General features: G+C 59.5%; 50 protein-coding genes, 1 tRNA gene and 1 riboswitch (1 of these 52 only partly in view). Of the genes, 23 read left to right on the top strand and 28 right to left on the bottom strand.

The features are described 5' to 3' along the window. Both AB5Y67_RS00840 and AB5Y67_RS00835 read left to right on the top strand, forming a co-directional pair. Positions 1-930 carry the 3' portion of an ATP-binding protein gene (locus AB5Y67_RS00840; protein WP_069528615.1) on the top strand. Its footprint begins 516 nt before the window's first position, so only the last 930 of its 1,446 coding nucleotides appear in the window; its start codon lies beyond the left edge, outside the window; the stop codon is at positions 928-930. Positions 931-934: 4 nt separating this feature from the next. Continuing rightward, positions 935-2,173, top strand: a complete 1,239-nt coding sequence (locus AB5Y67_RS00835) for an ABC transporter substrate-binding protein (RefSeq protein ID WP_139440682.1) — start codon at positions 935-937, stop codon at positions 2,171-2,173. A 75-nt stretch (positions 2,174-2,248) separates the two neighbouring features. On the opposite strand, the gene AB5Y67_RS00830 is transcribed toward AB5Y67_RS00835, so the two are convergent. Further along, on the bottom strand, positions 2,249-2,440 hold the full coding sequence (locus AB5Y67_RS00830; RefSeq protein ID WP_005339471.1) for a hypothetical protein: 192 nt from the start codon (positions 2,438-2,440) through the stop codon (positions 2,249-2,251). A gap of 169 nt (positions 2,441-2,609) precedes the next feature. On the opposite strand from AB5Y67_RS00830, the gene tusA reads away from it, so the two are divergent. After that, entirely contained in the window at positions 2,610-2,855 is a 246-nt protein-coding gene (gene tusA, locus AB5Y67_RS00825) for a sulfurtransferase TusA (protein WP_005339470.1), read from the top strand. 21 nt (positions 2,856-2,876) lie between these two features. Next, complete coding sequence (locus tag AB5Y67_RS00820; protein ID WP_021229265.1) at positions 2,877-3,224, top strand: RidA family protein; 348 nt, start codon at positions 2,877-2,879, stop codon at positions 3,222-3,224. 144 nt (positions 3,225-3,368) lie between these two features. Here AB5Y67_RS00820 and AB5Y67_RS00815 read toward each other — a convergent pair whose 3' ends face one another. Both AB5Y67_RS00815 and AB5Y67_RS00810 read right to left on the bottom strand, forming a co-directional pair. Then, on the bottom strand, positions 3,369-4,025 hold the full coding sequence (locus AB5Y67_RS00815; RefSeq protein ID WP_005339468.1) for an OmpA family lipoprotein: 657 nt from the start codon (positions 4,023-4,025) through the stop codon (positions 3,369-3,371). Between the two features lie 129 nt (positions 4,026-4,154). Further along, positions 4,155-4,727 (bottom strand): DNA-3-methyladenine glycosylase I, encoded by a 573-nt coding sequence (locus AB5Y67_RS00810; RefSeq protein ID WP_139477533.1) that lies wholly within the window; start codon positions 4,725-4,727, stop codon positions 4,155-4,157. A 222-nt stretch (positions 4,728-4,949) separates the two neighbouring features. Between AB5Y67_RS00810 and glyQ the strand changes: the two genes are divergently transcribed. After that, a complete protein-coding gene (glyQ, locus tag AB5Y67_RS00805) occupies positions 4,950-5,873 on the top strand; it encodes a glycine--tRNA ligase subunit alpha (protein WP_005339464.1) in 924 nt (307 codons plus the stop codon). A gap of 9 nt (positions 5,874-5,882) precedes the next feature. Further along, on the top strand, positions 5,883-7,952 hold the full coding sequence (glyS, locus tag AB5Y67_RS00800) for a glycine--tRNA ligase subunit beta (protein ID WP_368207558.1): 2,070 nt from the start codon (positions 5,883-5,885) through the stop codon (positions 7,950-7,952). A gap of 135 nt (positions 7,953-8,087) precedes the next feature. Here the strand turns inward: glyS and AB5Y67_RS00795 are convergent, their stop codons facing one another. After that, the gene (locus AB5Y67_RS00795; protein WP_199428769.1) at positions 8,088-8,552 is read right to left on the bottom strand and encodes a hypothetical protein; all 465 of its coding nucleotides are present in this window, start codon (positions 8,550-8,552) and stop codon (positions 8,088-8,090) included. Positions 8,553-9,196: 644 nt separating this feature from the next. Between AB5Y67_RS00795 and AB5Y67_RS00790 the strand changes: the two genes are divergently transcribed. The 3 genes from AB5Y67_RS00790 to AB5Y67_RS00780 all read left to right on the top strand — a co-directional run bounded on the left by AB5Y67_RS00790 (position 9,197) and on the right by AB5Y67_RS00780 (position 11,174). Next, positions 9,197-9,448 (top strand): hypothetical protein, encoded by a 252-nt coding sequence (locus AB5Y67_RS00790; RefSeq protein WP_199428768.1) that lies wholly within the window; start codon positions 9,197-9,199, stop codon positions 9,446-9,448. Between the two features lie 353 nt (positions 9,449-9,801). Further along, the gene (locus AB5Y67_RS00785) at positions 9,802-10,566 is read left to right on the top strand and encodes an EAL domain-containing protein (RefSeq protein ID WP_199428767.1); all 765 of its coding nucleotides are present in this window, start codon (positions 9,802-9,804) and stop codon (positions 10,564-10,566) included. Positions 10,567-10,679: 113 nt separating this feature from the next. After that, on the top strand, positions 10,680-11,174 hold the full coding sequence (locus AB5Y67_RS00780) for a DM13 domain-containing protein (protein WP_040069868.1): 495 nt from the start codon (positions 10,680-10,682) through the stop codon (positions 11,172-11,174). Between the two features lie 74 nt (positions 11,175-11,248). Here AB5Y67_RS00780 and AB5Y67_RS00775 read toward each other — a convergent pair whose 3' ends face one another. Further along, positions 11,249-13,513: a methyl-accepting chemotaxis protein gene (locus tag AB5Y67_RS00775; protein WP_325794127.1), complete on the bottom strand. Its 2,265-nt coding sequence runs from the start codon at positions 13,511-13,513 to the stop codon at positions 11,249-11,251. 251 nt (positions 13,514-13,764) lie between these two features. Then, positions 13,765-14,769: a substrate-binding domain-containing protein gene (locus AB5Y67_RS00770; protein WP_005355925.1), complete on the bottom strand. Its 1,005-nt coding sequence runs from the start codon at positions 14,767-14,769 to the stop codon at positions 13,765-13,767. 434 nt (positions 14,770-15,203) lie between these two features. Between AB5Y67_RS00770 and AB5Y67_RS00765 the strand changes: the two genes are divergently transcribed. The 7 genes from AB5Y67_RS00765 to glpG all read left to right on the top strand — a co-directional run bounded on the left by AB5Y67_RS00765 (position 15,204) and on the right by glpG (position 21,347). Next, positions 15,204-16,325: a branched-chain amino acid ABC transporter substrate-binding protein gene (locus AB5Y67_RS00765; RefSeq protein ID WP_043825924.1), complete on the top strand. Its 1,122-nt coding sequence runs from the start codon at positions 15,204-15,206 to the stop codon at positions 16,323-16,325. A gap of 66 nt (positions 16,326-16,391) precedes the next feature. Then, positions 16,392-17,318: a high-affinity branched-chain amino acid ABC transporter permease LivH gene (gene livH / locus AB5Y67_RS00760; RefSeq protein WP_150997995.1), complete on the top strand. Its 927-nt coding sequence runs from the start codon at positions 16,392-16,394 to the stop codon at positions 17,316-17,318. After that, positions 17,318-18,586 (top strand): high-affinity branched-chain amino acid ABC transporter permease LivM, encoded by a 1,269-nt coding sequence (locus AB5Y67_RS00755; RefSeq protein ID WP_005355922.1) that lies wholly within the window; start codon positions 17,318-17,320, stop codon positions 18,584-18,586. Before livH ends, AB5Y67_RS00755 begins: the two co-directional genes overlap by 1 nt. Next, positions 18,583-19,356 (top strand): high-affinity branched-chain amino acid ABC transporter ATP-binding protein LivG, encoded by a 774-nt coding sequence (gene livG / locus AB5Y67_RS00750; RefSeq protein WP_005357323.1) that lies wholly within the window; start codon positions 18,583-18,585, stop codon positions 19,354-19,356. The genes AB5Y67_RS00755 and livG overlap by 4 nt, the downstream gene beginning before the upstream one ends. Positions 19,357-19,369: 13 nt before the next feature. Then, positions 19,370-20,071 (top strand): ABC transporter ATP-binding protein, encoded by a 702-nt coding sequence (locus AB5Y67_RS00745; RefSeq protein ID WP_005339433.1) that lies wholly within the window; start codon positions 19,370-19,372, stop codon positions 20,069-20,071. A gap of 122 nt (positions 20,072-20,193) precedes the next feature. Next, complete coding sequence (glpE, locus tag AB5Y67_RS00740) at positions 20,194-20,517, top strand: thiosulfate sulfurtransferase GlpE (protein WP_005355913.1); 324 nt, start codon at positions 20,194-20,196, stop codon at positions 20,515-20,517. Then, on the top strand, positions 20,514-21,347 hold the full coding sequence (gene glpG, locus AB5Y67_RS00735; protein WP_150390058.1) for a rhomboid family intramembrane serine protease GlpG: 834 nt from the start codon (positions 20,514-20,516) through the stop codon (positions 21,345-21,347). Before glpE ends, glpG begins: the two co-directional genes overlap by 4 nt. 66 nt (positions 21,348-21,413) lie before the next feature. Here the strand turns inward: glpG and AB5Y67_RS00730 are convergent, their stop codons facing one another. Then, on the bottom strand, positions 21,414-23,858 hold the full coding sequence (locus AB5Y67_RS00730; RefSeq protein ID WP_150390057.1) for a VolA/Pla-1 family phospholipase: 2,445 nt from the start codon (positions 23,856-23,858) through the stop codon (positions 21,414-21,416). Between the two features lie 300 nt (positions 23,859-24,158). On the opposite strand from AB5Y67_RS00730, the gene AB5Y67_RS00725 reads away from it, so the two are divergent. Continuing rightward, entirely contained in the window at positions 24,159-24,416 is a 258-nt protein-coding gene (locus AB5Y67_RS00725; RefSeq protein ID WP_005339429.1) for an accessory factor UbiK family protein, read from the top strand. A gap of 54 nt (positions 24,417-24,470) precedes the next feature. On the opposite strand, the gene AB5Y67_RS00720 is transcribed toward AB5Y67_RS00725, so the two are convergent. From AB5Y67_RS00720 to trxA, 6 genes are all read right to left on the bottom strand, one after another. Then, a complete protein-coding gene (locus AB5Y67_RS00720) occupies positions 24,471-25,484 on the bottom strand; it encodes a sensor domain-containing diguanylate cyclase (protein WP_193861386.1) in 1,014 nt (337 codons plus the stop codon). A gap of 219 nt (positions 25,485-25,703) precedes the next feature. After that, positions 25,704-26,402, bottom strand: coding sequence for an NAD(P)H-flavin reductase (fre, locus tag AB5Y67_RS00715; RefSeq protein ID WP_005339423.1), 699 nt, complete (start codon positions 26,400-26,402; stop codon positions 25,704-25,706). Between the two features lie 146 nt (positions 26,403-26,548). Next, positions 26,549-28,018, bottom strand: coding sequence for a 4-hydroxy-3-polyprenylbenzoate decarboxylase (gene ubiD / locus AB5Y67_RS00710; RefSeq protein WP_005339421.1), 1,470 nt, complete (start codon positions 28,016-28,018; stop codon positions 26,549-26,551). Between the two features lie 33 nt (positions 28,019-28,051). Beyond that, positions 28,052-29,044: a hypothetical protein gene (locus AB5Y67_RS00705; RefSeq protein ID WP_042081318.1), complete on the bottom strand. Its 993-nt coding sequence runs from the start codon at positions 29,042-29,044 to the stop codon at positions 28,052-28,054. Between the two features lie 108 nt (positions 29,045-29,152). Then, positions 29,153-30,418, bottom strand: coding sequence for a transcription termination factor Rho (gene rho / locus AB5Y67_RS00700; protein WP_005339417.1), 1,266 nt, complete (start codon positions 30,416-30,418; stop codon positions 29,153-29,155). A gap of 204 nt (positions 30,419-30,622) precedes the next feature. Beyond that, entirely contained in the window at positions 30,623-30,949 is a 327-nt protein-coding gene (gene trxA, locus AB5Y67_RS00695; protein WP_005339416.1) for a thioredoxin TrxA, read from the bottom strand. Positions 30,950-31,062: 113 nt separating this feature from the next. Here trxA and rhlB point away from each other — a divergent pair, with 113 nt between their 5' ends. Genes rhlB through AB5Y67_RS00680 form a run of 3 tightly spaced genes read left to right on the top strand, consistent with a single transcriptional unit; the run spans position 31,063 to position 34,139 of the window. Next, the gene (gene rhlB / locus AB5Y67_RS00690; protein WP_005339414.1) at positions 31,063-32,352 is read left to right on the top strand and encodes an ATP-dependent RNA helicase RhlB; all 1,290 of its coding nucleotides are present in this window, start codon (positions 31,063-31,065) and stop codon (positions 32,350-32,352) included. An 11-nt stretch (positions 32,353-32,363) separates the two neighbouring features. Further along, positions 32,364-33,854, top strand: coding sequence for a guanosine-5'-triphosphate,3'-diphosphate diphosphatase (gene gppA / locus AB5Y67_RS00685; RefSeq protein WP_150390056.1), 1,491 nt, complete (start codon positions 32,364-32,366; stop codon positions 33,852-33,854). Between the two features lie 30 nt (positions 33,855-33,884). After that, positions 33,885-34,139, top strand: coding sequence for a Rho-binding antiterminator (locus AB5Y67_RS00680; RefSeq protein WP_127008315.1), 255 nt, complete (start codon positions 33,885-33,887; stop codon positions 34,137-34,139). 70 nt (positions 34,140-34,209) lie between these two features. On the opposite strand, the gene AB5Y67_RS00675 is transcribed toward AB5Y67_RS00680, so the two are convergent. Beyond that, complete coding sequence (locus tag AB5Y67_RS00675) at positions 34,210-34,959, bottom strand: class I SAM-dependent methyltransferase (RefSeq protein ID WP_150390055.1); 750 nt, start codon at positions 34,957-34,959, stop codon at positions 34,210-34,212. 76 nt (positions 34,960-35,035) lie between these two features. Here AB5Y67_RS00675 and AB5Y67_RS00670 point away from each other — a divergent pair, with 76 nt between their 5' ends. Next, positions 35,036-35,776 carry an ABC transporter substrate-binding protein gene (locus AB5Y67_RS00670; protein ID WP_150390054.1) on the top strand — a complete coding sequence of 247 codons (741 nt, stop codon included), beginning with the start codon at positions 35,036-35,038 and terminating at the stop codon, positions 35,774-35,776. Between the two features lie 6 nt (positions 35,777-35,782). On the opposite strand, the gene AB5Y67_RS00665 is transcribed toward AB5Y67_RS00670, so the two are convergent. Together AB5Y67_RS00665 and prlC are read right to left on the bottom strand one after the other, a co-directional pair. Next, the gene (locus AB5Y67_RS00665; protein WP_199428544.1) at positions 35,783-38,329 is read right to left on the bottom strand and encodes a bifunctional diguanylate cyclase/phosphodiesterase; all 2,547 of its coding nucleotides are present in this window, start codon (positions 38,327-38,329) and stop codon (positions 35,783-35,785) included. A gap of 204 nt (positions 38,330-38,533) precedes the next feature. Then, the gene (gene prlC / locus AB5Y67_RS00660) at positions 38,534-40,576 is read right to left on the bottom strand and encodes an oligopeptidase A (protein WP_199428545.1); all 2,043 of its coding nucleotides are present in this window, start codon (positions 40,574-40,576) and stop codon (positions 38,534-38,536) included. 437 nt (positions 40,577-41,013) lie between these two features. Then, positions 41,014-41,099, top strand: a riboswitch (cyclic di-GMP riboswitch). 50 nt (positions 41,100-41,149) lie between these two features. On the opposite strand from prlC, the gene AB5Y67_RS00655 reads away from it, so the two are divergent. Together AB5Y67_RS00655 and AB5Y67_RS00650 are read left to right on the top strand one after the other, a co-directional pair. After that, on the top strand, positions 41,150-43,339 hold the full coding sequence (locus tag AB5Y67_RS00655; protein ID WP_199416337.1) for an immunoglobulin-like domain-containing protein: 2,190 nt from the start codon (positions 41,150-41,152) through the stop codon (positions 43,337-43,339). 168 nt (positions 43,340-43,507) lie between these two features. After that, complete coding sequence (locus tag AB5Y67_RS00650) at positions 43,508-47,014, top strand: hypothetical protein (protein ID WP_199428546.1); 3,507 nt, start codon at positions 43,508-43,510, stop codon at positions 47,012-47,014. 75 nt (positions 47,015-47,089) lie between these two features. On the opposite strand, the gene hemB is transcribed toward AB5Y67_RS00650, so the two are convergent. The 12 genes from hemB to AB5Y67_RS00590 form a co-directional block, all read right to left on the bottom strand. Further along, positions 47,090-48,106 (bottom strand): porphobilinogen synthase, encoded by a 1,017-nt coding sequence (gene hemB / locus AB5Y67_RS00645; RefSeq protein WP_005357271.1) that lies wholly within the window; start codon positions 48,104-48,106, stop codon positions 47,090-47,092. A 3-nt stretch (positions 48,107-48,109) separates the two neighbouring features. Further along, positions 48,110-48,895 carry a TatD family hydrolase gene (locus tag AB5Y67_RS00640; RefSeq protein ID WP_199428547.1) on the bottom strand — a complete coding sequence of 262 codons (786 nt, stop codon included), beginning with the start codon at positions 48,893-48,895 and terminating at the stop codon, positions 48,110-48,112. Positions 48,896-49,083: 188 nt separating this feature from the next. Further along, complete coding sequence (tatC, locus tag AB5Y67_RS00635) at positions 49,084-49,839, bottom strand: twin-arginine translocase subunit TatC (RefSeq protein ID WP_005342401.1); 756 nt, start codon at positions 49,837-49,839, stop codon at positions 49,084-49,086. After that, positions 49,836-50,300: a Sec-independent protein translocase protein TatB gene (tatB, locus tag AB5Y67_RS00630; protein ID WP_005342398.1), complete on the bottom strand. Its 465-nt coding sequence runs from the start codon at positions 50,298-50,300 to the stop codon at positions 49,836-49,838. Before tatB ends, tatC begins: the two co-directional genes overlap by 4 nt. A gap of 3 nt (positions 50,301-50,303) precedes the next feature. Next, entirely contained in the window at positions 50,304-50,555 is a 252-nt protein-coding gene (gene tatA, locus AB5Y67_RS00625; protein WP_005339385.1) for a Sec-independent protein translocase subunit TatA, read from the bottom strand. 42 nt (positions 50,556-50,597) lie between these two features. Next, entirely contained in the window at positions 50,598-52,238 is a 1,641-nt protein-coding gene (gene ubiB / locus AB5Y67_RS00620) for a ubiquinone biosynthesis regulatory protein kinase UbiB (protein WP_005339383.1), read from the bottom strand. Next, a complete protein-coding gene (locus AB5Y67_RS00615; protein WP_064339051.1) occupies positions 52,238-52,846 on the bottom strand; it encodes an SCP2 domain-containing protein in 609 nt (202 codons plus the stop codon). Before AB5Y67_RS00615 ends, ubiB begins: the two co-directional genes overlap by 1 nt. An 8-nt stretch (positions 52,847-52,854) precedes the next feature. Further along, positions 52,855-53,607 carry a bifunctional demethylmenaquinone methyltransferase/2-methoxy-6-polyprenyl-1,4-benzoquinol methylase UbiE gene (gene ubiE, locus AB5Y67_RS00610; protein ID WP_005342396.1) on the bottom strand — a complete coding sequence of 251 codons (753 nt, stop codon included), beginning with the start codon at positions 53,605-53,607 and terminating at the stop codon, positions 52,855-52,857. Between the two features lie 65 nt (positions 53,608-53,672). Continuing rightward, entirely contained in the window at positions 53,673-54,050 is a 378-nt protein-coding gene (crcB, locus tag AB5Y67_RS00605) for a fluoride efflux transporter CrcB (protein ID WP_005339378.1), read from the bottom strand. A gap of 95 nt (positions 54,051-54,145) precedes the next feature. Then, on the bottom strand, positions 54,146-55,411 hold the full coding sequence (locus AB5Y67_RS00600) for a cytosine deaminase (protein WP_064339052.1): 1,266 nt from the start codon (positions 55,409-55,411) through the stop codon (positions 54,146-54,148). Then, the gene (gene codB, locus AB5Y67_RS00595) at positions 55,405-56,649 is read right to left on the bottom strand and encodes a cytosine permease (RefSeq protein WP_064339053.1); all 1,245 of its coding nucleotides are present in this window, start codon (positions 56,647-56,649) and stop codon (positions 55,405-55,407) included. The genes AB5Y67_RS00600 and codB overlap by 7 nt, the downstream gene beginning before the upstream one ends. A 252-nt stretch (positions 56,650-56,901) precedes the next feature. Then, positions 56,902-56,977 (bottom strand) — tRNA-Thr (locus tag AB5Y67_RS00590). Positions 56,978-56,994: the final 17 nt, after the last annotated feature.

Genomic DNA, 56,994 nt, shown 5'->3' with positions numbered 1-56,994 from the left:
TTGGTGACACAGATTGAAATTGAAAAGGGGGAGTGGCTCTATCTGGCGGCCCTGCTGCCCGCCCCCTACATGACCCTCGACGATACCGTGATGCCGAGCAATCAGGTGCGTTTCATCGCCCTGATGACGGTGTTCCTCTGCTTCTTCACCTTTATGCTGGTGCGCTGGCAGACCCGCCCGCTACGCCGTCTCGCCAAGGCGGCGGTGAATCTGGGCAAGGATATCGACCAGCCTTCACTCAAGGAGGAAGGAGCATCGGAAATCGTGGCGGCGACCCGCGCCTTCAACATCATGCAGCACCGCATTCGTCGCTATATCGATGATCGGGAACGGCTGTTCAGCTCGATTTCCCACGACCTCAAGACCCCCATCACCCGGCTGCGGCTGCGGGTCGAACTGCTCGACGACGAGGTACAGATCGCCAAGTTCAACAAGGATCTCGACGAGCTGGAGCTGATGGTGAAAGGAGCTTTGCAGACGGTCAAAGAGACCGACATTCACGAGAATATCGAGGAGATCGACATCAACGCCCTGCTTGAGCAGATGGCGGAGTCGATGAACCTGCACGACGAGCGGCTGACCATCGAAGGCCACTGCAAGTGGCCCTACCGCGGCAAACTGCTGGCGCTCAAACGCTGCATCGGCAATCTGGTGGACAACGGCATCAAATATGGCCAGCAGGTGCGCATCATCATCATGGATGACGAGGAGATGCTGATCCTCTTTATCATGGATGAGGGCCCCGGCCTGCCGGACGATCAGTTCGAGCGCATCTTCGAACCCTATTACCGGCTCAGTACCGATCAGGCTGGCACCGGCCTCGGCCTTGGCATCGCCCGCAACATAGCCCACGCCCACGGCGGCGATCTAGTGCTGGAAAACCGTCCGCAAGGTGGCCTGCAGGCCACGCTCTCCCTACCAAGGCAGTAACCTTATGAAGTGGTTGTCTTTTTCTGTCATCGCCCTGCTCTCTGCTCCCGTTGCAGCCTCCCAGGTGGAAGTGCTGCACTGGTGGACATCCGGCGGCGAAGCAAAAGCGGTCGAAGTGCTCAAATCCGAGTGGACCAAACAGGGCAACCAGTGGAACGACTTTGCAGTGCAGGGCGGCGGCGGCAAGAGCGCCATGACGGTATTGAAGAGCCGGGCACTGGCCGCCAACCCGCCCGAAGCGGCCCACCTCAAGGGTTACGAGCTCAAGGAGTGGGCCGGGCTCGGCTTCCTGCGCGATCTCACCCCCATGGCCGAACACCTCGGCTGGTACAGTCAGATGCCGCCCATGGTGCGTGCCACCCTCAGCCAGAATGGTGCCCTGATGGCGGTGCCCACCGGCATCCACCGGGTCAACTGGCTGTGGCTCAACCGCAAGATCTTCGAGCGCAACAAGCTGACTCCGCCCACCAGCTGGGCCCAGTTTGTCACCGTCGCCGACCAGCTTAAAAAACGGGGCATCACCCCGCTCGCCATCGGCAACGAGCCCTGGCAGCTGGCGGTACTGTTTGAAACGGTGGCGCTCGGTGAGGGGGGCAAGGAGTTCTACCGCAAGGCGTTCCTCGAGCAGGACAGCGCCACCCTGACCGGCCCCGACATGGTGCGGGTGCTGACCCGTTTCCAGCAGCTGCGTACCTATGTGCCGCAAAAATACGCCGGTCTGAAGTGGCATCAGGCCACCAATCTGCTGGAGAGCGGTGGCGCCGCCATGCAGGTGATGGGGGACTGGGTGAAGGGTGAACTGAGTGCCGGTAACTACCGGCCGGGTGAGGATATCGCCTGTCTGCCGAGCCCGGGCAGCGCCGGACTGTTCAGCTACAACCTCGACTCCATCGCCATGTTCAAACAGCGGGATCCGGCCCAGCTGCAGGCGCAGGGCGATCTGGCCCAACTGCTGATGACGCCGCAATTCCAGGAGGAGTTCAATCGGGTGAAGGGGTCTATTCCGGCTCTGACCAATCCCGACATGAGCAAGTTCGACCGCTGCGCCGTCCGCTCCTATCAGGATTTCCTGCTGGCGGAAAAGCAGGACAACCTGCTGCCCAGCATGGCGGAAGGGATGGCAACGCCGACCAATATGCGGCAGGCGATCCTCGATGTGCTGAGCAACTTCTTCAACGACCCCAAGGCCAACCCAGAGCAGACGGCGCTGCATCTGGAGCGGGCGATGCGCTCGACCCGCTGATCCGGGTACATTGCCAAACGGCAGAAATGACAAAGGCGGAATTGCTCCGCCTTTGTTGTTGAATCGCCATCCGATTCAGGATTGATCGTTCTCGTCCTCATCCTCGTCATAGTAATCGCTGAGCTCGATCCAGAGCCCCAACCCGACCATCACCATGGAGCCGAACCAGGTACCGGTATTCCCGATCGGGCTGCCCATCACTATCATGGCGAAGGACAAGAACCCCATGCCTGCATAGGCTTGTAATCTGCCGTAGGAGACCTGCATATTCACCTCCTTGTTGAATATGGTTCAATTTTTATATTACTCGTCCGGCGCAAGCTGGATAGGGTTGAATAACATTTCGGTTACATATGCTGGTTAATGGGTCGTTTGTTTGATTATTTTTTAGCCCTGAGTATCATTGGCAGCCGAATAGGTTGAAGGTTGATAATAGATGAGTGATTTATTCTGCGGCGCAACTCATGAGTTGGACGCAATCGGGCTTCGTTGCCCGGAACCCGTTATGATGGTTCGCAAGAAAGTGCGGCTGATGGCGGATGGCGAGACCCTGCTGGTCAGCGCCGACGATCCTTCAACCACCCGCGACATCCCCAGTTTCTGCCGCTTTATGGATCACACCCTGGTCGCCAGCGAGACAGAGCAGGCCCCCTACCGCTATCTGATCCGCAAGGGTCAATAAGCCCCCGTACCGGAGCACTCCATGACAACCATTACCCGAATCGGCACCACCCAGCGTTGGTCAGACGTGGTCATCCACAATGGCACCCTCTACGTGGTGGAAGTACCCGTCAGCGAAGAGGCCGACATCCACCAGCAGACCCGCGAAGTGCTGGCAAGCCTGCAACGCCTGCTGGAAGCCAACGGCTCCGGCGTCGACAAGATCCTGATGGCCAATATCTATCTCAAAGACATTGGTGACATCGCGGCCTTCAACGAACAGTGGGATGCCTGGATTCCGGCAGGCACCGCCCCCGTGCGCGCCTGCGTACAAGCTCGCCTGGCCCACGAAGGCTACAAGGTGGAAGTGCAGCTGACTGCAGCTGTCTAAGAGGCGCTTATCCCCCTCATCCCCGCCCCTTCTCCCACGAGGGGAGAAGGGAGCAAACAACAAGGCGTCATTGCTCGCCACGGCGCCAATAGAAAGGCCCCGCCATTACTGGCGGGGCCTTTTCGTTACCGAAACCTGAGCGACTTAGGCGGTCGGGGTCAGGGTAATGGTCACGCGGCGGTTCTGGGCTTTGCCAGCGGCGGTGCTGTTGGTAGCAACCGGCTGATCCGGGCCCACGCCGGTGGTGGAGATGCGGCTACCTGCAACGCCCTGACCAATCAGCTGGGCGGCAACGGCATCGGCACGATCGCGGGAGAGCTTCATGTTCAGGTCGCGGGAACCGGTACTGTCGGTGTGACCGACCACGTTCAGGCGGGTCTTGTCGAACTCGGCAACCACCATGGCCACGCCGGAGAGGGTGTTGGCACCGGCCGCTTTCAGCTGGGAGCTGGAGCTGTCGAAGGTGACGTTATTCGGCATGTTGAGGATCAGCTCATTGCCATTACGGGTCACGCTGACGCCGGTGCCCTGCAGCTTCTCGCGCAGCTTGGCTTCCTGCACGTCCATGTAGTAGCCGATACCGCCACCCAGCGCCGCGCCGGCAGCAACGCCGGTCAGGATGCCCTTCTTGCGGTCACCCTTGCTGGAAGAGAGCGCACCTACGGCCGCACCGGCAGCGGCGCCAGCCAGCGCGCCCCAGGCACCTTTGGAGGTCTGGGATTCACCTGTGTAGGGGTTGGTGGTACAGCCGCTCAGGGCAACGGTCAGTGCCAGAGCAGGCACCAGGATCTTGGCTCGCATGAAAAAACCTCTGTGAAAACAATCCGGCACCATGCCGGGGGCCGGATTGTAACGCGCTGGCACGCCATTGTCTGACGCAAGCCTGAACAGATGGCGAGAGTGGTGTTTTTTTGGCCAATCGGCGGGCTATCAGCGCGGTAACTGACACTCGGCGTGGCAAGGACAGCTGACCAGATGATCGTTCACCATCCCCACCGCCTGCATAAAGGCGTAACAGATGGTGCTGCCGACGAAGTTGAAGCCGAGCTTCTTGAGCGCTTTCGACATGGCATCCGACTCCGGCGAGGTCGCCGGAATATCGCCGTTGCCCTGCCGCTGGTTGACGATGGGGGTGCCGCCAACAAAGCCCCACAGGTAGTCGGCGAAGTCGATCCCCTGCTCCTGCAACGCCAGATAAGCGCGGGCATTTCTGATGATCGACTGCACCTTGAGCCGGTTGCGGATAATGCCGTTGTCCTGCATCAACCGCTCTACATCCTGCTCGTCGAAACGGGCAATCTGCACCGGATCAAAGTCGGCATAGGCGCGGTAGTAGCTCTCGGTACGCTTGAGGATGGTGATCCACGACAGCCCAGCCTGCTGGCCGTCGAGGCAGAGCTTGGCAAACAGCTCGCGGGCGTCATAGACCGGCCTGCCCCACTGTTTGTCATGGTATTCAATGTATTCCGGGTCTTTGGTCACCCAGGCGCAGCGCAGTTCCATTTCCTCTCCCTCGTTATTTCAGCGGTTTGCCCGACCCTGCCCACTCTGCAGGCGGCACTGCTCACATCATATACCGGACATCCCGCCCGACCAGCCACAGCGCAGCACCATCCCGCGAATCCGCTGCAATTTCGCCTATTATCCGACCATGCCAGACGGTATACTCCCTCGGTTCACATTCAGCAAATCTTGCTCTGATTTTCACTTCGCGCGAAAAAAATTATGCAAAAATTCGATGTCAAAACCTTTCAGGGCCTGATCCTGCAGCTGCAGGACTATTGGTCCCGCCAGGGCTGTACCATCATTCAGCCGCTGGATATGGAAGTGGGTGCCGGTACTTCCCACCCCATGACCTGTCTGCGTGCCCTGGGCCCGGAGCCCATCGCCTGCGCTTACGTGCAACCGTCCCGCCGTCCGACCGACGGCCGCTACGGTGAAAACCCGAACCGCCTGCAGCACTACTACCAGTTCCAGGTGATCATCAAGCCTTCCCCCGACAACATTCAGGAACTCTATCTGGGCTCCCTGAAAGAGCTGGGCATGGATCCTGAAATCCACGACATCCGCTTCGTGGAAGACAACTGGGAAAACCCGACGCTGGGTGCCTGGGGTCTGGGTTGGGAAGTGTGGCTGAACGGCATGGAAGTGACCCAGTTCACCTACTTCCAGCAGGTTGGCGGCCTCGAGTGCAAGCCGGTCACCGGCGAGATCACCTACGGTCTCGAGCGTCTGGCCATGTACATTCAGGGCGTGGACAGCGTCTACGATCTGGTCTGGTCTGACGGCCCGCTGGGCAAGACCACCTACGGCGACGTGTTCCACCAGAACGAAGTGGAGCAATCCACCTACAACTTCGAACACGCCGATGTGGAGTTCCTGTTCCACTGCTTCGAGCAGTACGAGAAGGAAGCCCAGAACCTGCTGGCACTGGAAAAACCGCTGCCGCTGCCTGCCTACGAGCGCATCCTGAAAGCCGCTCACTCCTTCAACCTGCTGGATGCCCGCAAGGCCATCTCGGTCACCGAGCGTCAGCGCTACATCCTGCGCATTCGCACCCTGACCAAGGCCGTGGCAGAGGCATACTACGCCTCCCGCGAAGCGCTGGGCTTCCCGATGTGTCAGCGCAGTGAGAACAAGCAAGGTTAAGGAACGGACATGGCACAACATACATTTCTGGTAGAGATCGGTACTGCTGAGCTGCCGCCCAAAGCCCTGCGCTCCCTGGCCGAAGCCTTTGCCGACAACTTCAAAGCCGAACTGACCAAGGCCGATCTGGCCTTCGGCGACGTCGAGTGGTTTGCCTCACCGCGCCGTCTGGCGCTGAAGGTGAGCGAGCTGGCTGGCGAACAGCCGAGCAAGAGCGTCGAGAAGCGCGGCCCGGCCGTGGCGCAGGCGTTCGATGCCGAAGGCAAGCCGACCAAGGCCGCCGAAGGCTGGGCCCGTGGCAACGGCATCACCGTTGAGCAGGCCGAGCGTCTGGTCACCGACAAGGGCGAGTGGCTGGTTCACACCGCCAAGGTCGAAGGCCGTCCGGCCAAAGAGTTGCTGGGCGAACTGGTTAGCCAGGCGCTGGCCAAGCTGCCGATCCCGAAAATGATGCGCTGGGGCGACAAGACCATCCAGTTCGTGCGTCCGGTCTTTACCGTGACCCTGCTGCTGGATGGCGAGCTGGTTCCCGCTCACATTCTGGGTATCGACTCTGCCCGCATCCTTCGCGGCCACCGCTTTATGGGCGAGAGCGAATTCACCATCGACAACGCCAGCCAGTACCCGCAGATCCTGCAGGAGCGCGGCATGGTGATTGCCGACTTCATGGCGCGCAAGGCCAAGATCAAGGCTGACGTCGAAGCGGCCGCTGCCGCTTTCGGTGGCGTAGCCGATCTGGACGACGCCCTGCTGGAGGAGGTCACCGCACTGGTCGAGTGGCCTGTGGTGCTGACCGCCAACTTCGAAGAGAAGTTCCTGGCCGTTCCGGCTGAAGCGCTGGTGCACACCATGAAGGGTGACCAGAAGTACTTCCCGGTCTACGACAAGAACGGCAAGCTGCTGCCGAAGTTCATCTTCGTCACCAACATCGAGTCCAAAGACCCGAGCCAGATCATCAGCGGCAACGAGAAGGTGGTTCGCCCCCGTCTCTCTGACGCCGAGTTCTTCTTCAAGACCGACCTCAAGCAGACTCTGGCCTCCCGCCTGCCGCGCCTTGAAACCGTGCTGTTCCAGCAACAGCTCGGCACCGTCAAGGCCAAGGTCGAGCGCATCGAGACCGTCGCCGGCTTTATCGCCGAGCGTATCGGCGCCGACGTGGCTCAGGCCAAGCGTGCCGGCCTGCTCTCCAAGTGTGATCTGATGACCAACATGGTCGGCGAGTTCACCGACACCCAGGGTGTCATGGGGATGCACTACGCCCGTCACGATGGCGAAGACGAAGCAGTGGCCGTGGCCCTCAACGAGCAGTACATGCCGCGCTTTGCCGGTGATGCCCTGCCGTCCGGTCTGGTTGCCTGCGCCGTCGCGCTGGCTGACAAGTTCGACACCTTGGCTGGTATCTTCGGCATCGGCATGCTGCCCAAGGGTGACAAGGACCCGTTCGCCCTGCGTCGCGCCGCCATCGGTGCCCTGCGCATCATGACCGAGAAGCAGCTGGATCTGGATCTGGTTGAACTCGTTGAAGAAGCGGTACGCGTCTACGGCGACAAGCTGACCAACAAAACCGTCGTTACCGACGTAGTCGACTTTATGCTGGGCCGCTTCCGCGCTGCCTATAAGGACGAAGGCATCGGTGCCGACGTGGTGCTGGCCGTACTGGCCCGCCGCCCGACCCGTCCGCTCGACTTCGATCGTCGCGTCAAGGCCGTCAGCCACTTCCGCACGCTGGATGCCGCCCTGGCACTGGCTGCCGCCAACAAGCGCGTGAGCAACATTCTGGCCAAGGTCGAAGGCGAACTGCCGACTGCCGTCAAACCGGAACTGCTGGTCGATGCCGCCGAGAAGGCGCTGGCCACCCAGGTTGCCGAACTGCAAGCCGAACTGGCCCCGCTGTTCGCTGCCGGTGACTATCAGGCTGCCCTCACCCGTCTGGCCGCCCTGCGCGAGCCGGTCGACACCTTCTTCAACGAAGTGATGGTGATGGCCGACGACGAGGCCCTCAAGGCCAACCGTCTGGCGCTGCTGAACAACCTGCGCAACCTGTTCCTGCAAGTCGCGGATATCTCGCTGCTGCAGTGATTAGGGTTGAGTAAGTGATATTAAAAACGGCACCTCTTGGTGCCGTTTTTATAAAACAAACGGAGATGAACAAAAAAAAATTTTAACTCCATCTACCCCATATGAAGTTAATAATATCAATCAAACTTTATAATACTAGCTATCTATTGGTCGATAAGTACATTGACTGAGATCAGCAAGTTCTTTCTTCGTACTTTGTGGCGTTGGATTAAAACTGGCCATCATTTTGTCATTGACATATATATCGAAGTTACTTGCAGTGTTAATGACATGGATAAATTGCTCCCATGCAATGTCCCCACTTCTGAACCCAACGCCTTCTGGGATAAGGTATGAATTCCCATCAACAACAATCTCCACTTTATTGTTAGATGATGGAGATAAATCATTTCCATTTCCTAGTCTAAAGCTAGCCGATGTTTTTTCACCTGTTTCTGTATAACCAAGATCACACATAATGGTGAACTCATCCCCTGATTCATTGTTAATGTTAAGCGCTAAAAAGCCCTGTCCAAATTCGCCTTTCCATATATTAGGAACTGCATATGCAGGGGAAATAATCAAAATTGCGGTCATTAAAAGCACTGAGAACCGAACCATTACATAGCTCCTTCTAAAATGGTTAACTCTAATAGCTGCAGATGAGGTATCATCTATTGCTATTAAACACGGAGAGACAAAAAAATCAATTATATAATTAAAAAACATTGAACTGATCCACACTAACTCGTAGGTTAAATTAGTAGCCGAGCGTAATATGACGTTTACGTTGTCGTAATCATGAAAAAGTAAACTCTTGATCAAGAACACATTAAAACTATATTAGCCTTCCTTTTTACAAAGCCAGCAGTAAAATGTTTTTCTAGCGACTAAAAATACATGCTGCTTAAATGAAATTAACTAGCGAGGCTTATTTTTATGGCAAGATATTTTGACTTTTCAAATGATGAATATGAATTTTACAGCTTGGGGGATCTAAGAGAAATCTGGCAAAAACTTCCTAATCAGATGCAATAAATGCCGTTGCAGAAGCACATCAATACTATGATTTCCTAAATGATATGATCGTTGGAAGAGTTCAAAGTTGGTCACACCCATTAGCCCAAAGAGAAACTTGGCTCACCCCATCTAAACTAGTATTGTCTGCACGAGCAGGAGCCATTTCCAGTTGTATTTCTGTTGATTCATCAATTATTGAATGCGCAATGAGATCGCATGCTGAGAATAGAAAAATCAGATCTTTAATGAAAAAACACCCCAAACATAGAACCTTCGGCACAGTTGTTCACTCGTGGAAAAATCATGGTGTTTTCTCAAATGAAATTTCTGGTGTAGTGGCAGATTTAGACCGTCTCCTAGTAAAAAGAAATAACATTCACCTTTACGCAAGTTTTGGTGAGTCATGGGAAGATAAAGTTAATCAGGAGCCCCAAATTCTTGATTCAATTGAAAGGCTATTCAACTTCTTCCAAAATCTGGATCCTGTTAATCCGTAATTATTTATTAGCCGGTAGACGTAATTGGATGTTTGCATAAATTAATTATCCAGCCATAACGACCAGCCGAATCTCCCCTCCGGCTGGCCGATCCTGCTTCACGGCAACAACCGTAATCAAAGCCTATCGTTCGTCCGATTACGCTGCGCTAATCGAACCTACGGGGCGACGGAGGCCTGCGGAGTATGCTGCTTGGTATTGATCTGTCATTGTCGAATCCATCATGGCCCCGGCTTTCCCGTGCAATCAGCTCCCCACCCCCTGCCCAATCCAAGGAATTACCTCTGCAGGGGGAGATGAGCTGTTATCATTTGAGTCAGTCCCCAGCGCCGCCACGCCCCGAGAGGAGAGTCATGGATATACCTGCCGCCCCGTCCCCCGCCATCTGCCAGCTGTGTCAGGAGAAAGCAGATCTCGACTTCGACTTCACCATGGCCTTTCAGCCCATCATCGATTGCAGCCAGCGCACCATCTTCGGCTACGAGGCGCTGGTGCGGGGGCTCAACAACGAGCCGGCGCAGAGCGTGATTGCCCGGGTCAACGATGGCAATCGCTACCGCTTCGACCAGCTGTGCCGGATCAAGGCCATCGCACTGGCCGCCCGGCTCGATATGCGGGGCATGCTCAGCATCAACTTTCTGCCCAATGCGGTCTACCGCCCGGAGCGCTGCATCCGCACCACCCTGCAGGCAGCCCGCGAGCACCACTTCCCCATCGAGCAGATCATGTTCGAGCTGACCGAGGTGGAGCAGGTGCAGGATAGCCAGCATCTCCGCAGTATCGTCGATCACTATCAGGCGCTCGGCTTCAAAACGGCGATCGATGACTTTGGCGCCGGTTACTCGGGCCTCAACCTGCTGGCCGATTTTCGCCCCGACATCGTCAAGCTCGATATGCACCTGCTGCGGGGCATCGACCATGACCCGACCCGGCAAGCCATAGTGCGCCACTGTCTGGCACTGTTTGCGGAGCTGAAGATCACCCCGCTGGCGGAGGGGATCGAGACCCGCGAAGAGATGGCCTGCCTGCAGGAGATGGGCGTCAGTCTGATGCAGGGCTATCTGTTTGCCCGCCCCGGCTTCGAAACCCTGCCCGAGGTGGATTTCGCCAGCCTGTAAGCCATATCAACCGCGGCTGCGCAAACATCCGGCTCCATAGCGCTGGATGACAAGCGGTTTAGCCTGCGCCACTGCTATGATGCTGGCACCTCTTCATCAACGACCGAGATATCATGAAACGCAAAACCATGGCCCTGCTGCTGGGCACCCATCTGCTGGTCGCGGCGGCAGGCTTTGCCGCCGGTGTCTACACCCTGCCGATCCTGATCGCGCCACCCGCACCTGATACCGAGCAGGTAGCGGCCAGCCAGCAGCAAGCGAGATTCCACGGCACCTTTCGCCGGGATCTGAAAGACAGCGATCGGCTGCATTGGGGGGAAGGCAAGGTGAGCATAGGGCCGGATGCCGTCAGCCTGATGGGCAAGCTGGCCCCCGGGCCGGACTACCAGCTCTACCTCTCCCCCGAGTTTGTCGAGACCGAAGCCGATTTTGCCCGCCTCAAGGATCAGATGGTGCGAGTCGGGCCGGTGAAGACCTTCGACAACTTTATCGTGCCGCTGCCCGCCACGATCGATCCGGCCCGCTACAGCAGCGTGATCGTCTGGTGTGAAACCTTCGGCCAGTTCATCACCGCCGCCCGTTATCAGGATCTGCGTCCGGAACAGTAACCTCGCCCCAGACCCGCACCATGAAAAAGGGCTGACATCGCTGTCAGCCCTTTGGCTATCCGATCCGCTCGTCATTAACGCTCCGGCTTGGTCATCTCCTGCAGCAGCTGATCGATGCAGCCCACTACCTGCTCTGAGTTCTGCTCGATCTCGCGGTAGAGCGCCTCCGCCTCTTCATGCTTGTGCTGATTTTTCAGCTCGATAATCTGCTGGATCACCTGATGCAGCCTGGCATGCGGGGCGGCCATCGCCCTGAAGGCGGGTTGATCGCCGCAGCATGTCTGCCCTTCGCTGAAGTACCAGTGACCAAGGCGGCACTCCTTGTCACTGACCGCCTCGCTGCGCGACAGCCCCTCCTGCCCATCCAGATAGGCTCGGACACGGGTCTTCCAGCCCATGTGAGCGGCACGGGCGCGACTCAGCACCATCCGCACGTTGGAGCCATCCTGGAACTGCCCGGCCAGATCCCCCAGCTTGTCCACCAGGGTCGCCACATGGCTGGCGATATGGGCGGTATCCCGCGCCACCAGCGTGGTGGCCTGGGAGATCTCGTGGACGCTGACGATATTGCGGGTGATCTCGTCGCTCACCGAGGATTGCTCCTCTGAAGCGGCAGCGATCTGGGTGTTCATGTCGCGAATGCTGTTGACCGCCCCCTTGATCCGGCCGAGAGCTTCTCCCGCCTGATTGGCCCGCTCCACCGACGCCCCCGCTCGCGAGACGCTGTGTTCGATCATGGTCACCGTGGTGCCCACCGCCCGTTGCAACTGCTCGATGGTACCGCGGATCTCGGCGGTGGAGTGCTGGGTGCGCCCGGCCAGCGAGCGCACTTCGTCGGCCACCACCGCAAAACCACGACCCTGTTCACCGGCCCGGGCCGCCTCGATAGCGGCGTTGAGGGCCAGCAGGTTGGTCTGCTCGGCGATGGACTGGATCACCGCCAGCACAGAGCCAATCTGCTCGCTGGCCTTGGCGACCTCTTTCACCGTGTTGCCCGCGCTGGCGATCTCCTCCGCCAGCTGTTCGATCATGTTGACGCTCTGCTGCACCACTTCATCACCGGTGACCGCCTGATTGTCCGCTTCGTTGGCCGCTTCGGCCGCCTGTGCCGTGTTGTTGGCCACCTCGTGTACCGTGCTGGTCATCTCGGTCATGGCGGTGGCGAGCTGGGTGGTCTGCTCCTGCTGGCGCGTCATGCTGCCAAGGTTGCCCGCCGCACTGCGCGACAGCCGCTCGCTCTCGCCAGCCAGTTCGCCCAGAGTGGTGGTGAGCTGGCTGATGGTGTCGCGGATCTTGGCAACAAAGCCATTGAACGCCGACCCAAGGCGGCGGATCTCCTCCGGCCCCGCCACCGGCAGCTTGCTGCCGAGATCGCCGGAGCCATTGGCCAGCGCCTCCAGCGCCTTGACGCTGTCGAGCAGCGGACGGCTAAGACGCGCCAGCAGCAGCACCAGCGCCACCGCAATCAGAGCGGTGCCAAGTAGCGCGATCATTACCATCTGCCAGCTCTGGCGTACCAGCGCGGCTTCAACCTCACTGTGATCACGCGCCAACTCGATCACCCCGACCGCCTTGCCGGAGAAGTCGCGCAACGGTGCCGCCATCACCAGAAAATCGCTCCCCTGCTGCTTGATGGTGGTGAAGCGGCTCTCTCCCGCCAATACCTCCTGATACCAGTCCACCGACTCACCAAGCATGGAGGTACCAGTCAGCATAACGGGTTTGCCCTGTTCAAACAGATAGATGGCAAGGCGACTGTCCTTGCCCAGCAGATCGGCAAACAGCGAGGTGTCGAGGGCGCGGCCAAACTCCACCGAGCCGACCGACTGGCCATTGAAAGTGACCGGCACCACGCCGCGGATCCCGGTGCCACCCTGACCGGTCTCCAACCCGCCGACCGGTTGATGATTGCGGTTCACCTCGACCACAGCCAACCGTGTAGTAGAGAGGTCGTCGCCATGATTTGCGGGCTTGTGTACCCGATAAAGGGAAGTAGCCGGGGGAATGTGAAAGTGAAACTGCTGGATCCCCTGCGCCTTGAGGGCGGGCCAGAGCAGATCAAACAGATTGGCGAGGGTCTGCCAATCCTTGTCGGCCACAGCCCTGGCTGCATCCGGCCGCTGGGCGATCAGGGTTGCCGCCAGCACGGTTTCATGGCTGGTGTTTTTGATCACCGCTTCCACGTTCTGGAGCTGGCTCCGCAGTGCAGCCTGCTCGGCCGCGAGCGCCCGCTGGCGATTTTCAAACAGATTAAAGGTAAGCAGCACCACGGCGAGCAATACGATGCCGCCGATTGCCAGCAGCGTGATCTGGTGACCCAGCTTGCGAGGGGGGAACATAAGACACCATCCTTGACAGTCATACCCAACCTACAGGATGGAACGGTTAAGTCGGGAGTCCATCAGAACTTAACCCTTTGTTGATATTGATCAAACGATTAACAAGCAAAATGCGAGGCAGCTCAAACGGGGGGAATATTCACTCACAAGGCCGAGATCGGCACTGCGAGCCACAGGTTGAAAGTAACCCGCCCATAAACAAAAACCCCCTCGTGACAGAGGGGGTTTTTCGTTTTGGCAACGGGTGCGGATTAACGCAGCGGTTTGACCGAGCGACGGACAATCAGCTCGGGCTGTACCGTCATCGATTCCACTTCCAGCTCCTTGTTGCGGATCCGGCTGACCAGATGCTTCACCGCCAGCTGGCCCAGTTCGGCCTTCGGGTGACGGATGGTGGTCAGCGGCGGGCTGGAGAAGCGCGCCATCTCCACATCGTCGTAGCCGATGATGGAGATATCGTCCGGCACCTTGACTCCGGCTTCCCAGGCAGCGCAAATCGCGCCGATCGCCATGGGATCGTCAAAGGCAAAGACCGCGGTCGGACGAGGCTGCAGGGCCAGGATGCGCTGCATGGCATCGAAGCCGCTCTGGCTCTCGTAGTCTCCTTCAAAGACCTGTTCATCTTTAAGGGTCAGACCGTGCTCGCCCAGCGCATCACGTACCCCGTCCAGTCGCTGCTGGGTGGTCGGCTTGGAGAGCTGGCCAGTGATGCAGACGATGTCGCGGTGCCCCAGCTCCAGCAGATGGCGTACGGCCATGCGGGCGCCGATGCGGGCGTTGTCGTTGATGACGTTGGCGAAATCGCACTCCGTGCCCCAATCCAGTACCACCTGCGGCACGTTCTTGTGGATGCGCAGCATGTCACGCAACGGGGTGTCGATATCGGTACCCAATACCAGCAGTCCATCCACCCGTTTTTCCATCAGCATTCTCAGGTAATGCTGTTGGCGAGGCGGCTGGTTTTCGGTGTTGCAGAGGATCAGGCTGTAGCCCTGTTCGAAGCAGTACGCTTCAACCCCTTGCACCACTTCTGCGAAGAAGGGGTTTACGCTGGTGGTCACCAGCATACCAATGGTCTTGGTCGAATTTATTTTAAGACTGCGCGCTACCGAGTTGGGCGCGTAGTTGAGTTCTGCCACCGCCTCAATCACTTTCTGGGTCGCGTCTTCGCTGACCCGCCGAGTGTGGTTGAGCACATGTGAGACGGTGGAGATGGATACGCCTGCGCGCGAGGCGACATCCTTGATAGTGGCCATCTCTGTCTCCTGACTGTCAAAGGCGGAACATTAGCAGATTTCCCGAATAAAGGCTTGGTTTTAACGAGCTCTGCCATGGAATTGTCAATGCCGGCTAATTTAGGCGCTCATTTCTGTTTGCGCAAATGGATTGTGGTCAAAATGGGAGCGCTGTCAGAGTAAAATATCGCCAGATTAATCCTCTGGCGTTTGTCAGAATCGCCTCTCGTTACCAAGATGTTAAGTCAATAAATAAAAATTAAGCTCTGATTATCCGAAAATAACAGGTCATTTATTTCAAAATCTACCCATCCAACCCCCTCTGGTTAGTATCTTTAACAGCTTGTTATTGCCCCGTGAGGAATGATAGAACCATACCTATAGCCGGATGCACGGGATGTAGATCCGGAATGGCACACGGAAATGAAACAATCCACTGATTAAGGGACGAATCAATGCATAAGTTGAGCAAAATCACAGTTGGCGCAGCGGTTTCTTTGGCTCTGTTTGGATCGATCTCCATCGCCCACGCGGCAGACACCATCAAGATAGGTATCGCAGGCCCGGTCACTGGCCCGGTCGCCCAGTACGGGGACATGCAGTTCACCGGCGGCAAGATGGCGGTCGAGCAGATCAACAAGGCTGGCGGCATCAATGGCAAGCAGATCGAAGCGGTCGTCTATGACGATGCCTGCGATCCCAAACAGGCGGTGGCCGTCGCCAACAAGGTGGTGAATGACGGCGTCAAGTTCGTGGTCGGCCACCTCTGCTCCGACAACACCCTGCCCGCCTCCGACATCTATGAAGACGAGGGGATCCTGATGGTCACCCCCGCCTCCACCAACCCCAAGATCACCGAGCGCGGTTACCAGCTGACCCTGCGCACCATCGGTCTGGATAGCGATCAGGGCCCGACTGCCGCCAAGTACATCATCGAGCAGGTCAAACCCCAGCGCGTGGCCGTTATCCACGACAAGAAGCAGTACGGTGAAGGGATCGCTTCCAGCGTCAAAGCGGCGCTAGACAAGGCTGGCGTGAAAGTGGTGGCCTTTGAAGGGATCACCGCAGGTGACAAGGACTTCTCCGCCCTGATCGCCAAACTGCAGAAAGAGAACGTCGATTTCGTTTACTACGGCGGCTATCACCCTGAGCTGGGCCTGATCCTGCGTCAGGCTGGCGAGAAGGGGCTGAAAGCCAAGTTCATGGGCCCGGAAGGGGTGGGTAACAAGGATATCTCCGCCATCGGCGGCCCGGCTTCCGAAGGCCTGCTGGTGACCCTGCCGAACAAATACGATCTGGTTCCTGCCAACGCCCCGCTGGTGGCGGCGTTCAAGGCCAAGGGTCAGGACTCCTCCGGCCCGTTCGTCTGGACCACCTATGCCGCGGTGCAGAGCCTGGCTGCCGGTATCGCCAAGGCGGGTGAAGATGACCCGGCCGCCGTTGCCGCCGCCATCAAGGCCGCACCGATCGATACCGTGATGGGCCCCCTGACCTGGGCACCGAACGGTGACCTGAAAGGCTTCGAATTCGGTGTGTTCCAGTGGCACGCTGACGGTACTTCCAGCCAAGTCAAATAATCTGCCGATCGGGGGTGAGTACGCTCACCCCCTCCTCTCTTTGCGGGCAAGTACAGGGAACGCAGTATGTCCGAACACCTCCTCTATCTGGTTCAGCAACTGCTGAACGGATTAACCATAGGCAGCACCTATGCGTTGATCGCCATTGGCTACACCATGGTCTATGGCATCATCGGCATGATCAACTTCGCCCACGGCGAGGTGTACATGATCGGCTCCTATGTCGCTTTTATGGTGATGGCGGGGCTCATGATGATGGGCATCGACAGCACCTTTCTACTGCTGGGGGGCGCCTTCCTGGTCAGTATCATCATCACCGGCACCTATGGCTGGAGCATCGAGCGGGTCGCCTACCGGCCACTGCGCGGTGGCAACCGGCTGATCCCCCTCATCTCCGCCATCGGCATGTCGATCTTCCTGCAGAACATGATGCGGATGGCTCAGGGCTCACGGGATATCGCCATGCCCAGCCTGATCTCAGGTGGCTGGACCCTGGGGGGGGAGGATAGTTTTCAGGCCAGCCTCTCCTATATGCAGCTGATTATCTTCGTGGTGACTTTCATCACCATGCTGGCGCTGACCCAGTTCATCGGCCGCTCCCGCATGGGCCGCGCCTGCCGCGCCTGTTCGGAAGATATCAAGATGGCCAACCTGCTGGGGATCGACACCCACGTGGTCATCTCCATCACCTTCGTACTGGGGGCTGCGCTGGCCGCCGTCGCCGGGGTGCTGCTCGGCATGTATTACGGCGTCATCAATCCCTACCTCGGCTTTATGGCCGGGCTGAAGGCCTTCACTGCCGCTGTATTGGGCGGTATCGGCAGCATTCCGGGCGCCGTACTGGGCGGCCTGCTGCTCGGCGTGGTTGAAGCGCTCACCGCCGGTTATCTCAGCACCGAGTACAAGGATGTGATGGCGTTTGCCCTGCTCATTTTTGTGCTGCTCTTTATGCCGACCGGCATTCTGGGTCGTCCGGAAGTGGAGAAAGTGTGATGAAACATCAATTTATCCACGCCTGTATCGCCAGCCTGGTGCTGCTGGTGCTCTCTTTCTGGCTGCTCGGCTTCAAGCTGGAGACCGATGGCTCCAGCCTGCAGGTAGTGAGCCGCCTCGATGTGTCGCTGGCCTGGCTGCTGGGGGGCGCCACCCTCGTTTTCTGGTTCCAGATGCTGCGCGGCCAGATTGCCAAGCTGTTTCAGGCCTCCATCAGCGGCTTCTCGGTCGGCTTTACCAAGCTGGTGCTGCCGAGCCCGGAAGAGGCGCCCAAGCTCTATAACCTCACCGCCGTGCTGGTGCTGCTGTTCGCGGTGAGCTGGCCCTTTATGGCCTCTCGCGGTGCCATCGATCTCGCCACCCTCACCCTGATTTACATCATGCTGGGGCTGGGGCTGAACGTGGTGGTCGGCCTCGCCGGTCTGCTCGATCTCGGCTATGTCGGCTTCTACGCGGTCGGTGCCTACAGCTATGCCCTGCTCAACACCTACTTCGGACTGAGCTTCTGGGAGTGCCTGCCCATCGCCGGGCTGATGGCCGCGACCTTCGGCTTCCTGCTCGGTTTCCCGGTGCTGCGGCTGCGGGGGGACTATCTGGCCATCGTCACCCTGGGTTTTGGCGAGATCATCCGCATCCTGCTCAACAACATGACCACCCTGACCGGCGGCCCGAACGGCATCTCCGGCATTCCCAAGCCGACGCTGGGGGGGCTGGAGTTCAACCGCACTGTCAAGGATGGCGGCTTTGATACCTTCCACAACTTCTTCGGCATTACCTACAACGCCAACCACAAGGTGATCTTCCTCTACCTGATGGCGCTGGTGCTGGTGGTGGTGACCCTGTTCGTCATCAACCGCCTGCTGCGCATGCCCCTTGGCCGCGCCTGGGAAGCGCTGCGGGAGGACGAGATCGCCTGCAAATCGCTGGGGCTCAACCCCACCATCATCAAGCTGACCGCCTTCACCATAGGCGCCACCTTTGCCGGTTTCGCAGGCAGCTTCTTTGCCTCGCGGCAGGGCTTTATCAGCCCGGAATCCTTCGTCTTTATCGAGTCGGCCATCGTGCTGGCGATTGTAGTGCTGGGTGGCATGGGCTCGCAGATCGGGGTGGTGCTGGCGGCCATCGTGATGACGGTGCTGCCGGAGCTGGCCCGCGAATTCAACGAGTACCGCATGCTGATGTTCGGCCTCTTGATGGTGTTCATGATGATCTGGCGGCCACAGGGATTGCTGCCGATGACCCGTCCGCATCTGGAGTTGAAGAAATGAGTACACATCAGAAGTTAATGGAAGTCTCTGATTTGTCGATGCGCTTCGGGGGCCTGCTGGCCGTCAACGGGGTCAAACTGGATATCGACAAGGGCGAGGTGATCTCCATCATCGGCCCCAACGGCGCGGGCAAGACCACCATCTTCAACTGCCTGACCGGCTTCTACAGCCCGAGCGGCGGCACCATCCGCTACAAGGGTGAGGAGATCCAGGGGCTGCCCGGCCACCTCATCGCCCGCAAGGGGATTGTGCGTACCTTCCAGCACGTGCGGCTGTTCAAGGAGATGACGGCGGTGGAGAACCTGCTGGTTGCCCAGCACCAGCACCTCAACACCAGCTTTATCGCTGGCCTGTTCAAGACCCCGGCCTTCCGCCGTGCCGAGCAGGAGGGGCTGGAGCGGGCCGCCTTCTGGCTGGATAAAGTGGGGCTCAAAGATCTCGCCAACCGCGCCGCCGGCAACCTGGCCTACGGTCAGCAGCGCCGCCTCGAGATCGCCCGCTGCATGGCGACCCGTCCCGAGCTGCTGATGCTGGATGAACCGGCCGCCGGCCTCAACCCGAAGGAGACCGACGAGCTGGACGAGCTCATCATGAGCCTGCGGGACGAATTCGGGGTCTCGGTGCTGCTGATCGAACACGATATGAAGCTGGTGATGGGTATCTCCAACCGCATCTTCGTAGTCAGCCAGGGCACCCCGCTGGCCCATGGCAAGCCGGATGAGATCCGCAACAACCCGGCAGTGATCAAGGCCTATCTGGGCGAGTCGTAAGGACAAAAAAAAGATGTTAGAACTTCGCAACGTATCGACCCACTACGGCAAAATTCAGGCACTGCACGATGTCAGCGTCGAGGTGAAAGAGGGGGAAATCGTCACCCTGATCGGTGCCAACGGCGCAGGCAAGACCACCCTGCTGATGACCCTCTGCGGCGAACCCAAGCCCAGCAGCGGCTCCATCTGGTTTGAGGGGGAACAGATCAGCTCCCTCACCACCGCCCGCATCATGCGCAAGGATATCGCCGTGGTGCCGGAGGGGCGCCGTATCTTCGCCCGCCTGACGGTGGAGGAGAACCTGCTGATGGGCGCCTTCTTCGTTGACAAGGCCGAGCAGCATGGCCTGCTGGATCAGGTTTTTACCCTGTTCCCGCGCCTGCATGAGCGACTGGAACAGCGGGCAGGCACCATGTCCGGCGGCGAGCAACAGATGCTGGCCATCGGCCGCGCCCTGATGAGCAAGCCGCGCTTGCTGCTGCTGGATGAACCCTCGCTGGGGCTGGCCCCCATCGTCATCCAGCAGATCTTCGACACCATAGAGCAGTTGCGCCAGAAGGGGATGACCATCTTTCTGGTGGAGCAGAACGCCAACCAGGCGCTCAAGCTGGCCGACCGCGGTTATGTGCTGGAGAACGGCCACGTGGTGCTGCAAGACACGGGCGCCGCCCTGCTGGCCAACCCGGCAGTGCGGCAGGCCTATCTGGGCGGTTAACCCACTGCCCCGCATGCCATATCAACAAGGGAGCCGCTGGCTCCCTTATCTTTTGTGGGGTTAGTTTGCGCCCAAGCTTGCGGTACACTGGCCCGTAATCAACCTATTCGCAGGACATCCCGATGGACCAGTTTGCCCATATCAATGCCCATGATGCCCACCAGAAACTGAGCGCGGGTGAAGCCCGACTGGTGGATATTCGCGACCCGCAATCCTTTGAAGCGGCCCACGCGGTCGGCGCCTTCCACCTCACCAATGGCACGCTGGTGCGCTTTATGAATGAAGTGGATTTCGATACCCCGGTCATCGTGATGTGCTATCACGGCAACAGCAGTCAGGGGGCGGCCCAATACCTGCTGCAACAGGGTTATGACGAGGTCTACAGTCTGGATGGCGGCTTCGAGGCGTGGCGCCGGGAGTTTCCCATCGAGGCAGGCGAGGCATGATCCAGCTGCTGGTGCTCGACAACGCCCGCATGGCGCAGGCGCTGGTGGACTATCTGGCGACCCTGGGGATCTCCTGCGAGCTGACCCAGTCCGAGCTGGGGGTCACCATCTGGCTGGCGGACGAGCAACGCCTCGCTCAGGCCCAGCTGGAGGTGAAGCGCTTTCTGACCGAGCCGGGCCACCCGCGCTACATGGAGGCCTCCTGGCAATCTGGTAGCGCAGATGCCCGCATCGACTACAGCAAGGGGATGACGGATCCCATCACCGACTTCCTCCATCAGGCAGGGCCACTGACGCTGGTGGTCATCATCGCCTGTCTCGCCATCTACGGGATCGAGGCCATCGGCCTGCCCATCTACGACGTACTGGCATTCCACCCGACACTGGCCCAGTTCACCGACTGGCAGGCGTGGCGCTATTTCACCCCCACCCTGATCCACTTCTCGGTGCTCCATCTGGTGTTCAACTTGCTCTGGTGGTGGTATCTGGGAGGCCAGGTCGAGCAGCGCCTTGGCAGCGGCAAGCTGCTGATCCTGCTGCTGGTGGGCGCCGCCCTGCCCAATATCGCCGAGTTCTTTGCCAGCGGCCCGCTGTTTGGCGGCCTCTCCGGCGTGGTCTATGCCCTGCTCGGCTACTGCTGGCTGCGCAGCAAGCTGCAACCGGCCTGCGGCCTCACTCTGCCACCGGCACTGATGGGCTTTATGCTGTTCTGGATGGTGCTCGGCTTCTTCGACATGCTCGGCACCAGCACCGCCAACATCGCCCACCTGACCGGTCTGCTGGTCGGCCTGCTGCAAGGCTGGCTGGATCGCAACCACCAACCGGGCTGATTTTTCAGCAGTTGCAGAAACGAGAACGCCGCCCCGAAGGGCGGCGTTTTTTTACGCGATAGGCAGTTACTGCTTGATCAGGGTGTCATCGGTTACCTTGACCGCCGCACCGCCACTCATAAAGAAGCTGGCGAACTGGGTCTGGATCTCGGTGGTGACCGCGCCAGCCTGATCGAAGTTCTCGTCAGGAGCCAGCAGCGAGCTATGGCCACCTTTCAGGAAGCGCACAGCATGGTGACCCGCCGGGAGCACGCCGGAACCCTTCAGCTCTTGCAAACCCAGCACCCGGAACAGCGGCTCGGTGCCACCCAGCGGCGCAGAGGCGATGCTGTTGGGGATCACCTGATCCGGCAGATTGAGCGCACCATCGCCAACAATTTCGGTGGCGAACAGCGGGAAGCTCTTGGCGACGCCACTGCCCAGATTGATCGGGTCAGCAGAGTCCAGCACTGACTGGGCGGCAAAGGTATAGCTCTGCAAGGTGCTCGCCGCACCCGCCTGCGTGGCCGCATCCAGACTGGGCAGGAACTCGTTGACGAAGCAAGTGGCGGCAGCCGTTTTGCAATTCGGTGCATAGGCGGTAAAGCCCGCTTTCAGCGCCGGACTGCCCGAGGTAAGCACGCTCATCTTGATGGTCGGCCCGAAGCTCGGCGAGTTGAGCAACAGCGGCGCGATGCCGCCACCCGGCATCGCCAGACCACCGGTATCGAACTTGAACAAGGCATCAGCCTGAGCACTGCCGGTGGTCTGGTTGGCGACAGCCAGCAGATTGGCCCCGGTAATGGCACCAAGTGAGTGACCGAGGAAGTGAACTTTCAGACCGGCACCACCCAATTGGCCACCCAATCCCTGGGTGTTGGCCAGACCGACAGCCAGTCGCAGTCCCAGCAGATCGGCCACGCTCTGTTTCAGATTGTCCCGCGCCACCGTCAGATAGTTGAGGTTCAGATAGGGGAGCGGGTTCTCCGATGTGGTCACCGTCGCCATGCTGTTGCTCAGGGCGTAGCCACGTTCGCCGTGCAGCGGGTGATCGATCACCACCACAGCAACCACCTTGTTCACTGATGGGTCTAACCCGGCACCTATCTGGCCCAGCGCCAGCGCATAGGCGTTCTCCTTGATGGAGGTGACGCCGTGCTGATAGATGATCACATCAGTGACAGTGCTCAAGTTGGTCGTCGGTGCGAAGATCCGCAGCGGTACCGATTGTACTTCGCTCAGGGTCGGCAACGGGTTGAAACGGCCGATATTGCGCTCGGCATCCAGCGGCTTGCCACCGGAGGTGAGAGTCACCCCGATCAGCTTGCTTGCCTCGGTCAGCAGTTCACTCTGACGGCTCGGGTCGGCGATCAGCTCACCCAGCAATGCCGGGTCCACGCCCGCCCCGACCAGTCCACCGATCACCTCGCTATCGCCCGCTTTCAGCGCGTTGGCGATGGCATAGAGGCTTGGAATGGCGCCGTGCCAGGATTGGGTCTTGGCCTTGTCCCAGGAGCCGGCTATCGCCGGGGTAGAGAGGAAGTAAGGGAGTTTGACGGTACCGGTATACACCTTGGTTAGCTGGGCAACCCCGTTAAGCGGCGTACCAACACCAAAGGCGGCTGTCAGTGCATCTTTCTGATCCTGCGGCAAGAATGGCTCATTCGCCAGCTGGGTCAGAAAATCCACCCCGCCATTAAGACCGTTGATGGTATAGGTTGCTGGCAGGCTGGTGTTGCCCTTGGCATCCTGTTTCCACAGCACCGCGGCGTCCAGGCTCGGGCTCTTCAGCACCGAAGCAGCGGCACTTTTCACTGCCAGCAGCACATCGGCACCAGATTGGGTGGCAAACCAGTCGGAGAAGATCACCCGATCGCTGGTGATCCCGGTGGCCGCTTTGAACAGACCTTCCTGCAGCGAGATCAGGCCGTTGATGGTCTGCTCCTGAGTAGTTGCGCCAGCTGTCGATTTGAAGCTGCTGTAATCGCCTCCCGCCCTGAGCGGTGTGCCGCGACTGTCCTTGAGGGCATCGGTCGCCACGATCATGTAGTAAGAAGAGGGATTGAGCGGCTTGAGCGGAACCAGATTGAGCTTGCCGTCCCCGCCAGTGACCACAAAGTCGGTCCCATAAACCAGTGGCTTGCCGCCCTTGACTCCGTTGGGTTGCAGAGTGACCGGATCCAGCGTGAGCTCGAGCAGGTAGAGGGGCGCAACGGCAGAAGTATACTCGCTGGCCGCCGGTGCCGGCACTGAGACACCGGTCACGGTCGCCGGTACCAGCTGGACGGGTTGGGTGGTTGACCAGCCATCAAGGGTGGATAGGGCAGATACCGGGTTCGACAGATCAGCAGTTTCTGTCGAAAACTTCAGGGTACCGTCGCTGGCTCGGGGGGCCAGCACGCTCGGGCGCACCCCGTTGGCGCCACTCAGGACGTAGTCGAGGGAGCTGGTGGTGTCTCCCTTGTTGTCATCTCCACCACATCCGGCCAGCAGGGCGCTGACAACAGCTGCATAAATTAGCTTCTTCTTCATTTTTTATTCTCTTTTTATAAGGTTGTTATCCATCACAAGCCAACGGGGTCATCACGACCTCGACTGCAAAACGTTAACATAAAACCAACACCAAATAAGACTCATGCCGGACAGTTCTGGCTCAGCTTTGTGGTGCATGTCATGGTTTCAGGTTAACAAAGGGGCGCAAGGGTAGCAGTTGTAGCCCCATCACCAGACCCGACCAGCCAGCGGGCACCATCACGACTAAAAAGCCGCCGCGATCTCGGCAAAGTGAGGGAATTGTCGGTAGAATGTCCGCCAACGCTTAAGGAGGACATCATGATCGACCCGAAGAAACTGGAAGAGATCGCCAAGCAGGTGCACAACTCCCTGCCGCCCGGCATTCGCAGCATGGGTGAAGAGGCCGAGAAGAAGATGCGTCAGGTATTGCAGGCCCAGCTGGGCAAGCTTGACCTAGTCAGCCGCGAAGAGTTCGACGTGCAGACCAAGGTGCTGCTGCGTACCCGTGAAAAACTGGCCGCCCTCGAAAGCAAGCTGGCTCAGCTCGAGCAGCAGCTCGGCGCCAAAGGCGAATAACGAAAACCCCAGCTCGGCTGGGGTTTTTGCTTTGTATTGAACCTGTAAAAAACATCACACCTGAAGCAGATACCAGGCCCGCTTGCCGCGCGCCTTGGCCTCATACATGGCCCTGTCAGCAACCTCCAGCGCCTGCCGGAAGCTCAATGGCTCCTCCTCCCACAGGGCGATGCCGATGCTCAGCCCAACCCGTTGCGGGCAACCGGGTTTGGGCACATAGCCGTGCATCCGGCTGATCAGGGCGTCAGCCAGCTGCGCCAGGCCATGGCTCGACACATCCCGGTGCAGATGCACCACAAACTCGTCGCCGCCGTAACGGCCGCATAGTGCCGAGCCCGGCATGATAAGGCGCAACCAGTCCGCCATCTGCTGCAACACCAGATCGCCGCAGGCGTGGCCCAGCTGGTCGTTGATCCCCTTGAAATCATCCAGATCGATAAAGAGCAGCGCCCCCGCTCCTTGCGGCTGCAGCTGGGCAAACGCCTTGCCAAACCCCTGCCGGTTGAGCAAGCCGGTCAGCGCGTCGCTGTTGGCGCGCTCCGCCAGTCGCTGCTCATAAGCCTTGCGCTGGGTGATATCGATATGGGAGCCCATGATCCGCAGCGGCTTGCCATCGCCATCCCGATCGACGACCCGTCCCCTATCCCACAGCCAAGTGATCTCTCCGGCCGGGCTGATGGTGCGGTATTCGGCTTCATAGAAGGGAGTTTTGCCCTCAAGGTGGGCAAAGTAGCTACCCATGGCATGGGCGCGATCGTCGGGATGGAGCTTGGCGCTCCACTGATCGAAATGAGGAGCCATGTCACCGGCCTGAAAGTTCTGCAGATTGAAGACCCGCAGCTCGCCGGTGGGAATGGTGCCCTGCCAGAGACAGATGCCGGTGCCATCGAGGGCGGCGTTGAGCTTCTCCTGCAACAGGCCGTTTTCATGCTGCAAAGCGGCGATCTCTGCCTGCAAACGAGCCATTTCACCGCCATGAGGGGACGGGATCAGCGTTGCGACCCGCTCGACAGAGCCGGTCTCTCCCCTGTCATCCTCCGCAGATGCCCTGCCCTCTTCACTCAACACTGCGCCTCCTTGTGCTTGCTCTATGGATGCTCTTGTCAATCCCTCACAAAGATGCCATCAGCTACGTTTGATTAGTAGCCATTCATAGTCAAAATATTGAAAAATAATGGGATAACGCCGCGATAATCCAACCATTCAGGGCGATCCGGTACTGCGGCAGCCACAAAAACAAAAGCCCCCGGCAAAACCGGGGGCTGCATTATCAAGACGGGGATCCCGTCAGATAAATTCGTAGGCGTCACCAAAGATGCGCTCCGGCTCGGCGCCGAGGATCTTGAACTCCTCCCGCGCGGCACCCGCCATCTCGAAACGGCCGGCGACATAGATGTCGTAGTCGTGGAGGCTGACGAAATCATCCATGATCGCCTTGTGCACCAGCCCGCTCTTGCCGGTCCAGTCAGCCTCCGGCTCCTGCACCACCGGAATAAAGGTGAGCGGCGCATAGTCACGCTCCCACTGCTGCATCTGCTCCAGCTCATAGAGCCAGTGAGCCTGACGCACCCCCCAGTAGAAGAACACCGGGCGCTTGCTGCCAGTGTCGATCAGGTACTCCAGAATGGAGCGGGCGTAAGAGAAGCCGGTGCCGCCCGCCATCAGGATCAGCGGACGGGGAGACTCATCGCGCAGGAACGCCTTGCCAGCCGGCAATTCAACCTCGATCTCCCCCTGCTCGCGCATGCGGGCCAGCACCTGACCGGCGTAGGCGTTTTCGGGAGTGGCACCAATTTGCAGCTCCAGCACGCCCGGGCGGGTCGGCGAGTTGGCGATGGAGAAGGGGCGCTTGTCCGAATCGCTCATCACCACCAGCAGATACTGGCCCGGCTTGAAGCTGATCGCTTGCTGCGGCGTCAGGGCCACATGCCAGATGGTGTCGACATATTCGCGCAGTTCCTCTACGCGGCATTTGATACGTTGCATTCTTGTCCTTGTGGCGGGCTCGCTCGGCCCGCTTCGCTCATTGTTTCACTATGGAGTGACGACCAGCAGCCCTGGCCCCGTCAGTCGAGAATACTCAAATCAGTGCGGATCGCATCACTTTTTGCAGCAAAGCTGTCATGTTTGCCTCATCCGAGGATATTGAGCTCATCCCAGATGGCATCGACCTTCTGCTTCACCGCCTCATCCTGCACTATGGGCTGACCCCACTCCCGATTGGTCTCGCCCGGCCACTTGTTGGTGGCATCCAGCCCCATCTTGGAGCCGAGGCCGGAGACCGGCGAGGCGAAGTCCAGATAGTCGATCGGGGTGTGCTCGATCAAGGTGGTGTCCCGTGCCGGATCCATCCGGGTGGTGATGGCCCAGATCACATCCTTCCAATCGCGGGCGTTGACGTCGTCGTCACACACCACCACGAACTTGGTGTACATGAACTGGCGCAGGAAGGACCAGACCCCCAGCATCACCCGCTTGGCGTGGCCCGGGTAACGCTTCTTGATGGTCACCACCGCCATCCGGTAGGAGCACCCCTCAGGCGGCAGATAGAAGTCCACAATCTCGGGGAACTGCTTCTGCAGCAGCGGCACGAACACCTCGTTCAGCGCCAGACCCAGCACCGCCGGTTCATCGGGCGGACGGCCGGTGTAGGTGCTGTGATAGATGGCATCGCGCCGCTTGGTGATGTGGGTGATGGTGAAGACCGGGAACTCGTCCACCTCGTTGTAGTAGCCGGTGTGGTCGCCATAAGGGCCTTCCGGCGCCATCTCACCCGGCTCAAGATAGCCTTCCAGCACGATCTCGGCGCTGGCGGGCACCTCCAGATCGCAGCTGATGGCCTTGATCACCTCGGTACGGCTGCCGCGCAGCAGACCGGCAAAGGCATATTCGGAGAGAGTATCCGGCACCGGCGTCACCGCGCCGAGAATGGTCGCGGGATCGGCACCGAGTGCCACCACCACCGGGAATCGCTCACCGGGATGGGCCTCCTGCCACTCGCGAAAATCGATGGCACCGCCACGGTGATCAAGCCAGCGCATGATCAGCTTGTTTTTGGCGATCTTCTGCTGGCGATAGATGCCGAGGTTCTGCCGCTTCTTGTAGGGGCCACGGGTGATGGTGAGGCCCCAGGTGACCAGCGGCGCCACATCGCCGGGCCAGCAGTGCTGGATCGGGATCTGGTCGAGATCGACCGCATCTCCCTCCTGCACCACCTGCTGGCAGGGGGCGGAAGAGAGGCGCTTGGTCGGCATGTTGAGCACCTGCTTGAAGATCGGCAGCTTCTCCATCAGCTCCTTGAATCCCTTGGGCGGCTCGGGCTCCTTGAGATAGGAGAGCCAGACCCCGACCTGACGCAGTGCGCCCACATCGGGCTGCCCCATGCCCATGGCAACCCGATCCGGGGTGCCGAACAGGTTGGTCAGCACCGGCATGGTGTAGCCTTTGGGATTTTCGAACAGCAGAGCCGGGCCGCCCGCACGCAGGGTGCGATCGCTGATCTCGGTCATCTCCAGATAGGGATCTATCTCGCGGGTGATGCGCTTGAGTTGTCCGTTTTGTTCCAGCTGCGCGATGAAATCACGCAAATCCTTGTATTTCATGCAAGTTCCCAACCGGGTTCAGGAGGTCACGCATTATAACCCTGGCTGCCCATCGGGTGTACCCGAATCGGGCAGCAGACTCGGTGCAATGGGTGGCATGTCACGCTGGCCGAGGCGTCTGGCCAGTGCAGAGAGAAGTTGGGGCTCGTCCACCTCCATCAACAGACCGGCCACCAGCGCCCCGTATTGACGGTTGGAGAGTTCCGCCAGCAGGTATTTCTGGGCCTGCGGCGGCAAGGGAGAGAGCGCGCTCAGCTGACGCAGGGCGGCCCCCTTCAACCCCTCGTTGCCACTGGCGGCAATCAGCAGATCGCTGGCAGCACTGCCGTGATGGAAGCGGTTGATGGTAGAGAGTGCACGCAGCGCATCCTGATCTGCCGGCCGCCGCCACAGCATGCTATAGAGCGCCGGTTCCCCGGTGCGCAGCAACAGATGAAACAACAGATGATTGTCGGGCAGATAGATATTCTGGCTGGCCAGCGCTTGCGCCTCCCGCATCCAGATCGGTTGCGGCAAGGTGTCGAGGGCCAGCAACAGGGCTTGCTGCTGCATGGCGAGATCGGGGTTACTGCTGTAGTAGATGGACTTTAGCTGGAAGCTGCCCTGGGCAAGCTGCTGCCGATAGCGCTGCACCAGTGATTGCAGTTGCCACGCCCCCAGCAGCTGACGGGCCTGCGCGGCAAAATCATAGACAGGTTGCTGCACCAGAAAACCGTCGACCTGCTGCTCCATGAGCCACTCGGGGGCCTTGTCGGCCTGAGCCTCGACCCACTGTTGCAACGCAGGGGATCCAGGGGTGGTAGCGGGAATATCCCGCAGCAGCTGCAACAGCAGGAACTCCCGCCGCTCGCGACTCAGGGTCGCCAGCAGAGAGTCGATGGCTGCAAATTGCCCCTCCTGCAGACGACCCGCCAGATAGCGCTGGTGAGTCTGCAACGTCTCGGCTGTCACCGCGACCGGTGCACTTTGCGCGCAGGCTGGCATTGCACTCAGCAACCCCAGCAATAACCAGAAAACAGGCTTCATGACGTCTCCATCCATGTGACATCGGGATCTCATACTACTAGGGCGACCGGAAAACAGATAAACAAAAACCGCGACCAGGGCCGCGGTTTCGTCATTTTCTGACCGGACTTACTTCTGCTGGCGCCGCATGGCGTCGAAGAACTCGTCGTTGGTCTTGGTCATCGCCAGCTTGTCGATGAGGAATTCGATACCGTCGATCTCGCCCATCGGGTGGACAATCTTGCGCAGGATCCACATCTTCTGCAGCTCGTCACCTGAGGTGAGCAGCTCTTCCTTACGGGTGCCTGAGCGGGTGATGTCGATGGCCGGGTAAACGCGCTTCTCGGCAATCTTGCGCGAGAGGTGCAGTTCCATGTTGCCGGTACCTTTGAACTCTTCGTAGATAACTTCGTCCATCTTGGAACCGGTATCGATCAGCGCGGTGGCGATGATGGTCAGGCTGCCGCCCTCCTCAACATTACGCGCGGCGCCGAAGAAGCGCTTCGGACGGTGCAGGGCGTTGGCATCCACACCACCGGTCAGTACCTTGCCGGATGACGGGATGACGGTGTTGTAGGCGCGGGCCAGACGGGTGATGGAGTCTAGCAGGATCACCACATCTTTCTTGTGCTCGACAAGACGCTTGGCCTTCTCGATCACCATCTCGGCAACCTGAACGTGACGGGAAGCAGGTTCGTCAAAGGTGGAAGCGATCACTTCACCTTTCACCATGCGCTGCATCTCGGTCACTTCTTCCGGACGCTCATCGATCAGCAGAACGATCAGTTCACAGTCCGGGTGGTTGTAGGCGATGCTCTGGGCGATGTTCTGCAGCAGCATGGTCTTACCGGCCTTGGGCGGCGCCACGATCAGGCCACGCTGGCCTTTACCGATGGGGGAAGCCAGGTCCAGTACACGGGCGGTGATATCTTCGGTAGAGCCGTTACCCCGTTCCATACGCAGACGTTCGTTGGCATGCAGGGGGGTAAGGTTTTCAAACAGGATCTTGTTGCGGGAGTTTTCCGGACGGTCGTAGTTGACCTCATTGACCTTGAGCAGTGCGAAGTAGCGTTCGCCCTCTTTCGGTGGCCGGATCTTGCCGGAGATGGTATCGCCGGTACGCAGGTTGAAGCGGCGGATCTGGCTCGGGGAGACGTAGATATCGTCAGGGCCTGCCAGATAGGAGCCGTCTGCACTGCGCAGGAAGCCGAAACCATCGGTCAGGATTTCCAGCACACCGTCGCCAAAGATATCTTCACCACCCTTGGCGTGCGCCTTGAGGATTGCAAAAATAATATCTTTCTTGTGCGCCCGAGCCAGATTTTCCAACCCCATGGATTCGCCAAGCTTGACCAGCTCGGACACAGGAGTGTTCTTTAATTCAGTCAGATTCATAGTGGTGAAAGTCTGTAAGCAAGGATTGAAATGAGGAGACAGTCTGCTGGATTGATGCTGATCGGATTTGATTGCCAGGCTGTGGTTAGCAAAGAGTCAGGCAAAAAGGTTAGCAAACGAGCGATAAACTAGCACCAATCGGGATGAGCGTCTAGGTGATAAAACACAAGGAGCGCATTATTGCAATGCGCTCCTCTTTAATTATTACAGGTTGCCGTCCAGGAACTCTTTCAGCTGAGTCTTGGACAGTGCACCGACCTTGGTCGCTGCCACTTCGCCATTCTTGAACAGCAAGAGGGTCGGGATACCACGAATGCCGTACTTGGGCGGAGTATCAGAGTTATGGTCGATGTTCAGTTTGGCTACGGTCACGCGACCTTCGTACTCTTGGGCAACTTCTTCCAGGATCGGGGCAATCATCTTGCACGGACCACACCACTCGGCCCAGAAGTCGACCAGAACGGCGCCATCGGCTTTGATTACATCTGCCTCGAAGCTGGCATCGCTCAGCTGAACAATCTTGTCACTCATCTCCAACTCCAGTCAGTAATTAAGGCTTTATTGACATATCAACAAAGGCAATAGTTGCCCTATTTGAAATGATCCTGTTTATTATTGCAAGCCTAACCTGATAACCTACCGCCATGAGCAAAACACACTTAACGACCGACAAATTCGCCCAAATGGGCCTCGAACCCGAAGTTCTGGCTGGTCTGGAATCAAAGGGATTTCACTATTGCACGCCCATCCAGGCACTGTCTCTGCCACTGCTGGTAGAAGGTCATGACCTCGCCGGTCAGGCCCAGACAGGAACCGGCAAGACCATTGCCTTCCTGGCCGCGACATTCAACTATTTGCTGACTCACCCGCTGACCAAGCCCCGTCTGGTTAACCAACCCAGAGCCATCATCATGGCACCCACCCGGGAACTGGCAGTACAGATCTATAACGATGCCGACAGCATCGCCGCTTCTACCGGCCTGAAACTCGGCCTCGCCTACGGTGGCGAAGGTTACGACAAGCAGCTGGCCGTGCTGGAGCAGGGCGTCGACATCCTGATCGGCACCACCGGCCGCATCATCGACTACTTCAAGTCCAAGGTGATCGATCTGAGCAACATTCAGGTCGTGGTACTGGACGAAGCGGATCGCATGTTCGATCTGGGCTTCATCAAGGACATCCGCTTCCTGTTCCGCCGCATGCCGCCCGCAACCGAGCGTCTGAGCATGCTGTTTTCCGCCACCCTCTCCCTGCGTGTGCAGGAGCTGGCCTACGAACACATGAACCACCCGGAACATGTGCAGGTTGAGCCGGAGCAGATGACCGGCGTGCGGATCAAGGAGGAGCTGTTCTACCCCTCCAATGAAGACAAGATGTTGCTGCTGCTCTCCCTGATGGAAGAGGAGTGGCCGGAAAAAGCGATCGTCTTCGCCAACACCAAGCATGTCTGTGAAGACGTTCATGCCTGGCTGGAGAACGACGGCCACCGCGTCGGTCTGCTGACCGGTGACGTGCCGCAGAAGAAGCGGATGAAGATCCTCGAGGATTTCACCAAGGGTGCGCTCGATATTCTGGTCGCCACCGACGTGGCCGCCCGTGGTCTGCACATCCCTGACGTGACCCACGTCTTCAACTATGACCTGCCCGACGACGCCGAAGACTATGTACACCGTATCGGTCGTACCGGTCGTGCCGGCAAGAGCGGTCACTCCATCAGCCTGGCCTGTGAAGACTATGCCTTCAACCTGCCGGCCATCGAGGAGTACATCCACCACGCCATTCCGGTCAGCAAGTACGACCGTGAAGCGCTGCTGGATGACGTGACCCCGCCGAAACGGGTGTTCCGCAACCGTCAGCCGGTGAACCGCAACATGCGGGATCGTCAGGGCGGTGGCAACAGCAACAACCGTCGTCGTCCGCCGCGCAAGAGCTAAGGACAGGCCCGTTGCACAACTCGCCTCTCTATGCCGCTATCGACCTCGGCTCCAACAGCTTTCATATGCTGGTGGTGCGCGAGGTCGCCGGTGCCCTGCGCACCGTTGCCAAGGTCAAGCGCAAGGTTCGCCTCGCAGCCGGGCTCGATCCGGAATTTCGTCTCAGCCGTGCCGCCATGGAGCGGGGCTGGGACTGTTTGCGTCTCTTCTCCGAACAGTTGCAGGACATTCCGGCCGACAATATCCGGGTGGTGGGCACCGCAACCTTGCGACTTGCTACCAACGTCGACGAATTCCTCAGCGAAGCGGAACGGGTACTCAACCACAGCATCGAGATCATCTCGGGCGAGGAAGAGGCCAAGACCATCTATGAAGGGGTCTCCTGGACCTCTGCCGGGGAAGGCAACCGGCTGGTGATAGACATCGGCGGCGCCAGTACTGAACTGGTGATCGGCGAACATAGCGAAGCAAAACTGCTCAACAGCCTGCACATGGGCTGCGTCACCTGGCTCAACAATCACTTCGGTGATGGCGAGCTCTCTGAAGCCCGTTTCAAGCAGGCGATTGCTGCCGCCAAGGCGGTGCTGGAGAAGGTGGCGGAAGATTACCGTGCCCTCGGCTGGCGCACCTGCGTCGGCGCCTCCGGCACGGTACAGGCGCTGCAAGAGATCATGCTGGCGCAAGGGAAGAGCGAGCGGGTCACCCTGCCGAAACTGCAGGAGCTGATGGGTCAGGCCATCGCCTGTGGCAAGCTGGACAGACTACAGCTGGAAGGGCTGGCAGCCGAACGGCTGACCGTGTTCCCCTCCGGCCTCGCCATCCTGATCGCCATCTTCGAAACCCTCGATATCGAGAGCATGACCCTCGCGGGGGGCGCCCTGCGTGAAGGACTGATCTACGGTCTGCTCGGCAACAATCACGACTGTGATGCCCGGGATCGCACCGCCGACAGCCTGATCAGCCGCTATCAGCTGGATAAAGAGCACGCCGAACGGGTGCGCGATACCGCCGTCGAGGCGTTCAACCAGCTGCAACCGGCCTGGCGACTCTCGAAACGCTACGGTCGCCCAATCTTGCGTTATGCCGCCCTGCTGCACGAGATCGGCCTCTGTATCGAGTACAAGAAAGCGCCGCAACACGCCGCCTACATCATCGACAACATCGACATGCCGGGCTTTACCCCTGCGCAAAAGAAGCTGTTGTCGGCCCTGCTGTTCAACCAGCGGGACGAATTCAAGCTGGAACCACTGGAGAAACAGGGTGCCGTCACCGGTCGTCAGGCGATCCGACTGGCCCGTATCCTGCGCATCGCCCTGATCCTCTGCATGCGCCGTACCCAGGGCACAGTGCCCAGCTTCACCCTGCAGGCAGAAGAGGAGTCACTGACCCTGACCCTGCCCAAGGGCTGGATGGATGAACACTACCTGCGCGCCAGCGAGCTGCGTTTTGAAGTGGAGCGCCAGCAGAAGATGGGCTGGCCGACCCGTGTACAGGAAGCCTGACTCAGCAACCTGCCTGTTTTGGAGCCGACCATGCCGGATTATCAACCCATCAGCTGCGATCTCTACGACTGGCTCGAAATTGCTGCCAGCTGGCAACTGCCGGTAACCCTCACCAGCCACGATGGTCGCCAGCGGGATGACAAGATCCGCACCATCGAAGCCAGCGAAGGGGTCGAGTATCTGCTGCTGCACAGTGGCGAGCGGCTCAGTCTGGCAGAACTGGCGACCCTGCGCCTGAACTGGCAAGGGGAAGAGAAGCTGATCCGCTTCGCGCCAACCAACTGAATCCATTACGAAAAAGGAGGGCCAACATGACGTTGGCCCTCCTTTTTGCATCTGCGGCTCGCACCGGCCGTTAACCCGCCGCCAATGCCGCCATCACATAGACATCGAAGCGGTTGCTCTTGGTCTCGATGGCCATGCTGGGCTTCTGTTCATTGAGCCAGCCGGCGTAGTCGGGGCGTTTCACCACCACCCGCTTCTCAGCCATCTTGAGCGCGGCAGGCAACAAGGCATCCGCATCGAGATCCGGACCCACCAGCGACTGGAACACCCGCATCTCCTTTTTCACCAGCGCCGACTTCTGCTTGTGGGGGAACATGGGGTCGAGGTAGATCACCTCGGGCCGCTCCGGCAGCGCCAGCAGATTGTCCACCGCCGGGCCTTGCAGCAGGTGCATCCGCTCACTGACCCAGGGGCCAATCTCGGGATCCTGTGCCGCCCGCGCCAGCCCATCCTGCAACAGAGCGGCCACCACGGGGCTGCGTTCGATCAGGGTCACCTTGCAACCGAGGGAGGCGAGCACGAAGGCATCGCGCCCCAGCCCGGCAGTGGCATCCACCACGGTCGGAGTGGCTCCGGCCTTGAGCCCCACCGCCTTGGCGATGGACTGACCGCGACCACCGCCAAACTTGCGACGATGTGCCACCGCCCCTTCCACGAAGTCCACATAGACGGCTCCCAGCTTGGGCTCATCCAGCTTGCGCAGTTCCAACCGTTCCGGGGTAAACACCAGGGCAAACTGGGGAAGGTCGAGCTGGGCAAGCTGGCTGGCCAGCGCGTCTGCCTGCGCGGCCTTGGCGGGGTCTTCGAGGAGGATTTGCATGGTCTTTGGATGCGTTCTAAGTTCAGTGAACCGAGTGTACCACAGCCCCTTCAAGTCGCTGTAGGGAGGAAATCCCATGAACCTGTTCATTGCCCTGCTCCTCGCCGCCCAGAGCGGCACAAACCTGAAGGTCTGCGGCGTAGACTGGCCTCCCTTTTCCTATGCCGAACAGGGCAACCTGAAAGAGGGCATTTCGGTGGAGATCCATCAAGAGGTGGCGCGCCGCCTTGGCATGAACCTCACCCTGCTTGAACTGCCTTGGGGGCGCTGCGAGCAGTATGTCAGCACCCAGCTGGCGGATGGCATTCTCGACAATGCCCCTCTCCCCGGTTGCTATCACTCTGACCTTGCCACCGCCTTCTATCCTCTGGCCGCCTATGTGCGTACCGACAGTCCGTTACAGAACTTCTCGTGGGAGATGGCCAAGGGGCTGAAAGTAGGAATTGTCAGGGGGTATGACTACACGGCCAAGATCAGGAACTTCACCGGCTGGGAGCCCATCAAGGTTCACTCCGACAAACAGCTGCTACTGATGCTGGAAAAGAGCCGGGTCGATATGATCATCCTGGACTACTTCTCTGCCCCCATTCTGTCGAGGGAGCAGGACGTCAGGATCCGCGCCCTCACCCCCTTTATCGATTCGACGCCGCTCTACCTCTGTTTTGGCAAACAGAAGGCTGACCTGCTGCCTGCCTACAACAAGGCGCTGCAACAGATGCAGGATGAGGGAGTACTGGATCGCATCTATCTGCGCTATCTCGGCGAGGATTACCGGACATTGAAAACCAAACAGGAACAGATGACATCGAAGGAGTAAGCGCCACTAGCTGATCTGCAGAAACATCCCTTTGTCATTGAGCTGCAGATATTCGGTGAGATCGTCATAGGCCAGCGGGCGGCTGAGCAGATAACCCTGAGTGAAGGCGCACCCTTTCTGGCAGAGGAAGTTGAGCTGCTCGCGGGTCTCTACCCCCTCGATCACCACCTGCATGCCCAGGTTGTGCACTATGTTGATGATGCCGTCGAGCAGCATCCGATCCTGCTCGTTGAAGGGGATATGGCGCACGAAGGAGCGGTCGATCTTGACCAGATCTACCGGGAAGGTGCGCAGATAGTTGAGGGCCGAGTAGCCGGTACCGAAATCGTCGATGGCCAGCTTGCAACCCGCCTCGCGCAGGGCATCGATCCGCACCCTGTGCTGATCGCTGCTCTCCATCAGCAGAGATTCGGTGATTTCGATGACGATGTCGGCAGGATCGAGCCCGAAGTGCTGGATCACCTTGAGCCACTCACTCGCCTCGGGGTCGATGGTCTGGAACTCCATGGTGGAACGGTTGATCGACATCTGCAGATCAGGGAAGCCGGATTGCTGCAACCGCGCCAGATCCCGGCACGATTGCCACAATACCAGCGCACCCAGCCCCTGAATCAATCCCGCCTCTTCCGCCAGCGGAATAAACTCGGCAGGGGATACCTGCCCCCAGTGGGGGTGATACCAGCGCACCAGCGCCTCCAGCTTGGCGACCCGTCCGCTGCGATTGTCCCAGATCGGCTGGTAGGCCATGGTCAGCTGCTCCAGCTTGATCGCTTCGGCCAAATCCTGCTGCATCTGGTGGCGCTGGCGCACCTCTTCCCGCATGGATGAGCAGTAGGCACCGAGCAACCGTCCCTGCCGCTTGGCCGCAAACAGCGCCTGTTCGGCGTTGCGCAGCAGCTCGTCGCTCTCGCTGCCATCGACCGGGCAGAGGGTCATGCCGATGGTCGCGGTCACATAGAGATGCTGGTTGGCCAGCATAAAGGGCCGGGCGAAACTGCCGATCACCTGCTTGGCAAACACCTCGGCCTGACGGCGGGTGACGATTCCGGGCACCAGGAACGCGAACTCATCGCCACCGATGCGGGCCACCAGATCTTCGGTGCGCACCCGGCTAACCAGTCGATCCGACACCTCCCGCAGCAGGGCATCGCCAGCATGGTGGTCCATGCTGTTGTTGACCGCCTTGAAGTTGTTGAGGTCGAGCACCATGAGCGCGAAGCGCTCGCCCCGCTCGCAGAAGCGGGTGAGGCAGCGGCCAAACAGCCAGCGGTTGGGCAGGCTGGTAAGGTTGTCGTAGTTGGCCTGGGTCGCGATCTTCTGCTCGGCCACCTTGGTCTGGGAAAGATCGCTGAAAATGGCGATATATTGCTGAATTTTGCCGGCTTCGCGCAGGGTGCTGATCATCAGCTGCTGCGGATAGAGCTTGCCGTTCTTGCGCTTGTTCCACACTTCGCCACGCCACACCCCCACCCGCTCCAGCGCGTGGTACATGTCGGCATAGAAGGTCTGATCGTGCAGCCCGGACTTGAGCATGCTGGGACGCTGGCCCCGCACCTCGTCGCTGCTGTAGCCAGTGATCTGCTCGAAGGCCGGGTTGACCGAGATGATGCGGCTATCGGCATCGCACACCAGAATCGCTTCGGAGAGGTTGTCGTAGACCCGGTGAGAGAGCTTGAGCTGCTCCGCATGACGCTTGAGGGGATCGATATTCTCCAGCAGCACCATCAGGTAGTCAGGCTGCTGCTGCTCGTCGCGGATCAGGGTGACAGTTACCCGCCCCCACAGGATCTCGCCCCCCTTGCAGAAGTAGCGCTTCTCCTGGGTGAAACTGCTGCGCTCGCCGCGCCGGATCTCTTCGTAGCACTCAAGGCTGCGCTGCCAATCCTCCGGGTGATTGATGTCGGAGATGGAGCGATGAAGCAGCTCGTCGAGGGGATAGCCCAGCATCTTCTCGATAGCCGGATTGGCCCAGAGAATGTGGCCGGTGAGATCGAGCTTGCCGATCCCCACCGGGGCCTGAAACAGCATGCTCTGCAGCACATGGGGGGTATCAGGCAAGAGTTGCGGCAGCTGGCGTTGCAGCATCAGCGCCAGTTCGCGACCGGCCAGCGGCCCCAGCAACCGGAGCAGCCCCATCACCTTGGTCATATTGGCCTGCGGCTGACGATAGAGCAGGCAGCAGATACCTATGGTCTCGCCATCCGCATCCTTGAGGGCGATCCCGGCGTAGGCCTGGGCTTGCCACGCATCGGCAAGTGGCATCGCGGGGAACAGCTGCAACAGACGATCGCTGAACCAGGCTTCCCCCTCCTGCCAGGTAATGGCATCGGGAGAGTCAGTGATTGGCAGTGTCAGGGTATCGGGGTCAAGAGAGGAGGGGTAGGCAGCCTGAACCGTCAGGTAGGTAGCATTTGATTCCCTGCTGGCGATCAGGACGACATCAGCCATCACAGCAGCGGCGATTTCACTCACAAAGGTATCGAAATATCCCTGACCGCTCGAGTGAGCCAGACTGGAGATGATTTGACAGACGGAATCGAGTGCTCGCCTCATGGCAAGTGGCTTTCTCTCCTTGAAGGTTAGAACACGACTCTACTGAAGAGCAGTGGACTGTGCAAATATGCAATCAGCAAGATATTAAAAAGCCTTGAAAAAAGGGACCAAAAGGTCCCTTTTTATCGCAGAAATCACGTCTTGATCTCACTATGGCTCAAAAATGTATCTGCTTGAGGCTCTGTGCAGTCGTGGCCATCAGCCTCATGCGGCAATCCCGCTGTGTCGCAGCAGTGCATCCACCTTGGGCTCACGACCACGGAAGGCTCGGAACAGCTCCATCGGCTCCTTCGAGCCCCCCTTCTCCAGAATATTCTTCAGGAAGGATTGGCCGGTGGCCGGGTTGAAGATCCCCTCCTCCTCGAAGCGGGAGAAGGCATCGGCAGAGAGCACCTCGGCCCACTTGTAGCTGTAGTAGCCCGCCGCATAGCCGCCCGCGAAGATGTGGGAGAAGCTGTGCTGGAAGCGGTTGAACGCTGGCGGCGTCATCACTGCTACCTGACTGCGCACCTCATCCAGCAGCGCCGGGAGCTGTGCCGGATTGGCCGGATCAAACTCCTGATGGAGACGGAAGTCGAACAGGGCGAACTCCAGCTGGCGCAGCATCTGCATTGCCGCTTGGAAGTTGCGGGCAGTCAGCATCTTCTCCAGCAGATCGGCAGGCAGCGGCTCGCCGGTCTCGTAGTGGCCGGAGATAAAGGCCAGCGCCTCGGACTCCCAGCACCAGTTCTCGAGGAATTGGCTCGGCAGCTCCACCGCATCCCAGGCCACGCCGTTGATACCGGCGACACCGGCCACATCGATGCGGGTCAGCATGTGGTGAATGCCGTGGCCAAACTCATGGAACAGGGTGACCACTTCGTTGTGGGTGAACAGCGCCGGTTTGCCATCGACCGGGCCGTTGAAGTTGCAGGTCAGGTAGGCGACCGGCTTTTGCAGTGAGCCATCCTGACGATAGCGACGACCCAGGCAGACATCCATCCAGGCGCCGCCCTGCTTGTGCTCGCGGGCGTAGAGGTCGAGGTAGAAGCTGCCGCGCAGCTCATCCTCGGCATCGAAGATATCGTAGAAGCGCACGTCAGGGTGCCAGGTGTCGATGCCGAGGCGCTCGCGCACCTTCATGCCGAACACCCGCTTCACCACCTCGAACAACCCCTTCACCACCTTGCTGGCGGGGAAGTAGGGGCGCAACTGCTCATCGGAGATGGAGAACTTGTGCTGCTTGAGCTTCTCGGCGTAGTAGGCGAGATCCCAGGCGGCCAGCTCGCTCTGACCGTGCTGTTCGGCAGCGAAGGCGCGGATCTCCTCCAGCTCGGCCTTGCCTTGCGGCAGGGATTTGGCCGCCAGATCGGTGAGGAAGCTCACCACCTGTTCGGTCTTGTCCGCCATCTTGGTGGCCAGGGAGAGCTCGGCATAGTTGGCAAAGCCCAGCAACTGAGCCAGTTCGCGGCGCAGGGTGAGCAGCTCGCTCATGATGGCGGAGTTGTCCCACTTGCCGCCATTCGGTCCCTGATCAGAGGCGCGCGTGGTGAAGGCCTCATACATCTCGGCGCGCAGTTCGCGGTTGTCGGCATACATCATCACCGGCAGATAAGAGGGGATATCCAGCGTGAACAGCCACCCCTCTTTGCCCTTTAGCTCGGCCATCTGACGGGCAGCGGCACGCACGCTGTCGGGCAGACCGGCCAATTCGGCTTCATCGGCCACCAGCTTGTGCCAGCCCTGGGTCGCATCCAGCACGTTGTTGCTGAAACGGGAGGCCAGCTCGGAGAGGCGGGCCTGAATCTCGCCGTAACGCTGCTGCGCCTCGGCAGGCAGACCGATGCCGGAGAGGCGGAAGTCACGCAGGGTATTCTGGATCTCCTTGCGCTGGGCGCCGCTCAGCAGCGGGAAATCATCGCTCTGGGAGAGGGCCAGATAGGCCTGATAGAGCCCTTCATGCTGACCGACATAGGTCTGGAATTCGGAGAGCAACGGCAGGCAGGCGTCATGGGCCTCGCGCAGCGCTTCGCTGTTGAGTACGGAGTTGAGGTGGCTGACCGGTGACCAGATCCGTGACAGGCGGTCATTTACCTCTTCCAGCGGGGCAATCAGGCTATCCCAGGTATGGGGATCACGCTGGGCCAGCACATCGCTGATCTTCTGCTTGCAGTCAGCAATCGCCTGAATCACGGCAGGCTGAACCTGCTCCGGCTTGATCTGGCTGAAAGGGGGCAGCGAATCCATTGTCAGCAAAGGGTTATTCATCCCGGTTACCTCTTGTTTGGTCTTGAACAGACCGCTTTAGCAGCTCTGTATGGCTTTCTAACATGTGGCCAAGCCACGCAATAATCAAGCGGGAATCCGCCGCAACCCTGTACTTTTCCAGCCATTGCGACCCGGATCTCTGCCGTTGCTGCAGTTTTGCTATCAACAGCCAGTAACAGAATGAATCTGTGGGCCTTTTTTTGCTCTTACCGCTACTTTCAAGGGGCAAAAAGTCGCCATTTACCGGCGCCACAGCTGCCAGCCAAGTACCGTCATGCTCAATCATGGAAACGGACAAAGTGTGGTAGCTGTAACAAATTATCAATATTTTTCAGTCAATTAGAATCAAAACCAACTATTGATTAATTTATTTTCAAGCATCTATCATAGGCAACCTGCCATGCAGGTCACTTGATTCTCTGTGCTGCACAGAAATCGGGTGAAAAAGGCAAAGTGACCCGAAAGGGCGCGACGCAAAGCCACCGGTCTAAGGGAAAACACCTATGACAGCGGGGCTGCCCCCGGGGACGTCCGGTCACAACCGACGCCCCATCTGCACCGTACGGAGAGACGATGAACAAACTCAAATTATCCCTGCTTGGCTGCCTGCTCGGCATGGGCGCCCCCATGGCATATGCCGCCAGTGCCGGTCAGGCGATGGTCAACCCCCAGTCCGGCGTGGTGGTCGGCTACTGGCACAACTGGTGTGACGGTTCGGGCTACAAGGGCGGTATCGCCCCCTGCGTCAAGCTCGATCAGGCCAACCCGCAATACAACGTGGTCGATGTCTCCTTCATGAAGGTGTATGGCAGCGATCCCATCCCCACCTTCAAACTCGACCCGGCCATCGGCATGAGCGAAAGCCAGTTTATCGAGCAGATTGCCGAGCTGAACCGTCAGGGCCGTTCCGTGCTGCTGGCGCTGGGCGGTGCCGATGCGCACATCGAGCTGCGTACCGGTCAGGAGCAGGCCTTCGCCGACGAGATCATCCGTCTGGTGGAAACCTATGGATTCGACGGCCTGGACATCGATCTGGAGCAGTCCGCCATCACTGCCGCCAACAACCAGACCGTGATCCCGGCGGCCCTGCGTCTGGTCAAGGATCACTACCGCGCCCAGGGGAAAAACTTCCTCATCACCATGGCGCCGGAGTTCCCCTATCTGACCCAGACTGGCGCCTACATCCCCTATATCCGCAATCTGGAAGGCTACTACGACTGGATCAACCCCCAGTTCTACAACCAGGGTGGTGACGGTATCTACATCGATGGGATCGGCTGGATTGCCCAGAACAACGATGCCCTGAAAGAAGAGTTCATCTACTACATGGCGGATTCGCTGAGCAACGGAACCCGCGGCTTCTACAAGATCCCCCATGACAAGCTGGTGTTCGGCATTCCGACCAACATCGACGCCGCCGCCACCGGCTATGTGCAGGATCCGCAGAAGCTCTACAACGCCTTCAACCGCCTGAAGAGCGAGGGGCAACCGCTGCGTGGCGTGATGACCTGGTCCATCAACTGGGACATGGGCCGCAACGCCGCCGGTCAGTCCTACAACGAATCCTTCATCAAGAGCTACGGCCCCTTCATCCACGATCAGGAGATCACGCCGCCGGTCGACAACGGCAAGCCGGTGTTCAGCGGCCTGAGCGATACCCGCATCAAGCAGGGTACCGCCTTTGATCCGCTGGCCGGTGTCAGCGCCAACGACAAGGAAGATGGCGACCTGACTGGCCAGATCCAGGTAGAAGGCTCGGTAGACAGCCAGCGCATCGGCCTCTACCCCCTCACCTACAAGGTGAGCGATCGCGACAACAACGTCACCGAGCAGGTACGTACCATCGAGGTCTACAGCATGAAGCCGGTGTTCAGCGGTGTCACCGACACCACGCTGGAGCTGGGTACCGCTTTCGATCCGATGACCGGCGTCAGCGCCCATGATGAAGAAGATGGCGACCTGACCGCCCAAATCAAGGTCAGCGGCAACGTCGATAGCAGCAAGGTCGGCCGCTACACCCTTACCTATCAGGTGAGCGACAGCGCCGGTCAGCAGGTAACCCAGCAGCGCAACGTGACCGTCAGGGAGCAGGGCGCCGTCTGTGAAAACAGCTGGGATGCCAAGAAGGTCTACGTGGGTGGCGACATCGTCAGCCACAACGGCAAGAACTGGCTGGCAGGCTGGTGGACCCAGAACGAAGAGCCGGGCACCACGGGTGACTGGGGCGTCTGGCGCGTACAGGGCGACAGCGACTGCGGCGGCACAACGCCACCCGCCGAAGGCAGCAGCGACTTCACCGTCAGCGCCATGGCGAGCGAGTACACCATAGTCAACGGTCAGGTCAGCATCCGCTTCAACCTGACCACCGCCAACCCGGTACAGATCACCGCGACTCTGGAGCAGAGCGGCCACAGCCACGGCACCACCAGCAGCCAGGTGAACGGCACCAGTACCCTGGTACTACAGGGCAGCAACGTCACCGATGGCAGCTACGAAGTGGTCATCACCGGTCTGGCTGACGGCCAGCAGCCGGTGGTACAGCGCTTCCCGGTTGCGCTGACCGAAGAGAACAGCGGGGGTGGCGAAGGTGACTACCCGGCCTACGCCCCCAACACCGGCTATCAGTCCGGTGATCGGGTCAGCAATGCCGGTGGCAACTACGAGTGCAAACCCTGGCCCTACAGCGGCTGGTGTGGCGGCTCGACCAGCCATTATGCACCGGGTACCGGCTCTGCCTGGAGCGATGCCTGGATCAAGCTCTGACCTTGCCCCAACCACTAACGGGGGCCGACAGGCCCCCGCCCATATCCTGCCCGTCGGCCACGCTGCAGATGGGCAGGATGCACTGACCCGGACGGGTTAGCCCCTCTCTTTTACATGCTTGCCAAGCACCAAAAAACGTCCAACAACAACCAAGATAAGGAAATCACCATGCCAAGAACCACCAAGCTTGCCACCCTGCTCGGACTGCTGCTGTCGGCCCATGTCGTGGCCGATGAGCGCGAACAAGCCTATTTCAAACAAACCTATCAGGAGCACTACGAACAGATGACGGCGCGCCTCGCCGCGCTGCATCAGAACGCGGCTGACGAGCAGAACGTGATCATCAAGGATGGCAAGCGCCACCTTGCCATCAACGGCCTGCTCTACCCGCTGACGGCGGATAACCACATCCTGTTCGATCTGCCCAAACCCCACTTTTTCGACGAAACAGCCATTCGTAACGTCTTTGATTTCTTCGATGAGGAGTGGGAGCTGACCTGGTACGACGGTGGGGTCGTAGCGGTCAACAAACGCTTTGGCAACTATGACTACGGCAACGGCTGTCTGCTGGAGTACTTCCCCCACGGCCAGATCCAGAATGGCGAACGCACCCGGGTGGTGATGGAGACCAGCTCCTGCAGCGTCAACTCGTTTGCCACCTCGCTGCAATATCTGGACAAAGGCGAGGAGCTGACGGCCGACCAGCTGGGGCTGGACGCCAGCTTGATTACGGCGGTCGAGCGCTATCAGGATCGGCTCTATGTCAGCCAGAACGGCAATCCGGGCCATGTGGCCATTATCGATATCCCGAGCCGCCAGCAGATTGGCGAGATCCGCGGTACCGAAACCGGCAGTGCCACGGCCTACAACCAGGTCAGCGAACTGTTTGTCCGCAACAACCTGCTCTACGTGGTCTCGCGCTACTCGCACCGGGTCGATATCTTCGATCTGGCCGACGAGCATCGCCATGTCACCACCCTGGGAACCGGTCGGGATTCCGGCAGCAACAGCCTGCACCGCGCCCAGGCCGTCTTTGCCAATCAGGATTACGTGCTGGTGGCCGATGCGCTGAGCGAGATCAAGGTCTACCGCCAGCAGGATGTGACGCCGGAGAACAGCCTCAAGACCCCCATCGCCGGTCGGCTCGCCTTTGAAGGAAAATACAGCCACCGTCTGGTGCAACTCCATCAGGTGGGTGACTATCTCCTGGCCCATACAGCCGGCAAAAACTACTACATCTATGACTTGCGCAAACTGGCTGATGCCATCGCCAGCAACACCCCGCTGGCGCCTGAGCAGGTGATCGCAGACAGCAATCTGCAAAAAATCGACATGGATGACGATCGGCTGGTGGTGAACTTCAAGGACCGCATCGAGTGGCATGATGCCGATACCCTGATCGCCAACGACTTTCAGTTCAAGAACCCGACCTTTACTGTCCGGGAGATCAACCAGCAGCCCGTGGCGGCGCTGAAAGATCTCCAGCTGGCGGGCTCGGCGCTTGTCACCGCCAACGAACGCGGCCTGGGTTTCAACCAGCTGCTGAGCAAGGAGATCAGCTTCACGGCCGACGAGCAGTTGCCGGCTCGCCCGCTGATCTTCGATAAGCTGATGCCGGCCACAGTCAGCTACATACTGCGCAATGACGAACCCTACGAGGTGTTGATCGATCGCGCCCTGCGTTCGGTCAACATCAATTCGCTGGTCAAGACTGAGCTGCTTGATAACGACACGGTGCGCATCACCAACTATGCCGCCAGAGAGCTGCATGACATCAATATCGAGTCACGCCTGAACGGTATCAACAAGTGGCTGATCCTGGGCCAGCTCGATCGCCTGCCCGCCTATGCCCAAATCACCCTGCCACTGAGCGCCTTTGGCGAGCAGGGACGCTTCAACAGCGCCAGCCGCGATGGCGTGTTTGATCTCAACAACCTGCTCGACAACAGCATCAATCTGCCTGCCCAGTTCGAGCACAGGTTCAGCTCCAACTCGGATCCGTTTGCCCAGAAGCTGGCACGCCTCAAGCCAAGCTGGAACGTGCGCTTCGCCACCAACACCAGCGGCTCCTGGCGCCCCATCAATGCCCTCTACGCTCGCGAATGGCTGATCATCGCCACCAACCTGGCCTACATGGTCTCGACCGAGGAGTTCAGGCACGTCTGGTACAACTTCAAGGCGGTGAACGGCTACGAGATGTTCGGCAATGGCGGCAACAGCTATGTGCCGAACGGCATCTTTACGGCCGCCGATTATGACTACTACTACCACAGCCTGATGAAGCGCCCCTACCTCAACCTGGGGATCACCGCCATGGGGGGCGGGCTCGGGAGTGGTGGCATCACCGGGGTCGATACCTTTAACTTTGTCAGCCACTACTACGGCGGCTGGGGCATCATTGCCCACGAATTTGGCCACGGCTTCGATGGGAAGTCCTACAGCCATGAGAGCGCGTTTGCCCGTGGCAGCCACGGCTGGCATCCCCTGATGACGGGTATGGCCAACTACCATATTCGCAAGGGCGACCTGCCTTATCTGGACGATGATCTCAACGGCTTCCACAAGCCGGAAAACGACATCTATCGCTACAACTCGGTCAGCCAGGGGGCTCGCAAGCACCGCGCTGACAGCCACATGTACTATACCGACCACTACTTCATGCAATTCTCCACCATGCCGCAAGGCTGGGTAGCCAACGGCAGCGACTTCAGTGCCGGGCAGCTGGCGGCCCTGAACAATCAGGAGCGACTGCTGATGGGCTGGATCCCCAAGGAGTCGGAGAAAGGCAATCTCTGCCGGTTCACCTTCCAGGATGGCGAGCAGTACTACGGCTACGTCGAACAGCAGGCTGATGGTCTGCTCTGTGATGCCGGATCCCTGATCCGTTATCGTCAGCCCGATGGCCAGTTTGTGCCGCTGGTCTCGGCCATCAACCAGTTTGACTGGCTGTCACTCCACCACAAGGGCAAGCTGGATCAGCCAGTGCTGCACCAGAATGGTCGCCAGCTCTGCTACAAGAATGTGGCGGGCTTTTACGGTATCGGCTTCGTCAATGACAACAAACAGTGCACCCAGTTGCCCAACGTCTATCAGACCAATGGCAAGCACTGGCTGACCAGCTCCGGCTGGACCGGTCTGACCTACCTGAGCGGAGACTTCATCCTGCCCACGACCGGTAGCAGCAGTGACTTCACCGTCACCGACCTGGCGTCTGAATATTCCATCGTCAACGGCACGCTCGACTTCAGCCTGACGCTGACCACCGCCAACCCGGTGACCGTCACCGCGACCCTGTTGCAGGATGGCAATCCGGTCGCCACCGGCAGCGCCCTGATCGATGGTCAGGGTTCCCTGCAGCTGACGCAGCCGGGCCTTGCGGCCGGCAGTTACGAGCTGTTGCTGGCGGGCATGGCTGAGGGGAGCAAGCAGGGCTTCGAGCGCCGCTTCACCCTGACGTTGGTGGAACAGGCTCCGGGTGGTGACAGTGACGGTGGTAACGGCAGCTACCCGGCCTATGTTGCGGGCACCGCTTATCAGAGTGGCGAACGGGTCAGCAATGCAGGTGACGACTACGAGTGCAAACCCTGGCCCTACAGCGGCTGGTGTGGCGGCTCGACCAGCCACTATGCACCGGGTACCGGCAGCCACTGGAGCGATGCCTGGACCAAGCTGTAATCAGCTATCAGTAACGAAAGAGGGGAGCCATCGGCTCCCCTCTTTTCTATCCGTTACACGCTCGGTCACGTCAGCTTAACGGGCATCTTCCTTCAACCACTGCGCCACGCGCTTGGCGAAATAGGTGAGGATGCCATCGGCCCCGGCCCGCTTGAAGCAGAGCAGGGACTCCATGATGGTCTCCTTCTCTTTCAGCCAGCCGTTCTGGATCGCCGCCATGTGCATAGCGTACTCGCCGCTCACCTGATAGGCGAAGGTCGGCACGCCGAACTGATCCTTCACCTGACGAACCACGTCCAGATAGGGCATACCCGGCTTGACCATCACGCTGTCGGCCCCTTCCTGAATATCCAGCGCCACTTCGTGCAGGGCTTCGTTACTGTTGGCCGGATCCATCTGATAGGTGGCCTTGTTGCTCTTGCCGAGGTTGCCGGCAGAGCCAACCGCATCACGGAACGGGCCGTAGTAGCAGGAGGCATACTTGGCGGAGTAGGCCATGATCTGGGTGTTGATGAAGCCGTTCTCTTCCAGCGCCGCGCGGATGGCACCGATGCGGCCATCCATCATGTCGGACGGCGCGACGATATCGACCCCGGCTTCGGCGTGGGAGAGCGCCTGCTTGATCAGGATCTCGGTGGTGATGTCGTTCAGCACATAGCCTTCATCATCTATGATGCCGTCCTGACCGTGGGTGGTGAACGGATCGAGCGCCACGTCGGTGATCACCCCGAGCTCCGGGAAGCGAGCCTTGAGGGCGCGCACGGTGCGCTGGGCCAGCCCGTTCGGGTTGTAGGCCTCTTCCGCCATCAGGCTCTTGCTCTCCAGCGGGGTCACCGGGAACAGGGCAATGGCAGGCACGCCCAGCTCCACCAACTCGGCAGCCTCTTCCAACAGCAGATCGATGGAGAGACGCTCTACCCCCGGCATGGAGGGAACGGCTTCCCGACGGTTCTCCCCCTCCAGCACGAACACCGGATAGATGAGATCGTTGACGGTCAGTACGTTCTCGCGCACCAGACGACGGCTGAAATCATGTTTGCGCAGACGGCGCAGGCGGCGGCCCGGAAAGGCGCCCGGAAGAGTTGTAGCCATGAATCACTCCTGGAGAGGAAGTTGGAAGAACGCGGCGGAGGTGGCCCGGGTATGGGCCAGCAAGGCCTCGGGCGCTTCACCACGACAGGCCGCCACCACTTGGGCGATGTGCGGCAAAAAAGCGGGTTCGTTGCGTTTCGGGCGCGGTTTCAGATCCCGCGGTACCAGATAGGGTGCGTCGGTCTCGATCATCAGCCGACCGGCCGGAATGCGGGCCACCTGTTCGCGCAGAAGCTGACCGCGGCGCTCGTCGCAGAGCCAGCCGGTCACCCCGATATGCAGCCCCAGCGCCAGACACTCGTCCAGCTCCTCGTCGGAACCGGTGAAGCAGTGCAGCACGGCTCCCGGTAGTTTCGGCAACCAGGGACGGAGGATCTCGATAAAGCGGGCGTGGGCATCGCGGCAGTGGAGAAACACCGGCATACGGAGCTCGGCAGCCAGTGCCAGCTGGGCGTCGAACACAGCGTCCTGCACCGGGCGGGGGGAGAAGTCGCGGTTGTAGTCGAGGCCGCACTCGCCAATAGCCACCACCTGCGGCAAGGCTGCCAGCTCGCGCAAGGCGGGCAGGGTCGCCTCATCGACACTCTTGGCGTCGTGGGGATGGATCCCGGCGGTGGAGAAGCAGTAGCCCGGCCAGCGGGCGGCCAACCCGGCGCTCTCGCGGCTACCAGCCAGATCGGTACCGGTGAGGATCAGCGCTTCCACTCCGGCGGCGCGGGCACGGGCCACCAGCTCAGGCTGTTCACCGGTGAACTGGCTGCTGGTCAGGTTTAAACCGATATCGATCATGGAATGAGACGTTCCGAACAAAAGGAATACATATCAGGTATTTGAAAACCATCTACCGAATGGGGTCTTACCATACGCCTCGAACGGGAGCATGAAAAGAGGAAGGGAGCCTCAGCTCCCCTCGTTCTGCTATTCCTGCGGACTTCGTCATCCTCTCGCCGTCCGGCAAACAGGTGACGAACAGAGCCTCAGCTCTCCACATCCGGTTGTTCCTGTTGCTCTTCATCCTCTTTCTTCACGTAGAAGCGGGCGAAGAACAGACCTATCTCCCACAGCGCCCACATCGGAATGGCGAGCAGGGTCTGGGAGAAGACATCAGGCGGCGTCAGCAGCATGCCGACCACAAACACCCCGACAACGACGTAGGGACGTTTCTCCTTCAGGTTTTGCGGTGTGGTCACGCCGGTCCAGCAGAGCAGTATGGTCGCCACCGGAATTTCGAACGCCACCCCGAACGCGAAGAACAGGGTCAGTACGAAGTCCAGATAGCTGGCGATGTCGGTCGCCACCGTCACCCCGGCAGGGGCGGTACTGGTGAAGAAACCGAACACCAGCGGGAACACCACGTAGTAGGCGAACGCCATCCCCGCATAGAACAGCAGGGCACTGGAGACCACCAACGGCATGATGAGCCGCCGCTCATGCTGGTACAGACCGGGGGCGATAAAGGCCCAGGCCTGATAGAGCAGATAGGGGATCGCCACGAAGAAGGAGACCACCAGCGTCAGCTTGATCGGCGTCAGGAAGGGGGTCGCCACATCCGTCGCGATCATGCTGGTCCCTTCCGGCAGCTGGCTGAGCAGCGGCTGAGCCACGAAGTCGTAGATGTTGTTGGAGAAGTAGATCAGCGCCAGAAACACCACGAGGATGGCGGTAATGGAGCGCAGCAAGCGGGTTCTCAGCTCAACCAGATGGCTGATCAGGGGTTGTTCGGCCTGACTCATGGCTTCACCTCCCCTTTTACTGCGGAGTCGCTGACCGGCACCGGCTCACTCTCCCGCTGGCTGTTGACCGGCGGCACGTCGTGGCTCAGCTGCACTGCAGGCTCAACCGGCGTGGCAGGCTCCGCCTGGGCGACCGGCTCGGGGCGCGGCGGACGGATCTCGTTCTCCACCTGATAGGGGCGATTGACCGACTGGGCCGCCGCCTTGAGCTGTTCGATGGACTCCTGCAGCTCGGGGCTCAGGTTGCTCATCTGCAACTGTTCGGCCTTCTTGAGGTCGTTATGCAGCTCTTGCAACTTGAGCTCCTGCTCCAGCTCGGACTTGACCGAGTTCGCGGTCGAACGAATGAGGCGGATCCAGTGGGTAGCCGTGCGGATGGCAACCGGCAGCCGCTCGGGCCCCAGTACCACCAGTGCTACCACACCGATAACGACCAGCTCCCAAAAACCGATATCGAACATGGCTTAGGCCTGGTCTTTGTCTTTCTGTTTGGCGGTCTCACTGCTCTGAGTGGCCGCTTCGTTCAGCTGTTTCGGGGGAAACTCGGCATCTTTCTGCTCGGCCTTGGCATCAGCCGGCTCGTCGGAGAGGGCTTTCTTGAACCCTTTGACCGCCGCGCCCAGATCACCGCCAATGCCGCGCAGTTTCTTGGTACCGAACAGCAGCACGACGATGACTGCAATGATCAACAATTGCCAAATACTGATACCACCCATGATTTTCTCTCCAGAACAGGCGCCTGACGGCGCGGTTGTTGATTAATGGGAACGGGTTCGCAACCAGCCGACCAGCCAGCAGAGGGCTGCACCGGCGAGACTGGCTTGTCCCCACTCAATGTGTTGTTTTTGGGTCAGCAAGAATACACCCGCCAATAGCAGGCTGGCTCCAACCCCTAAGAGGTAGCGGGCCTGCCCCTGCCGACGGCTGTGACGGCGGAATTCGGCAAACATCTGGTCGAAATGACGCTGCTGATGACGGGTCTGGCGCAGAGTCTCATAGACCAGCTCCGGCAGCTCCGGCAGCTTCTCGGCCCAGAATGGCGCCTTCTCCTTGATGGCGTTCAATACCGACTTGGGCCCGACCTGTTCGTGCATCCAGTTTTCGAGGAACGGCTTGGCGGTCTGCCACAAATCGAGCTGCGGGTAGAGCTGACGCCCCAACCCTTCCACATAGAGCAGGGTCTTTTGCAGCAGCACCAGCTGCGGCTGCACCGTCATATGGAAGCGACGGGCAGTGTTGAACAGGTTGAGCAGCACATGACCGAACGAAATTTCGGAGAGCGGCTTCTCGAAGATGGGCTCCAGCACGGTGCGGATGGCGAACTCGAACTCATCCACCTTGGTGTCTGCCGGTACCCAACCCGACTCCACGTGCAGCTCCGCCACGCGGCGATAGTCACGGTTGAAAAAGGCGAGGAAATTCTCCGCCAGATAGCGTTTGTCTTCCCGATTGAGGGTACCGACGATACCGCAGTCGATGCCGATCCAGAGCGGGTTTTCCGGATGTTCGTAAGAGACGAAGATGTTGCCCGGGTGCATGTCGGCATGGAAGAAGCTGTCGCGGAACACCTGGGTGAAGAAGACCTCCACCCCGCGCTCGGCCAGCAGCTTCATATTGGTGCCGTTGGCTTCCAGCGCTGGAATGTCGGAGACCGGAATACCGTAGATGCGCTCCATCACCAGCACCTGCTCGCGGCAGAGGTCGGTGATGATTTCAGGCACATAGAGCGCTTCGGAGCCGGTGAAGTTGCGGCGCAGCTGGATGGCGTTGGCCGCTTCGCGCATCAGATTCAGCTCGTCGAGGATGGTCTTGCGATACTCCTCCACCACCTCGATGGGGCGCAGTCGCGCGCTCTGGGGCACGAAGCGGGCCACCAGACGTGCCAGCGCCTGCATCAACCGCAGGTCGGCCTCGATGACAGGTTCGATGTCGGGACGGATCACCTTGATGACGATCTCGCGGCCACTCTCCTTCAGGCGGGCGGTATGCACCTGCGCGATGGAGGCCGACGCCAGCGGCGTCTCGTCGAAGTCGTCAAACAGGGTTTCGATGGGACAACCCAGGCTCAGCTCGATCTGCTGGCGCGCCGCCTGACCACAGAAGGGGGGCACCCTGTCCTGCAGCAGAGCCAGCTCCTCGGCGATATCCGGCGGCAGCAGGTCGCGGCGGGTCGAGAGCATCTGGCCAAACTTGATGAAGATGGGGCCCAGAGCCTCGAAGGCGAGGCGGATGCGGGCACCGCGGCTGAGATCCGGCTGCTTGTTCTTGAGCCAGAACAGGGAGCGACGGGCCAGACGACCCGGCCAGGGTTGATAGCGGGCGGGCACCAGCTCGTCGATGCCCTGCTCCAGCAGGATGGTGATGATGCGATAGAGGCGTTTGAACTCCTTCGGGGTCATCAGGTCACCTGCTGTTCGAAGCGGGCCAGCCGCAGTTCGACGGCCTTGAGCTGCTGGGCCAGCACCTCGACGTCATCGTTGAAACTCGCCACTTCCAGCGGGCCGGGGGCGAGGCGGGCCTCTTCGGTCAGATATTCCGCCAGCTGGCTGCGGGTGCGGCACAGCTCGCGACCGACCAGGCGACGCGCCTGACGGGCACCACTGAACAGGGTGTGGGCCAGCACATCGCCGGTATAGCGCGACAGCTCCTCCTCCCAGTCGATATCCAGCTCACCCAGCAGCAGGCTGAATGCCTGTACCAGCTGGGGATCACCGCTCAGATCCAGCTTCTCCTCGCGGATATAGCGGGTCAGAGCGGACGGGTCTTTCAGCAGACCGAGGGCGGTCAGCGACAGGCTGAGCACCGCATCGGCCTCCCCTTCATGCTGGGCCAGCACATCCAGCCGACGCTCGGAGAAGACGAACCAGAGCGGCTTGAGTTCACGCAGCTCCAGCTTGAGCACCTTGCCCACCAGTTTGCGCAGCCGCTCCGGACTCTGTTTGTCCAGCGCCAGCAACTGGTTGAGGCTGGTTTCGATCACCGCGGTGACCATGGCATCCATCGGCATAGGCAACCTTAAAACTTGTAACCGCGGTGCAGGGCGACCACACCCTGAGTCAGATTGAAGTATTCCACCTGCTCGAAACCGACATTTTCCATCATGCCAGCCAGGGTCTGCTGATCCGGGTGCATGCGGATGGACTCTGCCAGATATTTGTAGCTTTCACTGTCGTTCGCGACGATTTCGCCCATTTTCGGCAGCAGTTTGAAGGAGTAGAGGTCATAGAGCTTGGCGATCACTTCGCTGACCGGCTTGGAGAACTCCAGCACCAGCAGACGGCCACCCGGCTTGAGCACGCGGAACATGGAGGCGAGCGCCTTGTCCTTGTCGGTGACGTTGCGCAGGCCGAAGCCGATGGTAATCACGTCGAAGTGGTTATCCGGGAAGGGGAGCGCCTCGGCATTGGCCTGCACGTAGGAGACGTTGTTGGCGACCCCCAGATTGCGCAGCTTGTCGCGGCCCACTTTCAGCATGGAGTCGTTGATATCCGCCAGCACCACCTGACCGGTCTCGCCGACGATGCGGGAGAACTTGGCGGTCAAGTCACCGGTACCACCGGCCAGATCCAGCACCTTCTGGCCCTTGCGCACACCGGAACAGTCGATGGTGAAGCGCTTCCACAGGCGGTGGATGCCGAACGACATCAGATCGTTCATCAGATCATACTTGGCTGCCACCGAATGGAAGACACCTGCTACCAGAGTTTCCTTCTCGGTCGCGGCCACGGTTTTAAAGCCAAAATGCGTTGTCGTTGCTTGTTCTGACATCCCTTAAACACCCATAGAGCAAAGAATGGCCGCCAGTTTACCAGAGCCACTGGCGTCCGGACACCTTAAACCCGGCTCGCAACCAACTGCATGCCCAGCACCACCATGGCCAGACAGAGGAAGAGGTTGAGACCGATGTTGAGCAGCGCTTTCAGATAGGCCCCATGTTGAGCCAGCACGACCGTATCGAGGGCAAAGGAAGAAAACGTGGTCAGGGCACCGAGGATCCCCACCATCAGCAGCGGCTTCATCGGGTGTTCTACCACATGACCATGACTGATGAGGGCGAACGCCACCCCCATGATGAAAGAGCCCACCACGTTGACCACCAGAGTCCCGTAAGGAAAGTGGCGCCCCAGCAGCAAGGCCATCAGTTCGGCAATTCCAAAACGAAGGCAGGCGCCGATGGCGCCCCCTGCAGCAACATAGAACCAGGTTTGCATGGTGTCACTCCCTCAGGGTCAGGCCGCCATTATGTCGCAATGGCGGCCCTTGTGCCCAGAGGCGGAACTAATCGACATCCAGCCTGATTGAAATCTCAGCGGCGAAAATCGATGGGCTCGGGCTGACCCAGCACGATTTCGGTCTGGGCCGGGCGGGTCTGGGCAATCACCTTACCGTGACGAATTGAATAACGCACTGGCACCTGACGGCGCACCGCATCGAAGCCGTTCTCGGCAGGCAGGATCAACAGGTTGGCCGGTTTGCCCACCTCGATACCATAGCGATCCCGCACATTCAGGGTGCGGGCGCTGTGGCTGCTGATCAGCTTCAGACCGTCGTTGATCTGCTCGTAACCCATGATCTGGCAGACATGCAGCCCCATGTGCAGCACCTGCAACATGTTGGCAGTGCCCATGGGGTACCAGGGGTCGAACACGTCGTCGTGACCGAAGCAGACGTTGATGTTCGCCTCCAGCATCTCCTTCACCCGGGTAATGCCACGGCGTTTGGGATAGGTATCGAACCGCCCCTGCAGGTGAATGTTCACCAGCGGATTGGCCACGAAGTTGATGTCCGCCATCTTCAGCAGCCGGAACAGGCGGGAAGCATAAGCGCCGTTGTAAGAGTGCATGGCGGTGGTGTGACTGGCCGTCACCCGATGGCCGATACCCCGCTCGTAGGCCAGGGTTGCCAGCGTCTCGATAAAGCGGGACTGCTCGTCATCTATCTCATCGCAGTGCACATCGACCAGAACCTGATACTTCTCGGCAAGATCGAAGATGTAGTGCAGACTTTCGACCCCATATTCCCGGGTAAACTCGAAATGGGGGATCGCGCCAATCACGTCGGCACCCAGCTTGAGTGCCTCCTCCAGCAGTGCCTTGCCATTGGGGTAGGAGAGGATCCCCTCCTGCGGGAAGGCGACGATCTGCAGCTCCACCCACTCCTTCATCTCCTCCCGCACCTCCAGCATCGCCTTGAGCGCCACCAGATTGGGATCGGAGACATCGACGTGAGTACGGACGAACTGGATGCCGTTGGCGATCTGCCACTTCAGCGTCTGGATGGCGCGCTGTTTCACATCCTCATGGGTCAGCAGCGCCTTGCGCTCGGCCCAGCGCTCGATCCCCTCGAACAGAGTGCCGGAGAGATTCCAGCTCGGCTCACCCGCCGTCTGGGTGGTATCGAGGTGAATGTGGGGTTCGATAAAGGGGGCGATCGCCAGACCGCCCTCCCCGTCCAGCACCCGACCGGCGACGGCATGCTCGTCATGGGGTTCGATGGCGGTGATGACCCCATCCTGACAACGGAGCTGCCACAACCCTTCCCGATCGGCCAAACGAATATGTTGAATCAGCATTTGTTAGCTTCCTGTACCAGAACCGGCCGCTGGGTGAGGCGAACCAGAATGAAATAGGTGAAGGCGGCGCCCAATACCGCGTTGAGTGGCACTATGCCCGGCAGCCACTTGCCGACAGCCACCCCGACTGCCGTGGCGACCAGCGCCTGCCAGCGCACCGTCTCGAACTGCTGCTCGGCAAATTGACGGTAACGCTCACGATTGAGCAGGAAATCCATGATGATAATGCCACCGATCGGCGGAATTGCCGTACTCAAAAAGGCCAGCCAGCCGACAAAGTTGTTGTAAAGCCAGAGGGCGCAAGCCGTACCGATGAGCCCGTTGATCACGCTGAGCGGCTTGCTCTTGAGGCCGGTAATGTTGGCAAAACCGAGGCCGGAGGCATAGAGCGCGTTGTCGTTGGTGGTCCAGATATTGAGGCCGAGCACCAGAATGGCGGGGATCAGCAGTCCCTGCATCAGCATCACTTCCGAGATATCGGCCTGACCGGTCACGGCCGCACCGGCTGCGCCGAAGACGAACATTAGCGTGTTGCCCAAAAAAAACGCCACCATGGTAATCATGACGGCGCCCCAGGGTTTGCGACCAAAGCGAACAAAGTCGGCGGTCAGGGTTCCTGCACTGATAAAGGAACCAACCACCATGGTCAACGCCGTGGTGAACTCGATGGGATTGCTTGGTTGTACCTGCTGCAGTGCAGCCATGCCACCGGTCGAGGTCACCGCCAGCCAGACCGAGTAGCCGCCAAGCAGTGCAATGGCCGGTACGGCCACAAAGCTCAGCACCATCAGGGCGGAGATGCCGAAGTAGACGGTCACCGTCATCAACATGCCCGAAATGGCGATCAGCCAGTTCACATCTATGCCGGTCGCCTTCTGCACCGGCAGGGCAAACATCGCCACACCAACGCCAAACCAGCCGACCTGAGTACCGCCCAGCAGCAGGGATGGCAGCCAGGAACCTTTGACGCCGAAGGAGTATCGCGCCAGCAGATGGGTAGAGAGACCGGTTGAAGCACCGATATAACCGAGACAGGCGGTATAGATCCCCAGCAACAGGTTGCCGATCAGTACCGCCTTGATGAAGTCGTCAAACACCAGACCGGTACCCAGCGCACCACCGGTCCACATGCTGGCAGAGAAGAACGTCAGGCCAAGCATCACCAGCATCAGCGACAGCACTCCTTTGCGCCCTTTGGCGGGTACCGCCCCCAAACAGTATTCGTTATCCTGCGCCATGCTCTCTCTCCACGTAATAGGCAAAACGCGCCGGATTTTACATGTAAAACGTTTTACGTCAATCAATCATGGTTAAATCTCTGGATAAAACCATCAATAGCAGTCAAATGAGTAACACATTGGGACTCAAACCAGCAGATAAACAGTGTCGGCTGCAAGTAGAGGGGGTTGCGGGAATAGGGAATGTAAGGGGATATCACAAAAATGACAGATGCAAAAAAGCCTCCCTTTTCAGGGAGGCTTTCTATTTAATGGTGCTGATACCCAGAATCGAACTGGGGACCTCATCCTTACCAAGGATGCGCTCTACCGACTGAGCCATATCAGCACACTAACCGGTAAAGA

Source organism: Aeromonas sp. s12 (assembly GCF_040907925.1).
GTDB lineage: Bacteria > Pseudomonadota > Gammaproteobacteria > Enterobacterales > Aeromonadaceae > Aeromonas > Aeromonas veronii.
Note: the sequence above shows the minus strand (reverse complement) of the source record. Positions and strands in the feature narration are given on the sequence as shown.

Bases quoted from the DNA above. Each gene is read 5' to 3' on its own strand.
- AB5Y67_RS00835 (WP_139440682.1), top strand. From the start codon at position 935: ATGAAGTGGTTGTCTTTTTCTGTCATCGCCCTGCTCTCTGCTCCCGTT.
- AB5Y67_RS00830 (WP_005339471.1), bottom strand. From the start codon at position 2,440: ATGCAGGTCTCCTACGGCAGATTACAAGCCTATGCAGGCATGGGGTTC.
- tusA (WP_005339470.1), top strand. From the start codon at position 2,610: ATGAGTGATTTATTCTGCGGCGCAACTCATGAGTTGGACGCAATCGGG.
- AB5Y67_RS00820 (WP_021229265.1), top strand. From the start codon at position 2,877: ATGACAACCATTACCCGAATCGGCACCACCCAGCGTTGGTCAGACGTG.
- AB5Y67_RS00815 (WP_005339468.1), bottom strand. From the start codon at position 4,025: ATGCGAGCCAAGATCCTGGTGCCTGCTCTGGCACTGACCGTTGCCCTG.
- AB5Y67_RS00810 (WP_139477533.1), bottom strand. From the start codon at position 4,727: ATGGAACTGCGCTGCGCCTGGGTGACCAAAGACCCGGAATACATTGAA.
- glyQ (WP_005339464.1), top strand. From the start codon at position 4,950: ATGCAAAAATTCGATGTCAAAACCTTTCAGGGCCTGATCCTGCAGCTG.
- glyS (WP_368207558.1), top strand. From the start codon at position 5,883: ATGGCACAACATACATTTCTGGTAGAGATCGGTACTGCTGAGCTGCCG.
- AB5Y67_RS00795 (WP_199428769.1), bottom strand. From the start codon at position 8,552: ATGGTTCGGTTCTCAGTGCTTTTAATGACCGCAATTTTGATTATTTCC.
- AB5Y67_RS00790 (WP_199428768.1), top strand. From the start codon at position 9,197: ATGAAAAAACACCCCAAACATAGAACCTTCGGCACAGTTGTTCACTCG.
- AB5Y67_RS00785 (WP_199428767.1), top strand. From the start codon at position 9,802: ATGGATATACCTGCCGCCCCGTCCCCCGCCATCTGCCAGCTGTGTCAG.
- AB5Y67_RS00780 (WP_040069868.1), top strand. From the start codon at position 10,680: ATGAAACGCAAAACCATGGCCCTGCTGCTGGGCACCCATCTGCTGGTC.
- AB5Y67_RS00775 (WP_325794127.1), bottom strand. From the start codon at position 13,513: ATGTTCCCCCCTCGCAAGCTGGGTCACCAGATCACGCTGCTGGCAATC.
- AB5Y67_RS00770 (WP_005355925.1), bottom strand. From the start codon at position 14,769: ATGGCCACTATCAAGGATGTCGCCTCGCGCGCAGGCGTATCCATCTCC.
- AB5Y67_RS00765 (WP_043825924.1), top strand. From the start codon at position 15,204: ATGCATAAGTTGAGCAAAATCACAGTTGGCGCAGCGGTTTCTTTGGCT.
- livH (WP_150997995.1), top strand. From the start codon at position 16,392: ATGTCCGAACACCTCCTCTATCTGGTTCAGCAACTGCTGAACGGATTA.
- AB5Y67_RS00755 (WP_005355922.1), top strand. From the start codon at position 17,318: ATGAAACATCAATTTATCCACGCCTGTATCGCCAGCCTGGTGCTGCTG.
- livG (WP_005357323.1), top strand. From the start codon at position 18,583: ATGAGTACACATCAGAAGTTAATGGAAGTCTCTGATTTGTCGATGCGC.
- AB5Y67_RS00745 (WP_005339433.1), top strand. From the start codon at position 19,370: ATGTTAGAACTTCGCAACGTATCGACCCACTACGGCAAAATTCAGGCA.
- glpE (WP_005355913.1), top strand. From the start codon at position 20,194: ATGGACCAGTTTGCCCATATCAATGCCCATGATGCCCACCAGAAACTG.
- glpG (WP_150390058.1), top strand. From the start codon at position 20,514: ATGATCCAGCTGCTGGTGCTCGACAACGCCCGCATGGCGCAGGCGCTG.
- AB5Y67_RS00730 (WP_150390057.1), bottom strand. From the start codon at position 23,858: ATGAAGAAGAAGCTAATTTATGCAGCTGTTGTCAGCGCCCTGCTGGCC.
- AB5Y67_RS00725 (WP_005339429.1), top strand. From the start codon at position 24,159: ATGATCGACCCGAAGAAACTGGAAGAGATCGCCAAGCAGGTGCACAAC.
- fre (WP_005339423.1), bottom strand. From the start codon at position 26,402: ATGCAACGTATCAAATGCCGCGTAGAGGAACTGCGCGAATATGTCGAC.
- ubiD (WP_005339421.1), bottom strand. From the start codon at position 28,018: ATGAAATACAAGGATTTGCGTGATTTCATCGCGCAGCTGGAACAAAAC.
- AB5Y67_RS00705 (WP_042081318.1), bottom strand. From the start codon at position 29,044: ATGAAGCCTGTTTTCTGGTTATTGCTGGGGTTGCTGAGTGCAATGCCA.
- rho (WP_005339417.1), bottom strand. From the start codon at position 30,418: ATGAATCTGACTGAATTAAAGAACACTCCTGTGTCCGAGCTGGTCAAG.
- trxA (WP_005339416.1), bottom strand. From the start codon at position 30,949: ATGAGTGACAAGATTGTTCAGCTGAGCGATGCCAGCTTCGAGGCAGAT.
- rhlB (WP_005339414.1), top strand. From the start codon at position 31,063: ATGAGCAAAACACACTTAACGACCGACAAATTCGCCCAAATGGGCCTC.
- AB5Y67_RS00680 (WP_127008315.1), top strand. From the start codon at position 33,885: ATGCCGGATTATCAACCCATCAGCTGCGATCTCTACGACTGGCTCGAA.
- AB5Y67_RS00675 (WP_150390055.1), bottom strand. From the start codon at position 34,959: ATGCAAATCCTCCTCGAAGACCCCGCCAAGGCCGCGCAGGCAGACGCG.
- AB5Y67_RS00670 (WP_150390054.1), top strand. From the start codon at position 35,036: ATGAACCTGTTCATTGCCCTGCTCCTCGCCGCCCAGAGCGGCACAAAC.
- AB5Y67_RS00665 (WP_199428544.1), bottom strand. From the start codon at position 38,329: ATGAGGCGAGCACTCGATTCCGTCTGTCAAATCATCTCCAGTCTGGCT.
- prlC (WP_199428545.1), bottom strand. From the start codon at position 40,576: ATGAATAACCCTTTGCTGACAATGGATTCGCTGCCCCCTTTCAGCCAG.
- AB5Y67_RS00655 (WP_199416337.1), top strand. From the start codon at position 41,150: ATGAACAAACTCAAATTATCCCTGCTTGGCTGCCTGCTCGGCATGGGC.
- AB5Y67_RS00650 (WP_199428546.1), top strand. From the start codon at position 43,508: ATGCCAAGAACCACCAAGCTTGCCACCCTGCTCGGACTGCTGCTGTCG.
- hemB (WP_005357271.1), bottom strand. From the start codon at position 48,106: ATGGCTACAACTCTTCCGGGCGCCTTTCCGGGCCGCCGCCTGCGCCGT.
- AB5Y67_RS00640 (WP_199428547.1), bottom strand. From the start codon at position 48,895: ATGATCGATATCGGTTTAAACCTGACCAGCAGCCAGTTCACCGGTGAA.
- tatC (WP_005342401.1), bottom strand. From the start codon at position 49,839: ATGAGTCAGGCCGAACAACCCCTGATCAGCCATCTGGTTGAGCTGAGA.
- tatB (WP_005342398.1), bottom strand. From the start codon at position 50,300: ATGTTCGATATCGGTTTTTGGGAGCTGGTCGTTATCGGTGTGGTAGCA.
- tatA (WP_005339385.1), bottom strand. From the start codon at position 50,555: ATGGGTGGTATCAGTATTTGGCAATTGTTGATCATTGCAGTCATCGTC.
- ubiB (WP_005339383.1), bottom strand. From the start codon at position 52,238: ATGACCCCGAAGGAGTTCAAACGCCTCTATCGCATCATCACCATCCTG.
- AB5Y67_RS00615 (WP_064339051.1), bottom strand. From the start codon at position 52,846: ATGCCGATGGATGCCATGGTCACCGCGGTGATCGAAACCAGCCTCAAC.
- ubiE (WP_005342396.1), bottom strand. From the start codon at position 53,607: ATGTCAGAACAAGCAACGACAACGCATTTTGGCTTTAAAACCGTGGCC.
- crcB (WP_005339378.1), bottom strand. From the start codon at position 54,050: ATGCAAACCTGGTTCTATGTTGCTGCAGGGGGCGCCATCGGCGCCTGC.
- AB5Y67_RS00600 (WP_064339052.1), bottom strand. From the start codon at position 55,411: ATGCTGATTCAACATATTCGTTTGGCCGATCGGGAAGGGTTGTGGCAG.
- codB (WP_064339053.1), bottom strand. From the start codon at position 56,649: ATGGCGCAGGATAACGAATACTGTTTGGGGGCGGTACCCGCCAAAGGG.